56 protein-coding genes and 1 riboswitch are annotated in these 54,809 nt (G+C 73.2%); of the genes, 32 read left to right on the forward strand and 24 right to left on the reverse strand.

Annotated elements, in window-relative coordinates:
• Positions 1–55: 55 nt before the first annotated feature.
• From ACF1ED_RS31065 to ACF1ED_RS31075, 3 genes are all read right to left on the reverse strand, one after another.
• Entirely contained in the window at positions 56–532 is a 477-nt protein-coding gene (locus tag ACF1ED_RS31065) for a C40 family peptidase (RefSeq protein WP_391766103.1), read from the reverse strand.
• A 3-nt stretch (positions 533–535) separates the two neighbouring features.
• A riboswitch (cyclic di-AMP (ydaO/yuaA leader) is annotated at positions 536–657 on the reverse strand.
• Positions 658–1,056: 399 nt separating this feature from the next.
• Positions 1,057–1,362: a hypothetical protein gene (locus ACF1ED_RS31070; RefSeq protein ID WP_391766105.1), complete on the reverse strand. Its 306-nt coding sequence runs from the start codon at positions 1,360–1,362 to the stop codon at positions 1,057–1,059.
• Between the two features lie 7 nt (positions 1,363–1,369).
• On the reverse strand, positions 1,370–1,993 hold the full coding sequence (locus tag ACF1ED_RS31075) for an ATP-dependent Clp protease proteolytic subunit (RefSeq protein ID WP_391766107.1): 624 nt from the start codon (positions 1,991–1,993) through the stop codon (positions 1,370–1,372).
• Between the two features lie 58 nt (positions 1,994–2,051).
• Between ACF1ED_RS31075 and ACF1ED_RS31080 the strand changes: the two genes are divergently transcribed.
• A complete protein-coding gene (locus ACF1ED_RS31080) occupies positions 2,052–2,351 on the forward strand; it encodes a type II toxin-antitoxin system Phd/YefM family antitoxin (protein ID WP_391766109.1) in 300 nt (99 codons plus the stop codon).
• 107 nt (positions 2,352–2,458) lie between these two features.
• Here ACF1ED_RS31080 and ACF1ED_RS31085 read toward each other — a convergent pair whose 3' ends face one another.
• Positions 2,459–3,481, reverse strand: coding sequence for an ABC transporter permease (locus ACF1ED_RS31085; protein ID WP_391766111.1), 1,023 nt, complete (start codon positions 3,479–3,481; stop codon positions 2,459–2,461).
• A 135-nt stretch (positions 3,482–3,616) separates the two neighbouring features.
• On the opposite strand from ACF1ED_RS31085, the gene ACF1ED_RS31090 reads away from it, so the two are divergent.
• The 8 genes from ACF1ED_RS31090 (at position 3,617) to ACF1ED_RS31125 (ending at position 10,679) form a co-directional block, all read left to right on the forward strand.
• A complete protein-coding gene (locus tag ACF1ED_RS31090; protein ID WP_391766113.1) occupies positions 3,617–4,255 on the forward strand; it encodes a TetR/AcrR family transcriptional regulator in 639 nt (212 codons plus the stop codon).
• A gap of 165 nt (positions 4,256–4,420) precedes the next feature.
• A complete protein-coding gene (locus ACF1ED_RS31095; RefSeq protein WP_391766115.1) occupies positions 4,421–4,723 on the forward strand; it encodes an urease subunit gamma in 303 nt (100 codons plus the stop codon).
• Positions 4,724–4,736: 13 nt separating this feature from the next.
• Positions 4,737–5,114: an urease subunit beta gene (locus ACF1ED_RS31100; protein WP_391766117.1), complete on the forward strand. Its 378-nt coding sequence runs from the start codon at positions 4,737–4,739 to the stop codon at positions 5,112–5,114.
• Positions 5,107–6,828: an urease subunit alpha gene (locus tag ACF1ED_RS31105; RefSeq protein ID WP_391766119.1), complete on the forward strand. Its 1,722-nt coding sequence runs from the start codon at positions 5,107–5,109 to the stop codon at positions 6,826–6,828. The genes ACF1ED_RS31100 and ACF1ED_RS31105 overlap by 8 nt, the downstream gene beginning before the upstream one ends.
• Positions 6,828–7,490, forward strand: coding sequence for an urease accessory protein UreF (locus ACF1ED_RS31110; protein ID WP_391766121.1), 663 nt, complete (start codon positions 6,828–6,830; stop codon positions 7,488–7,490). Before ACF1ED_RS31105 ends, ACF1ED_RS31110 begins: the two co-directional genes overlap by 1 nt.
• Before the next feature lie 15 nt (positions 7,491–7,505).
• Positions 7,506–8,207, forward strand: coding sequence for an urease accessory protein UreG (gene ureG / locus ACF1ED_RS31115; RefSeq protein WP_391766123.1), 702 nt, complete (start codon positions 7,506–7,508; stop codon positions 8,205–8,207).
• Positions 8,204–8,950 carry an urease accessory protein UreD gene (locus tag ACF1ED_RS31120; protein WP_391766125.1) on the forward strand — a complete coding sequence of 249 codons (747 nt, stop codon included), beginning with the start codon at positions 8,204–8,206 and terminating at the stop codon, positions 8,948–8,950. Before ureG ends, ACF1ED_RS31120 begins: the two co-directional genes overlap by 4 nt.
• A 139-nt stretch (positions 8,951–9,089) precedes the next feature.
• Positions 9,090–10,679 (forward strand): alpha/beta hydrolase, encoded by a 1,590-nt coding sequence (locus ACF1ED_RS31125; protein WP_391766127.1) that lies wholly within the window; start codon positions 9,090–9,092, stop codon positions 10,677–10,679.
• A gap of 75 nt (positions 10,680–10,754) precedes the next feature.
• Here the strand turns inward: ACF1ED_RS31125 and ACF1ED_RS31130 are convergent, their stop codons facing one another.
• Entirely contained in the window at positions 10,755–11,438 is a 684-nt protein-coding gene (locus ACF1ED_RS31130) for a lysophospholipid acyltransferase family protein (protein ID WP_391766129.1), read from the reverse strand.
• Positions 11,439–11,535: 97 nt separating this feature from the next.
• Between ACF1ED_RS31130 and ACF1ED_RS31135 the strand changes: the two genes are divergently transcribed.
• Together ACF1ED_RS31135 and ACF1ED_RS31140 are read left to right on the forward strand one after the other, a co-directional pair.
• On the forward strand, positions 11,536–12,528 hold the full coding sequence (locus ACF1ED_RS31135) for a DUF3048 domain-containing protein (RefSeq protein WP_391766131.1): 993 nt from the start codon (positions 11,536–11,538) through the stop codon (positions 12,526–12,528).
• Between the two features lie 83 nt (positions 12,529–12,611).
• Positions 12,612–12,962: a PRC-barrel domain containing protein gene (locus tag ACF1ED_RS31140; protein ID WP_391766133.1), complete on the forward strand. Its 351-nt coding sequence runs from the start codon at positions 12,612–12,614 to the stop codon at positions 12,960–12,962.
• A 12-nt stretch (positions 12,963–12,974) separates the two neighbouring features.
• On the opposite strand, the gene ACF1ED_RS31145 is transcribed toward ACF1ED_RS31140, so the two are convergent.
• The 5 genes from ACF1ED_RS31145 to ACF1ED_RS31165 form a co-directional block, all read right to left on the reverse strand.
• Positions 12,975–13,190, reverse strand: coding sequence for a hypothetical protein (locus ACF1ED_RS31145; RefSeq protein ID WP_391766239.1), 216 nt, complete (start codon positions 13,188–13,190; stop codon positions 12,975–12,977).
• 191 nt (positions 13,191–13,381) lie between these two features.
• Positions 13,382–14,332 (reverse strand): cytochrome c oxidase assembly protein, encoded by a 951-nt coding sequence (locus ACF1ED_RS31150; protein ID WP_391766135.1) that lies wholly within the window; start codon positions 14,330–14,332, stop codon positions 13,382–13,384.
• 128 nt (positions 14,333–14,460) lie between these two features.
• Entirely contained in the window at positions 14,461–15,489 is a 1,029-nt protein-coding gene (locus ACF1ED_RS31155) for a 6-phosphofructokinase (RefSeq protein ID WP_391766137.1), read from the reverse strand.
• Between the two features lie 188 nt (positions 15,490–15,677).
• Entirely contained in the window at positions 15,678–16,406 is a 729-nt protein-coding gene (locus ACF1ED_RS31160) for a type 1 glutamine amidotransferase (protein WP_391766139.1), read from the reverse strand.
• A gap of 31 nt (positions 16,407–16,437) precedes the next feature.
• Entirely contained in the window at positions 16,438–17,685 is a 1,248-nt protein-coding gene (locus ACF1ED_RS31165; RefSeq protein ID WP_391766141.1) for a MurT ligase domain-containing protein, read from the reverse strand.
• 124 nt (positions 17,686–17,809) lie between these two features.
• Here ACF1ED_RS31165 and def point away from each other — a divergent pair, with 124 nt between their 5' ends.
• Positions 17,810–18,370, forward strand: a complete 561-nt coding sequence (def, locus tag ACF1ED_RS31170; protein WP_391766143.1) for a peptide deformylase — start codon at positions 17,810–17,812, stop codon at positions 18,368–18,370.
• A gap of 119 nt (positions 18,371–18,489) precedes the next feature.
• Here def and ACF1ED_RS31175 read toward each other — a convergent pair whose 3' ends face one another.
• Entirely contained in the window at positions 18,490–19,137 is a 648-nt protein-coding gene (locus ACF1ED_RS31175) for a TetR family transcriptional regulator (protein WP_391766145.1), read from the reverse strand.
• Positions 19,138–19,310: 173 nt separating this feature from the next.
• On the opposite strand from ACF1ED_RS31175, the gene ACF1ED_RS31180 reads away from it, so the two are divergent.
• A complete protein-coding gene (locus ACF1ED_RS31180) occupies positions 19,311–20,528 on the forward strand; it encodes an acyl-CoA dehydrogenase family protein (RefSeq protein WP_391766147.1) in 1,218 nt (405 codons plus the stop codon).
• Positions 20,529–20,549: 21 nt separating this feature from the next.
• Here ACF1ED_RS31180 and ACF1ED_RS31185 read toward each other — a convergent pair whose 3' ends face one another.
• A complete protein-coding gene (locus tag ACF1ED_RS31185) occupies positions 20,550–21,146 on the reverse strand; it encodes a hypothetical protein (protein ID WP_391766149.1) in 597 nt (198 codons plus the stop codon).
• A 118-nt stretch (positions 21,147–21,264) separates the two neighbouring features.
• Here ACF1ED_RS31185 and ACF1ED_RS31190 point away from each other — a divergent pair, with 118 nt between their 5' ends.
• The gene (locus ACF1ED_RS31190; protein ID WP_391766151.1) at positions 21,265–22,584 is read left to right on the forward strand and encodes a phytase; all 1,320 of its coding nucleotides are present in this window, start codon (positions 21,265–21,267) and stop codon (positions 22,582–22,584) included.
• Between the two features lie 84 nt (positions 22,585–22,668).
• On the opposite strand, the gene ACF1ED_RS31195 is transcribed toward ACF1ED_RS31190, so the two are convergent.
• Positions 22,669–23,163: a VOC family protein gene (locus tag ACF1ED_RS31195; protein WP_391766153.1), complete on the reverse strand. Its 495-nt coding sequence runs from the start codon at positions 23,161–23,163 to the stop codon at positions 22,669–22,671.
• 142 nt (positions 23,164–23,305) lie between these two features.
• Between ACF1ED_RS31195 and ACF1ED_RS31200 the strand changes: the two genes are divergently transcribed.
• Entirely contained in the window at positions 23,306–24,679 is a 1,374-nt protein-coding gene (locus tag ACF1ED_RS31200) for a cytochrome P450 (RefSeq protein ID WP_391766155.1), read from the forward strand.
• 27 nt (positions 24,680–24,706) lie between these two features.
• Here ACF1ED_RS31200 and ACF1ED_RS31205 read toward each other — a convergent pair whose 3' ends face one another.
• The 4 genes from ACF1ED_RS31205 to ACF1ED_RS31220 form a co-directional block, all read right to left on the reverse strand.
• On the reverse strand, positions 24,707–25,918 hold the full coding sequence (locus ACF1ED_RS31205; protein ID WP_391766157.1) for a helix-turn-helix domain-containing protein: 1,212 nt from the start codon (positions 25,916–25,918) through the stop codon (positions 24,707–24,709).
• A gap of 217 nt (positions 25,919–26,135) precedes the next feature.
• Positions 26,136–27,080 (reverse strand): hypothetical protein, encoded by a 945-nt coding sequence (locus ACF1ED_RS31210; protein ID WP_391766159.1) that lies wholly within the window; start codon positions 27,078–27,080, stop codon positions 26,136–26,138.
• Between the two features lie 93 nt (positions 27,081–27,173).
• Positions 27,174–28,739, reverse strand: a complete 1,566-nt coding sequence (locus ACF1ED_RS31215) for a DUF6801 domain-containing protein (RefSeq protein WP_391766161.1) — start codon at positions 28,737–28,739, stop codon at positions 27,174–27,176.
• 161 nt (positions 28,740–28,900) lie between these two features.
• On the reverse strand, positions 28,901–29,536 hold the full coding sequence (locus ACF1ED_RS31220; protein ID WP_391766163.1) for a hypothetical protein: 636 nt from the start codon (positions 29,534–29,536) through the stop codon (positions 28,901–28,903).
• A gap of 617 nt (positions 29,537–30,153) precedes the next feature.
• On the opposite strand from ACF1ED_RS31220, the gene ACF1ED_RS31225 reads away from it, so the two are divergent.
• The 13 genes from ACF1ED_RS31225 to ACF1ED_RS31285 are packed head-to-tail and all read left to right on the forward strand — an operon-like array spanning position 30,154 to position 42,294.
• Complete coding sequence (locus ACF1ED_RS31225) at positions 30,154–31,167, forward strand: ABC transporter ATP-binding protein (protein WP_391766165.1); 1,014 nt, start codon at positions 30,154–30,156, stop codon at positions 31,165–31,167.
• Entirely contained in the window at positions 31,164–31,928 is a 765-nt protein-coding gene (locus ACF1ED_RS31230) for an MlaE family ABC transporter permease (protein WP_391766167.1), read from the forward strand. The genes ACF1ED_RS31225 and ACF1ED_RS31230 overlap by 4 nt, the downstream gene beginning before the upstream one ends.
• Before the next feature lie 4 nt (positions 31,929–31,932).
• The gene (locus tag ACF1ED_RS31235) at positions 31,933–32,739 is read left to right on the forward strand and encodes an ABC transporter permease (RefSeq protein ID WP_351103772.1); all 807 of its coding nucleotides are present in this window, start codon (positions 31,933–31,935) and stop codon (positions 32,737–32,739) included.
• A gap of 1 nt (position 32,740) precedes the next feature.
• On the forward strand, positions 32,741–33,994 hold the full coding sequence (locus tag ACF1ED_RS31240) for an MCE family protein (RefSeq protein WP_391766169.1): 1,254 nt from the start codon (positions 32,741–32,743) through the stop codon (positions 33,992–33,994).
• A gap of 23 nt (positions 33,995–34,017) precedes the next feature.
• Positions 34,018–35,106: an MCE family protein gene (locus ACF1ED_RS31245; RefSeq protein WP_391766237.1), complete on the forward strand. Its 1,089-nt coding sequence runs from the start codon at positions 34,018–34,020 to the stop codon at positions 35,104–35,106.
• Positions 35,103–36,152 (forward strand): MCE family protein, encoded by a 1,050-nt coding sequence (locus ACF1ED_RS31250; RefSeq protein WP_391766171.1) that lies wholly within the window; start codon positions 35,103–35,105, stop codon positions 36,150–36,152. The genes ACF1ED_RS31245 and ACF1ED_RS31250 overlap by 4 nt, the downstream gene beginning before the upstream one ends.
• A complete protein-coding gene (locus tag ACF1ED_RS31255; protein WP_391766173.1) occupies positions 36,149–37,204 on the forward strand; it encodes an MCE family protein in 1,056 nt (351 codons plus the stop codon). Before ACF1ED_RS31250 ends, ACF1ED_RS31255 begins: the two co-directional genes overlap by 4 nt.
• Positions 37,201–38,487, forward strand: a complete 1,287-nt coding sequence (locus tag ACF1ED_RS31260) for an MCE family protein (RefSeq protein ID WP_391766175.1) — start codon at positions 37,201–37,203, stop codon at positions 38,485–38,487. Before ACF1ED_RS31255 ends, ACF1ED_RS31260 begins: the two co-directional genes overlap by 4 nt.
• Positions 38,484–39,755, forward strand: coding sequence for an MCE family protein (locus ACF1ED_RS31265; protein ID WP_391766177.1), 1,272 nt, complete (start codon positions 38,484–38,486; stop codon positions 39,753–39,755). The genes ACF1ED_RS31260 and ACF1ED_RS31265 overlap by 4 nt, the downstream gene beginning before the upstream one ends.
• The gene (locus tag ACF1ED_RS31270) at positions 39,752–40,267 is read left to right on the forward strand and encodes a hypothetical protein (protein WP_391766179.1); all 516 of its coding nucleotides are present in this window, start codon (positions 39,752–39,754) and stop codon (positions 40,265–40,267) included. Before ACF1ED_RS31265 ends, ACF1ED_RS31270 begins: the two co-directional genes overlap by 4 nt.
• On the forward strand, positions 40,264–40,911 hold the full coding sequence (locus ACF1ED_RS31275) for a hypothetical protein (protein ID WP_391766181.1): 648 nt from the start codon (positions 40,264–40,266) through the stop codon (positions 40,909–40,911). The genes ACF1ED_RS31270 and ACF1ED_RS31275 overlap by 4 nt, the downstream gene beginning before the upstream one ends.
• Before the next feature lie 26 nt (positions 40,912–40,937).
• Positions 40,938–41,480 (forward strand): hypothetical protein, encoded by a 543-nt coding sequence (locus ACF1ED_RS31280; RefSeq protein WP_391766183.1) that lies wholly within the window; start codon positions 40,938–40,940, stop codon positions 41,478–41,480.
• A gap of 49 nt (positions 41,481–41,529) precedes the next feature.
• The gene (locus ACF1ED_RS31285; protein WP_391766185.1) at positions 41,530–42,294 is read left to right on the forward strand and encodes a hypothetical protein; all 765 of its coding nucleotides are present in this window, start codon (positions 41,530–41,532) and stop codon (positions 42,292–42,294) included.
• A 5-nt stretch (positions 42,295–42,299) separates the two neighbouring features.
• Here the strand turns inward: ACF1ED_RS31285 and ACF1ED_RS31290 are convergent, their stop codons facing one another.
• Positions 42,300–43,085: a putative protein N(5)-glutamine methyltransferase gene (locus ACF1ED_RS31290; RefSeq protein ID WP_391766187.1), complete on the reverse strand. Its 786-nt coding sequence runs from the start codon at positions 43,083–43,085 to the stop codon at positions 42,300–42,302.
• A gap of 196 nt (positions 43,086–43,281) precedes the next feature.
• Positions 43,282–43,764, reverse strand: coding sequence for a glutathione peroxidase (locus ACF1ED_RS31295; RefSeq protein ID WP_391766189.1), 483 nt, complete (start codon positions 43,762–43,764; stop codon positions 43,282–43,284).
• A 38-nt stretch (positions 43,765–43,802) separates the two neighbouring features.
• On the opposite strand from ACF1ED_RS31295, the gene ACF1ED_RS31300 reads away from it, so the two are divergent.
• Positions 43,803–44,021 carry a DUF6011 domain-containing protein gene (locus ACF1ED_RS31300; RefSeq protein ID WP_391766191.1) on the forward strand — a complete coding sequence of 73 codons (219 nt, stop codon included), beginning with the start codon at positions 43,803–43,805 and terminating at the stop codon, positions 44,019–44,021.
• Positions 44,022–44,043: 22 nt separating this feature from the next.
• On the forward strand, positions 44,044–44,661 hold the full coding sequence (locus tag ACF1ED_RS31305; protein WP_391766193.1) for an SMI1/KNR4 family protein: 618 nt from the start codon (positions 44,044–44,046) through the stop codon (positions 44,659–44,661).
• Here ACF1ED_RS31305 and ACF1ED_RS31310 read toward each other — a convergent pair.
• Positions 44,658–45,383, reverse strand: coding sequence for a hypothetical protein (locus ACF1ED_RS31310; protein ID WP_391766195.1), 726 nt, complete (start codon positions 45,381–45,383; stop codon positions 44,658–44,660). The two genes, ACF1ED_RS31305 and ACF1ED_RS31310, sit on opposite strands and share 4 nt — an antisense overlap.
• A 155-nt stretch (positions 45,384–45,538) precedes the next feature.
• Here ACF1ED_RS31310 and ACF1ED_RS31315 point away from each other — a divergent pair, with 155 nt between their 5' ends.
• Positions 45,539–46,609, forward strand: coding sequence for an RNA ligase (ATP) (locus tag ACF1ED_RS31315; protein ID WP_391766197.1), 1,071 nt, complete (start codon positions 45,539–45,541; stop codon positions 46,607–46,609).
• A 9-nt stretch (positions 46,610–46,618) separates the two neighbouring features.
• On the opposite strand, the gene ACF1ED_RS31320 is transcribed toward ACF1ED_RS31315, so the two are convergent.
• Positions 46,619–47,485 (reverse strand): acyl-CoA thioesterase, encoded by an 867-nt coding sequence (locus tag ACF1ED_RS31320; RefSeq protein WP_391766199.1) that lies wholly within the window; start codon positions 47,483–47,485, stop codon positions 46,619–46,621.
• A gap of 22 nt (positions 47,486–47,507) precedes the next feature.
• On the reverse strand, positions 47,508–50,021 hold the full coding sequence (locus ACF1ED_RS31325; protein WP_391766201.1) for a DEAD/DEAH box helicase: 2,514 nt from the start codon (positions 50,019–50,021) through the stop codon (positions 47,508–47,510).
• Positions 50,022–50,153: 132 nt separating this feature from the next.
• Here ACF1ED_RS31325 and ACF1ED_RS31330 point away from each other — a divergent pair, with 132 nt between their 5' ends.
• On the forward strand, positions 50,154–50,945 hold the full coding sequence (locus ACF1ED_RS31330; RefSeq protein ID WP_391766203.1) for a metal-dependent hydrolase: 792 nt from the start codon (positions 50,154–50,156) through the stop codon (positions 50,943–50,945).
• Between the two features lie 84 nt (positions 50,946–51,029).
• Here ACF1ED_RS31330 and ACF1ED_RS31335 read toward each other — a convergent pair whose 3' ends face one another.
• Positions 51,030–52,811 (reverse strand): ABC transporter ATP-binding protein, encoded by a 1,782-nt coding sequence (locus ACF1ED_RS31335; protein WP_391766205.1) that lies wholly within the window; start codon positions 52,809–52,811, stop codon positions 51,030–51,032.
• The gene (locus ACF1ED_RS31340; protein ID WP_391766207.1) at positions 52,808–54,607 is read right to left on the reverse strand and encodes an ABC transporter transmembrane domain-containing protein; all 1,800 of its coding nucleotides are present in this window, start codon (positions 54,605–54,607) and stop codon (positions 52,808–52,810) included. Before ACF1ED_RS31340 ends, ACF1ED_RS31335 begins: the two co-directional genes overlap by 4 nt.
• Positions 54,608–54,809 lie beyond the last annotated feature (202 nt).

Consider the following 54,809-nt stretch of genomic DNA (forward strand, 5'->3'; position numbering starts at 1 on the left):
GGGAGGGTGCGGCGGCGCCACCACACCCGGGGACACGACCGCAGGCGCCGCAGGGTCAGCGCACGCGACCGTAGTAGACCTTCGAGGACCAGATCCGGTCGAGCTTCACCCAGGAGCCCGTCTTGGGCGAATGCCAGATCTTGCCGCTGCCGGCGTAGATCCCCACGTGGTAGACCCTGCCGCCCGAGTGGAAGAAGACCAGGTCGCCCTTCTGCCGGCTGGAGGCGGAGATGTGCCGGGTCTTGTTGTACTGCTGCTGCGCGGTGCGGGGCAGCGACTTTCCCGCCTTCTTGTACGCGTAGAGCGTGAGCCCGGAGCAGTCGAAGCGGGTGGGACCCGCCGCGCCGTACCGGTAGGGCGCGCCCTTCTTGGACGCGGCGACGCCCAGTGCCTTCGTCGCGTGAGAGGTGGCCGCCTGGGCCTCTGAGGCCGCTCCCGGGGCGAGGAGCGTGCCGCCGACGGCGGCGAGGGTGAGAGCCGAGACGGCTCCGGCCCGGGACAGCAGGGACGGGACATGCATCTGCGCAGTCATGCGCAACCCTTCGTCAGCCGCCTGTGAAGGATGACCTGTCGGGTTCGGGCAGGCGAAGATGCCCGGCCGCGGCTGCGGCTTCACCCCAAGGGACGGCCGCGCCGGGGATTCGGCGCGGTCGACCCGTACTGCTCGGGTCCTCCACTCCTGCCGGTCCAATCCTGTCGACCAGACGTCCGGGACGGCGGCAGGACTCGGCGTCCGCCCGGACCGCCCCGCCTGGGTGGCGGGGGCTTGTCGTCGTCGAGGATCTTGACCCACGGGTGGGGCGAAATCCGAGCGGAAACAGCGTTATGTGAGGCTCCTCACGACTGATCCATACGGGTGGACAGGAGGGTTTCGTGATCGTCCGAGGTTTGGGCGACGAGGCTCGTACCAGCGCCGGAATGCCCCATTCCGCCAAATGCGTACACCTGTTGTGCAACTCGCACGCTTGATTTGTCGATCCTCCGGCTACGCCGAACGAGGGAGTGTTTCTGCGTCTCGTGTCGGCCGTCCGGGGCTCGACACGACACGACGGAATGTCAACTCGCGCGTGCTCCGGGCACGGTGACGCGTGCCGCTCGCCGCTCACCGTCCAACACCCGCAGCGCGCAGGCCAATGTCTCGGCGTGGACCTCGCTCTCGCCCCGCATATGCATGAGCGTCAGGGCCTCGCGCAGCGCGTCCACCCGGCCGACCAGCGCCTGGGCGGCACGCAAGGCGCCATAAGTATGCGAACCCCTGGATGGATTGATCTTTCCCAGGAGGTCGACGACTTCGAGGTACGCGTCGATGAACTGTCCCTCGGCGCGCGTCAGGGCGGGCAGCGGTGGAAGCTCCGGCACCATCGCGGCCTCACCGGGCCGGCCCGGCGGAGGCGGCCCGCCGGTCGCTGATGATGTGGTCGACCAGGCCGTATGCGCGCGCGGCCGGCGCGTCGAGGACGGTCAGGCGGTCGGTGTCGGCGGAGATCCCCGCCTCGTCCCGGCCGGTGTACCCGGAGAGGAGCCCCGTCATCACGGCGCGCATGCGCAGCAGTTCGCGCGCCTGGAGGTCGAGGTCGGAGAGCTGTCCGGTGAGGGGCTCGTCGAGCACCGGCTGGCGCAGGGTGACCCGGGCGCCGGGGAGCATCATGCGCTTGCCGGGCGCGCCCGCGGCGAGGAGGACCGCCGCCGTGGAGCCGGCCTGGCCGAGGCAGGTCGTCTCCACGTCGCTCGCGAGGCTGCGCATCGTGTCGTGGATCGCGGTCATGGCGGTGACCGAGCCGCCGGGGGAGTTGAGGTACAGCGCGATGTCCCGCCCCGGATCCGCGTGGTCGAGGTACAGGAGCTGGGCGATCACGTCGCTCGCGGCGGTGTCGTCGACCGTCGTGCCGATGAAGACGATCCGGTTCTCCAGGAGCTTGGCGTACGGATCCAGGGTCCGGGTGCCGTACGGAGTCCGTTCCGAGAACTCCGGCAGAACGTGGCACGCATCCATGGAGATCACCTCCTTCTGTAAAAAATGTACAAGACGTACAGACCGTAAGATGAGGAGCATGACCTACGAGATCCCGGTGACGCAAGCGCGGGCGGAGCTCGCCGACCTCATCAACCGCGTGGTGTACGGCGGCGAGCGCGTGGTCGTGACCCGCCACGGGAAGCCGCTCGTGGCCCTGGTCTCCGCCGCCGACCTGGAACGACTGGAGAAACTGGAGGTCGAGGCGCCGGAGGAGGCCGAGGAGCTGGTCGTCACCTCCCTGTCCGGTCTGTCCGGTCCGGGCGTTTCCGGTTCCGCCACCGGTGAACAGCGCCGCTTCGGCATCGCCGCCCACCACCGGGAGCCCGGCGCCGGCTGACCCCGCGGCGTGACTTCCGCGTCTCGCGGCGCGACCCCTGTACACGGAAGCCGCGTGCCCCCGTCCGCCGGGACGGGGGCACGCGGCTGTCTTCGGGGTGCGGCGGGTCAGCTCGCCGGGGCGGGAGCGGAAGAGGAAGGAGAAGCGGAAGCCGGAACCGGTGCGGGTGCCGCCTCCGTCCGGCGTCGCCGTCCGCCCAGGGCCACCGCCGCGAGGCCCGCGACCGCCCAGAGGGAGAGGACCAGTACGGGACCGCCCGCCGCGGCGCCGTCGAAGTAGGCGACGGAGCGCAGGGCCTGGCCGCCCGCGCCCGGCGGCAGCCACTGGCCGAGGAGGCCGATGCCGGCCGGCAGGAGTTCCGGTGCGCCGCTCATCCCGGAGAAGGCGTTGCCGGCGAGCACGGTGAGCACCGCGGCGAGGCCGAGGCCGGGCTTGCCGAGCAGGGTGGCGAGGCCCGAGAAGGTCGCGCCGATGGCCAGCACGGTGAGGGCGAACACTCCGGCCTCCGCCCACCAGTTCCCGGCCAGGGCGCCGAGCCAGCTGTGGGTGAGCGCCGCGCCGGCGAGCCCCGCGAGCGCGGAGGCTCCGACGAGGGCCGTCGCGGCCCGGGCTCCGCGCAGCCCGAGGAACAGGGCGGCCGCGCCCGTCGCGGCGCCCGCGACGGCGAGCGGCAGCAGGCCGGCGCCGAGCACGGCGCCGCGCGGATCCTCCGCGGGCGGGGCGACGACGTCGGTGACCGGCACGGTCCCGCCCCCGGCGGCGGCGCCGGCCGTGACCGCCTCGCGCAGCAGGCCGGCGACGACCGGGCCGCCGGCGGACGCGGTCAGCAGCTCCGGGCCGGCCGGGGTGACGACCACCGCGCCGTAGACCTCGCGGGCCTCGACGGCGGAGCGTGCGGCGGCGGCGTCCTCGTACCGGTGGATCTCGAAGGCCCCCTCGTGCCGGCCGAGTTCGCGGGCCAGTCCGTCGGCCGCCGCCGCCGGGCCCGCGATCCCGACGGGGAGGTCGCGAGGGGCGGTGCGGGCGGCGGGCCAGGCGAAGGTCCACAGGAACAGGGCGGCGAGCACGGGGACGAGCAGGATCACCGCGAGGGTCGTGCGCCCCGCGGCGGGGGTGGTGGCGGAGGACATGACGGCCTCGATTCGCAGGTCGGGAGGGGTGGGGCGGGGTCGATTCAAAGAGAAGGATCGTTCGTTTTACTGAAGCCCACTGTCCGCCGGGGTGGCGAAGTTGTCAAGAATGAATATTCGTTTTAGGTTCGGGGCATGGCCCGTGTCTCCCAGGAACACCTCGACGCCCGCCGCCGCCAGATCCTCGACGGCGCCGCCCGCTGCTTCGCCCGCAACGGCTTCCACGCCACCTCCATGCAGGACGTGCTCGCCGAGGCCGGGCTCTCCGCCGGTGCGGTCTACCGCTACTTCCGGAGCAAGGACGAGCTCATCCAGGCCATCGCGGAGGAGACCTTCGCGAGCGTCCGCGCCGCCTTCGTCGAGGCGAGCGCGTCGAACCCGCCGCCGAGCCCCGACGTCCTCGTCGCCCGCGTGATGACGATCGTCCTGGAGGAGCGGATCACCGGGGCCGACCGGCAGGCCTTCGCCCGGCTGATCGTCCAGGTGTGGGCCGAGACGCTCCGGGACGAGACCCTGGCGAAGGCCCTGGCGCAGGGTTTCGACGCGATGCGCGCGCTCTGGGCCGAGCTCTTCGACGCCTACCGCGCGAGCGGCATGCTCACCGCGGACGTCTCCTCGGCGGACATGGCGCGTACCCTCATCGCCGCCGTCCAGGGCTTCATCGCGCAGCAGGCGCTCTTCGGGGACGTCGAGATCGGGGTCCTCGGCGAGGGCCTGCGCGGCCTCATGTCGATGAACGCCGGCGCTCCGGCGACCCCGCCCCCGTCGGTGTGACGATCATGAAATCGCAAAGCGAGAGTTAACGCGCCGGAAAAACTTCCGCCCTAACGTGCAATGTCCGGCCGTCCACCGCATCTCGGCTGTTCAACAGAGTGTTGACGGTCGGTAGGGTCCGCAGCTGACCGGGTCCGGCCCGGTGGACGACTGTGAGGTGGAAGAGTGCGACTGAGCCCGCACGAGCAGGAACGCCTGCTCATTCATGTGGCCGCCGATGTGGCGGAGAAGCGCAGGGCCCGCGGGGTGAGGCTCAACCATCCCGAGGCCGTCGCCCTCATCACGGCGCACATCCTGGAGGGCGCGCGGGACGGGCGCACCGTCGCCGAGCTCATGGCCTCCGGGCGCGAGGTGCTCTCCCGCGACGACGTCATGGACGGCATCCCCGAGATGATCCACGACGTCCAGGTCGAGGCCACCTTCCCGGACGGCACCAAGCTCGTCACCGTCCACGACCCGATCGTCTGACGGGCCGACGCCGATGATCCCCGGAGAGATCCTGTACGGGAACGGGCCCCTGACCCTCAACGAGGGCCGCCCCGTCACCCGCCTCACCGTCCTGAACGCCGCCGACCGGCCCGTCCAGGTCGGCTCCCACTACCACTTCGCCGAGGTCAATCCCGGTCTCGACTTCGACCGGGCGGCCGCCCGCGGCCTGCGGCTGCACATCGCCGCCGGCACCGCCGTGCGCTTCGAGCCCGGCATCCCCGTGGAGGTCGAACTCGTGCCGATCGCCGGCCGCCGGATCGTCCCGGGCCTGCGCGGCGAGACCGCCGGCCCCCTCGACGGCCCCGCCCCGCGCGGCGAGACGGCCGGTCCCCCCGACGCCACGGTCCCGAACGGAGACCCCCGTGCCTGACCTCCACCGTGCCGTGTACGCCGACCTGTTCGGCCCCACCACCGGCGACCGCGTCCGGCTCGCCGACACCGACCTGCTGGTGGAGATCGAGGAGGACCGCTCCGGCGGCCCCGGCCGGGCCGGCGAGGAGGCCGTCTTCGGCGGCGGCAAGGTCATCCGCGAGTCGATGGGCCAGGCCCGCACCACCCGCGCCGAAGGCGCCCCCGACACCGTGATCACCGGCGCGGTGGTCATCGACCACTGGGGGATCGTCAAGGCGGACATCGGCATCCGCGACGGCCGGATCACCGCCCTCGGCAAGGCGGGCAACCCCGACACCATGGACGGGGTCCACCCCGGCCTCGTCATCGGGCCCGAGACCGAGGTGATCGTCGGCAACGGCCGGATCGTCACCGCCGGCGCCGTCGACACCCACATCCACTTCATCTCGCCGACCGTCGTCGAGCAGGCCCTCGCCACCGGCACCACCACCCTCGTCGGCGGCGGCACCGGCCCCGCCGAGGGCACCAAGGCCACCACCGTCACCCCGGGGCCCTGGCACATGGCCCGGATGTTCGAGGCCCTCGACACCTTCCCCGTCAACATCGGCCTCCTCGGCAAGGGCAACACCATGTCCCGCGAGGCCATGCACTCCCAGCTGCGCGGCGGCGCCCTCGGCTTCAAGATCCACGAGGACTGGGGGGCCACCCCCGCCGTCATCGACGCCTGCCTCGGCGTCTGCGAGGAGACCGGCGTCCAGCTGGCCATCCACACCGACACCCTCAACGAGGCCGGGTTCGTCGGCGACACCCTCGCCGCCATCGCGGGCCGGACCATCCACGCGTACCACACCGAGGGCGCGGGCGGCGGACACGCGCCGGACATCATCACCGTGGTCTCCGAGCCGTACGTGCTGCCCAGCTCGACCAATCCGACCCGGCCGCACACCGTCAACACCATCGAGGAACACCTCGACATGCTGATGGTCTGCCACCACCTCAACCCGGCCGTACCCGAGGACCTGGCCTTCGCCGAGTCCCGGATCCGGCCCTCCACCATCGCCGCCGAGGACGTCCTGCACGACCTCGGAGCCCTCTCGATCATCTCCTCCGACTCCCAGGCCATGGGCCGGGTCGGCGAGGTGATCCTGCGGACCTGGCAGACCGCCCACGTCATGAAGAAGCGGCGCGGCGCGCTCCCGGGCGACGGCCGCGCCGACAACCACCGGGTGCGCCGCTACGTCGCCAAGTACACGATCAACCCGGCCGTCGCCCAGGGCATGGACCACCTCATCGGCTCCGTCGAGCCGGGCAAGCTCGCCGACCTCGTCCTGTGGGAGCCCGCCTTCTTCGGCGTGAAGCCCCTCGTGGTCCTCAAGGGCGGCCAGATCGCGTACGCCCAGATGGGAGATGCCAACGCCTCCATCCCCACGCCCCAACCGGTGCTGCCGAGGCCGATGTTCGGAGCCCTCGGCAGGGCGGCCGCGGCCGGCTCCGTCAACTTCACCGCCGAGGCGGCGATCGAGGCCGACCTGCCGCGGCGGCTCGGCCTGGCCAAGGAGTTCACCCCGATCCGCTCCACCCGCCGCGTCACCAAGGCGGACATGCGGGAGAACGACGCCGTGCCACGCGTCGAGGTCGACGCCGACACCTTCACCGTCACCATCGACGGCGAGGCGGTCGAGCCGGCGCCCGCCGCGGAGCTGCCCATGGCCCAGCGCTACTTCCTCTTCTGATGACGCGCTCCGCACTGCTCGTGCTCGCCGACGGGCGCTTCCCCGCCGGTGGGCACGCGCACTCCGGCGGCGCCGAGGCCGCCGTCAAGGCGGGCCGGATCCGCGACGCCGCCGGACTGGAAGCCTTCTGTCTTGGGCGTCTGCACACCACCGGGCTCACCGCGGCCGGCCTCGCCGCCGGTGCGGCGCTCGGCCTCGACCCGTACGAGCTCGACGCCGCCGCCGACGCCCGCACCCCCTCGCCCGCCCTCCGGGCCGCCGCCCGACGGCTCGGCCGCCAGCTGATGCGGGCCGCCCGCGCCACCTGGCCGGGCCCCGGACTCGACGCGCTCGCCGCCGCGTTCCCGCGCGGCGCGCACCAGCCCGTCGTCCTCGGCGCCACGGCGCGGGCCGCCGGCCTCGGCCCCGAGGACGCCGCGCACTGCGCCGCGTACGAGACGGTCGGCGGTCCGGCGACGGCGACCGTACGCCTCCTGGGCCTCGATCCGTACCAGGCGACCGCCGTCCTCGCGCGGCTCGCCCCCGCGATGGACGAGGTCGCCGCCCGGGCGACCGCCGCCGCGCGCGAGGGCGTCGACGCGCTGCCCGCCGCCTCCGCGCCGCTCCTCGACATCACCGCCGAACAGCACGCGGCCTGGCCCGTCCGCCTCTTCGCCTCGTAACACTGGAGCACTCCCATGCACCTCGACCACGCCCACGCCCACACCCACCACGGCGCCGTCTCCGCCGACGCGCACCGCCCCGACGGCACCCGGCGCGCCCTGCGCATCGGGCTCGGCGGGCCCGTGGGCTCCGGCAAGACCGCCACCGTCGCCGCGCTCTGCCGCCGGCTGCGCGACACGCTCTCGCTCGCCGTCGTCACCAACGACATCTACACCCGCGAGGACGCCGAGTTCCTGCTCCGCGAGGCCGTGCTGCCGCCGGAGCGCATCCGGGCCGTCGAGACCGGCGCCTGCCCGCACACCGCCATCCGCGACGACATCTCCGCCAACCTCGAAGCGGTCGAGGAGCTGGAGGACACCGTCGGGCCGCTCGACCTGATCCTCGTCGAGTCCGGCGGCGACAACCTCACCGCCACCTTCTCCAAGGGCCTCGTCGACGCGCAGGTCTTCGTCATCGACGTCGCAGGCGGCGACGACATCCCCCGCAAGGGCGGCCCCGGCGTCACCACCGCCGACCTCCTCGTCGTCAACAAGACCGACCTCGCCCCGTACGTCGGCTCCGACCTCGGCCGGATGGCCCGCGACGCGGCCGAGCAGCGCGGCGACCTGCCCGTCGCCTTCACCTCGCTGCGCTCGGCGGAGGGCGTCGGCCCGGTCGCCGACTGGGTGCGCGAGCGGCTCGCCGCCTGGACGGCCCTGCCCGCGCCCACCGCATGAGCCTGCGCGCCACCGCCCGGATCGCCGCCGCGGCCGACGGCTCCCTGCCGGTCCTGGAGAGCGACGGGCCGCTCGCCCCGCGCCGCACCCGCGCCGCCGCGCCCGGCTGGTCGCGGGTGACGGTGGTCGGCGCGATGAGCGCGCCGCTCGGCGGCGACCGGCTCGCGATCGAGACCGAGGTGCGGGACGGGGCCAGGCTGCGGGTCGACTCGGCCGCCGCCACGCTGGCCCTGCCCGGCCGCGTCCCGGACCCGGCCGCGTACGAACTCCGGCTCCGCGTCGGCGCGGACGCCGTGCTGCACTGGCTGCCCGAGCAGCTCGTCAGCGCCCACGGCTCCGACCTGCGGGTGCGCACGGGCGTCGACCTCGACCCCACCGCGCGCCTGGTGCTGCGCGAGGAGCAGGTCCTCGGCCGCCACGGCGAGCCGCCCGGCACGCTGGTCTCCCGGCTCACCGTCCGCCGCGCCGGCCGCCCGCTGCTCGACCAGGAACTCGCGTACGGCCCCGGCGCCCCCGGCGGCTGGGACGGGGGCGCCGTCCTCGCCGGTCACCGCGCCACCGGCCAGCTCCTCGTCGTCGACCCGGCGTTCGAGGAGGAGCCGGTGGCGGCGCGCCCGCTCGGCGACCACGCGGTGCTCGCCCCGCTCGCCGGCCCGGCCGCCCTCGTCACCGCCGTCGCCCCCGACGCGCTCGTCCTGCGCCGGATCCTCGACGCGGCGCTGGCCGAACTCGCCCCCGTGTGAGACGGATCCGGGTGCACCGCTCACCGGACGCCCGGATCCGGTTATGGGTTCGGCAAAGAAACGTGCGTTCGCACTGACGGCGGGGCCTCCCTGACGAAAGGATCGCCCGAACAGACGACCACCTACAGGGGGAGGACCTGTGAGACGACGCACGGCAGTGCTCGGCTCCGCCGGCACGCTCATCGCTGGCACACTCGTGGCGGGCGCGCTCGCGGCTCCGATGGCCAGCGCCGACAGCGGCGCCGCGCGCCACGGACGCGACGCCGAGGCGAACGGCGTCGCGGTCGCCGCGGACCGGGCCGCCCGCGCCGGCGTCGACTGGCAGGACTGTCCCGCCGACTGGGGCCTGGAGAAGCCGATCCAGTGCGGCTGGGTCACCGTGCCGGTCGACTACGCCAAGCCGTACGGGAAGAAGATCAAGCTCGCCGTCGACCGGATCGCCGCCACCGGCACCCCGGCCGAGCGCCAGGGCGCGCTCCTCTACAACCCCGGCGGCCCCGGCGGTTCCGGCCTGCGCTTCCCGCGCCGCGTGACCACGAACAACAAGATCTGGGCGAACGCCGCCAAGGCCTACGACTTCGTCGGCTTCGACCCGCGCGGCGTCGGCAAGTCCGCCCCGATCTCCTGCGTCGACCCGACCGAGTTCGTCAAGGGCCCCAAGCCCGACCCGGTCCCGGACAGCGAGGCCGACAAGCGGGCGCAGCGCAAGCTCGCCGCCGAGTACGCCGCGGGCTGCGCCGAGAAGAGCGGCGACATGCTCCCGCACATGACGACGCCGAACACCGCGCGCGACCTCGACGTCATCCGCGCCGCCCTCGGCGAGAAGAAGCTCAACTTCGTCGGCGTCTCGTACGGCACCTACCTCGGCGCCGTCTACGGCACCCTCTTCCCGGACCACGTCCGGCGGATGGTGCTGGACAGCGTCGTGAACCCGTCGACCCGGTCCATCTGGTACGAGGCCAACCTCGGCCAGGACATCGCCTTCGAGGGCCGGCTCACCGACTGGATGACCTGGGTCGCGCGGAACGACGCCGCCTACCACCTCGGGGACACCCTCGCGGAGGTCCGGCAGCAGTGGGAGACCCTGCGCGCGGCCGCCAAGAAGGAGCCCCTCGGCGGCAAGGTCGGACCGGCCGAGCTGATCGGCTTCTTCCAGAACGCCCCGTACTACGACTCCATGTGGGCCCCCGTGGCCGAGGCGTGGAGCGCGTACGCCGCAGGCGACCCGCAGCCGCTGATCGACAACGCCGCGGCCGACCTCACCGACACCGCCGGCAACATCGCCTCGGAGAACGGCAACGCCGTCTACACGGCGGTCGAGTGCGCGGACGCCCCGTGGCCGACCAGCTGGAAGAAGTGGGACCGGGACAACTCCCGCCTCCACGAGCGGTACCCGTTCATGACCTGGGCGAACGCCTGGATGAACCTGCCCTGCGCCACCTGGAAGGCGCCGAGCCAGAAGCCCGTGCAGGTGAAGACGGGCAAGGGCCTGCCGCCCGTGCTCATCACCCAGTCCGAGCGCGACGCCGCCACCCCGTACGAGGGCGCCGTGGAACTGCACAAGCGGTTCAAGGGCTCGCGCCTGATCACGGAGAAGGACGCCGGCTCGCACGGCATCACCAACCTGGTCAACCCGTGCCTCAACCCCAAGGTCGAGGCGTACCTGCTGACCGGCGAGGTGGACGCCACGGACCAGACGTGCGCCCCGCACGCCGCGCCCCAGCCGTAGCACCGGCGGTCCCGGCCAGGGGCTGACGCCAGGAGGGGCGGTCGTCCGACGACCGCCCCTCCGCCGTTCCTCCGCTCACCCGTCGGCGGCCGCCGCCTTCACCACGGCCGCGTACTCGTCCACGTACTCCTGGCCCGACAGCCGCATGACCGCGTACATGATCTCGTCCGTGACCGCCCGGACCACCGCCCGCTCGTCCGCCGAGCCCGCGAAGCGCGAGAAGTCCAGCGGCTCCCCGAACCGGATCGTCACCCGCCGGATCCGCGGCACCACCCGCCCCGGCGGCTGGATCTCGAAGGTGCCGACCATCGCGCACGGCACCACCGGCACCCCGGCCGTCAGCGCCATCACCGCCACCCCGACCTTGCCCTTGTACAGCCGCCCGTCGTGCGAGCGGGTGCCCTCCGGGTAGATCCCGAGCAGCTCGTCCTTCGCCAGCACCCCGAGGCCCTCGCGGATCGCCGCCCGCCCGGCCTCCTTGCCCGAGCGGTCCACCGGGATCTGCCCGGCCGCCCGGAAGAACGCCGCCGTCAGCCTCCCCTTCAGCCCCGGCCCGGTGAAGTACTCCTGCTTCGCCAGGAAGGTGATCCGCCGGTCGAGCACCACCGGCATCAGGAAGTGGTCGGAGAAGGACAGGTGGTTGCCCGCCACGATCGCCGCGCCCTCCTCCGGGATGTGCTCGATCCCCTCCACCCTCGGCCGGAACAGCAGTTTCAGCAGCGGTCCGAGCAGTACGTACTTCAGCAGCCGGTAGAACACCGGGACCCCCGTTCGTCGTCCGTCACGCCCGTTGTAACGCCCCGGCCGCCCGTGGTCCACTGGTGGGAGCGGCCCGACTCTCACCCGGGAGGCCGAGATGCCAGACGCGCACGGACCCCGGGCTCCCGGGCGGGCGCTCACCGCGCTGCTCTGCGTGGTGGCCGCGGCCGGACTGTACGGCTGCACAGGCTCGGGTCCCGCGGACCCGACGCCGACGCGCACGCCCACCGCCGCCCCGAGCGGCGTCTCCCCGCTCACCGGACTGCCCGCCCGGACCGGCCCCGTCCTCGCCGTCAAGATCGACAACGTGGCGGCGGCCCGCCCCCACACCGGCCTCGGCGCCGCCGACCTCGTCTACGTCGAACAGGTCGAGGGCGGCGTCACCCGGCTGCTCGCCGTCTACTCCTCCCGGATCCCCGACAGCATCGGCCCCGTCCGCAGCGCCCGCGAGTCCGACCTCTCCCTGCTGCGCCCCTTCGGCCACCCCGCCCTCGCCTACTCCGGCGCCCAGCGCGCCCTGAACCCGCTCCTCGAAGCCGCGCCCCTCGACCTGGTCAGCGAGTCCACCGCGCCCGGCGCCTTCCGCCGCTCCGCGGACCGGCCCGCCCCGCACAACCTCTACCTGCGCCCCGCGCGCGCCCTCGCCGCCGCCCCCGACGCCTCCGACGTCCGCCCCGTCGGGCTGCGCTTCGGCGCCGCGCCCGCCGGCGGCACCGCGACCACCGCCGAGACCGTCCGCTTCCCGGCCGCCCGCTACACCTTCACGTGGTCCGCCGCCGCCCACGGCTGGCGCGTCGCCATCGACGGACGCGCCGCGACCGACACCGACAGCGGTCCGCCCACCCCCGCCACCGTCGTCGTCCAGCGCGTGACGATACGGTCCTCCGCCTTCCGCGACGTCAACGGCGCCGTCTCGCCGTACACCGAGACCACCGGATCCGGCACCGCGACCGTGCTGCGCGACGGGCGGGCGTACGAGGCCCGCTGGTCCCGCCCCGACCCGGCCGGCGGCACCGCCTTCACCACCCCCGACGGCAGCCCCCTCGCCTTCGCCCCCGGACAGGTCTGGATCGTCCTCGCCCCGCGCTGAGCACCCCTCCGGACACGGCGGATGATCACCCCGGACCCGGGTAGGCGCGGGGCACAGCAGTCAACCCGGGGAGGAGGCACGCCATGAGCACCGACATGTGGGGCTACGCGGAGTCCTCCGGCCACGTGCCGGGCGACACCCTGATCGGCTACGCGGTGGAGGCCACCGACGGGAGGATCGGCAAGGTCGACCGGCACACGGAGGACGTCGGCCGGTCCTACCTGGTCGTGGACACCGGGCCGTGGATCCTCGGCCACAAGGTCGTCCTGCCCGCCGGGCTCGTCGGCCGGGTGGACCGGGAGAACGAGACCGTGCACGTCACCTGCACCAAGGAGCAGGTCCGCGAGTCGCCGGACTTCGAGTCCGGCCAGAACGAGGACGACGTCACGTTCATCCGGCTCATCGAGCAGTACTACGCGAACCGGCACATGTGAGGGAGCCTCCGGTCAGCGCGGTGCCGGGCCCGTCCCGCCCGCGCGTGGACGGCGGTGGGCGGTGACCGTCTCGGTGCTGTCCGCCGCCGCCATGCCGATCGTCGCGACCCCGAGCACGATCCAGCCGAACCAGAGCCAGCCGCTGCTGCCGAGCGCCACCGTGTACGCGGTGATCAGCACCAGGACGGCGCAGGTGACGATCGTCATCGCCTTCGTGGAACCGGACATCCGCCCGCCCTCCTCCGCGGCCCGCGCCGGGACCCCGACCGGGGCCCGGGAAGCCGCTCTCCCATCGTGACTCCCCACCGGGGGCGCGCGCTACTCCCCGGACGCTCCCGGCGTGCGCCGGACAGCGCGGAGCCCCCGGGACCCGAGGGTCCCGGGGGCTCCGTCCGCCGGACCGGCGTCCGCGCGCCGGCTCAGCGTCCGCGTGCCTGCAGCGAGGCGAGGTAGGCGTTGTACTCCGCCAGCTCCTTGTCGCCGTCCCGGTCGGCCTGGCGGTCCTTGCGGGCCGCCTGCCGCTGCTCGGAGTGGTACCACTGGTAGACCAGCGCGATCAGCACCAGCACCGACGGGATCTCGCTGAAGGCCCAGGCGATGCCGCCCGCCGCGTTCTGGTCGGCGAGCGCGTCGATGCCCAGCGAGGCCGGCGGGTTCTCGTACGCCTTCACCAGCGGCTGGGTCGCCATCATCATCGCGATGCCGAAGAAGGCGTGGAACGGCATGCCGGCGAAGAGCTCCAGCATCCGCATCACATAGCCCGGCCGGTGCGGGCCCGGGTCCACGCCCATGATCGGCCAGAAGAAGACCAGGCCCACGGCGAGGAAGTGGACCATCATCGCGATGTGTCCCGGCTTCGACGCCATCAGGGTGTCGAAGAGCGAGGTGAAGTAGAGGCCGTAGAGGCTGGCGATGAACATGCTGATGGTGAACGCCGGGTGCGTGACGATCCGCATGTACCGGCTGTGCAGCAGCTTGAGCAGCAGCTCGCGCGGGCCGAGGGAGCCGCGGCCGGCCACCGGCAGCGCCCGCAGGGCCAGCGTCACCGGCGCGCCGAGCAGCAGCAGGATCGGCGAGACCATGGAGATCACCATGTGCTGCACCATGTGGACGCTGAACATGACCATGCCGTAGTCGTTCAGCTTGGTGCACATCACCAGCGCGATGGTGAGCACGCCGGCGGTGAAGAGCACGGTCCGGGCGACCGGCCAGGCGTCGCCGCGCCGCCGCAGCCGGGCGACCCCCCACCCGTACAGGCCGAGCGCCGCGAGGCACCCGAAGAGGAAGAACAGGTCGGGAGAGAACTCCAGGCCCCGCCCCAGCGTGAACGGCGGCAGATCCGTGGTCATGCCGTGCCCGCTGTGATCCATCGCTTACTCCTGGAGCCCATTGCGCGCCGAGCCCGTTTCGCGCTTGTTGTCCGCACCAGACTAGAACCGCCCCCGGCCGCGTTCGCGGCCGGGGGCGGGTGTCGTGCCGGGGCGGGCCCGTGGAGTGCTCAGAGCACGCACTCGGCCTCGGCGTAGCGGTCCGCGGGGACCGTCTTCAGCGTCTCGACGGCACTGCCGAGCGGCACCATCACGATGTCGGTGCCGCGCAGCGAGGTCAGCATGCCGAACTCGCCGCGGTGCGCGGCCTCGACCGCGTGCCAGCCGAAGCGGGTGGCGAGGACGCGGTCGTAGGCGGTGGGGGTGCCGCCGCGCTGGACGTGGCCGAGGATGACCGGGCGGGCCTCCTTGCCGAGCCGGCGCTCCAGCTCGACGGAGAGCTGGTTGGCGACGCCGGTGAAGCGCTCGTGGCCGTAGATGTCGGTGCCGGCGGTCTTGAAGTCCATGGAGGAGCCCTCCAGCGGCTTCGCGCCCTCGGCGACGACGACGATGGCGAAGCGCTTGCCGTCCTCGAAGCGGGCGCCGACGCGGGCGGTCAGTTCGTCGATGTCGAAGGGGCGCTCCGGGACGACGACGGCGTGGGCGCCGGCGGCCATGCCCGAGTGGAGTGCTATCCAGCCGGTGTGACGGCCCATGACCTCGACGACGAGGACGCGCTGGTGGGACTCGGCGGTGGTCTTGAGCCGGTCGAGGGCCTCGGTGGCCACGGTGACGGCGGTGTCGAAGCCGAAGGTGACGTCGGTCGACGCGATGTCGTTGTCGATGGTCTTCGGGACGCCGACGATGGGGAGGCCGGCCTCGGAGAGGAGGTGGGCGGCCTTGAGGGTGCCTTCGCCGCCGATCGGGATGATCGCGTCGAGGCCGAGGTCGGCGACGTGGCCGCGGGCGCGCTCGACGCCGTCCACGAGGTGGGCGGGCTGGACGCGGGAGGAGCCGAGGATGGTGCCGCCGCGGGCGAGGATGCCGCCCACCGCGTCGAGGTCGAGCTTCCGGTAGTCGCACTCCAGGAGGCCCTTCCACCCGTCGTGGAAGCCGATGACCTCGTCACCGTGGTCGACGACGGCCCGGTGCACGACGGAACGGATGACGGCGTTCAGACCGGGGCAGTCTCCGCCGGAGGTGAGCACACCAATGCGCATAGCCCAAAAACCTTTGCAACGTGGGCCGACTCCCGGACCACGTCGTCCGGCTGGATCCCCGCCACCCTATCGTTGCCGGGTGGCGGGGCCGAACCGGATGTCCGCAGATTGGACACCGTATTTGCTTACGAATCCAATGTGCGGTAACCCGCTCAGACGTGCGCCTTCGCGGGGTGCCCGAGGGACCGTCAGGCGGGCTGCGAGGCGGCCGCGATGCGCTCGGCGCGCAGCGCCTCGTACCACCGGTCGTCGGTCGGCGGCAGCGCGTTCACGTCGAGGGCCAGCTTCAGCATCAGGTCCGCGATCTGCGGGTTGCGGGCCATCACGGGGCCGTGCATGTAGGTGCCGAAGACGGTGTCGTTGTACGCGCCCTCGGTGCCGTCGCCGGTGCCGTTGCCGTTGCCGAAGACGGTCCGCGCGAAGGGGCGGGCCGTCGGGCCGAGGTGGGTGACGCCCTGGTGGTTCTCGAAGCCGGTCAGCTGGGGGAGGCCCAGGTGCGGGTCGATGTCGGCGAGCACGTCGCCGACGCAGCGGGCGCCCTCGCCGCGGACCGTGGTCACGTCGAGCAGGCCGAGGCCCGGCTCGCGCGCGCCGAGGTCGTTGACGAACTCGTGGCCCAGGATCTGGTAGCCGGCGCAGACCGAGAAGATGATCGCGCCGTTGGAGGCGGCCCGGGAGAGGCCGCCGTCGCGGCGCAGCCGCTCGGCCGCGAGCCGCTGCGGCCGGTCCTCGCCACCGCCGATCAGGTAGATGTCGCCGGAGGTGGGGACGGGCTGGTCGCTGCGGACGTCGACGCGCTCGACGCTGAGGCCGCGCTGGCGGGCGCGGCGCTCGACGACGAGGACGTTGCCCTGGTCGCCGTAGGTGCTGAGCAGGTCCGGGTAGACCCAGACCACACGCAGGCTGCTGTCGGTCATGCTGCAAGTCCTTCTGCGAGTCGGGGCGGGGTCAGTTGCCCACGCGGCGGCGGACGTCCTGGAACGCGGTGTAGTTCGCGATCAGTTCGATCTGCCCGGGCGGGGCCATGGCGACGGCCTCGTCGATCGTCTCGCAGACGCGGAAGTCGACGCCCGCGACCTCCAGGCGGACCGCGAGGTCCAGCCGGCGGTCGCCGATCACCATGATCGGGTGGCCGGCGAGCCGGCCGTAGTCGACGTCCCACAGCCAGGAGGTGTCGGTGCCGTCGGCTCCGCGCGCGTTGACGGAGAGGATGACCGGCGTCGGCGGCGGGTCGATGAGGGAGAAGGTCTCCAGCCAGCCCGCCGGGTTCTTGGCGAGCAGCAGCCGCAGCTGCCGGTCCTGGAAGGTGACCACGTCGTAGCGGCCGGCCACGGCCTGCACCTGGTACATGCGCTCCAGGGCGACCTGCGGCGGGACGCCGAAGACGGCGGCGACGGCGGCCGAGGTGGCGGCGTTCGCCTTGTTGGCGCGGCCGGGCAGCTGGAGCCGAATCGGCCAGGCCGAGCCGTGCGGGTCGAGCACGTGGTCGCCGCTGAGCGCCCAGCTCGGGGCGGGGCGGCGGAAGCCGCACTCGCCGCAGAACCAGTCGTCGCCGGGGCGCTGGAGGACACCGCCGCAGGAGGGGCACGACCAGGCGTCGTCCTTCCACTCCTGCCCGACCGCGACCCACACCACGTTGGGCGAGGAGGAGGCGGCCCACACGATCAGCGGGTCGTCGGCGTTGGCGATGACGACGGCCTTGGAGCCGTTGAGTCCCTCGCGCCACTTCTCGGCGAGCATCCGCGTCTCGGCGGCGCGGTCGAGCTGGTCGCGGGAGAGGTTGAGCAGCGCGATCGCCTTGGGGGTGGTGTCGCGGGCGACGCCGGCGAGGTACTTCTCGTCGACCTCGATCACGCCGTACTTGGCGTCACTGCCGCCGGCGAGGGCGGAGGTGATGCCCGCGGGCATGTTGGCGCCGAGGGCGTTGGAGACCACCGGGCCGCTGGCCCGCAGCGCCTCGGCGATCAGCCGGGTCGTGGTGGTCTTGCCGTTGGTGGCGGACACGAGGACGACGTCCAGGTGCTGCGCGAGCCGTCCCAGCAGGTCGGGGTCGAGCTTGAGCGCCACCCGGCCGCCGATCACCGATCCACTGCCGCGACCGGCCGCCCGCGACACCGCGGCGGCTGCCTTGCCCGCGGTCACGGCCAGCTTGGCGCGCGGTGACAGCGGCTCTGGATTACCGGGGTGTCCTGACATCGTCCTTGATCCTCCTTGCGTCGGTCGGGGCTCAGCCTATCGAGAACCGGCCAGGAGCCCGAACCACGGCACCGTGCCGACCGTATGAAATGAGGAGGTCACGGCGGACCGTACCCTTACGGCCATGCGAAACCGCCCCATCCCCGGCAGCTCCGGCGTCGTCCGGACGATGACCCTGCTCGGCGACCCCGTGCTGCACGCGCCCTGCGCCCCCGTCACCGAGTTCGGCCCCGGACTCGACGCCCTGGTGGAGTCGATGTTCGCCACCATGTACGCGGCGCACGGCGTCGGTCTCGCCGCCAACCAGGTGGGCGTGGGGCTGCGGGTCTTCGTCTACGACTGCCCGGACGACGAGGAGGTGCGGCACCTGGGGCACGTGGTGAACCCGCGCCTGGTGGAGGCGGACGGCGACGAGTACCGCGGCCCGGAGGGCTGCCTCTCCCTGCCGGGCCTGGAGGCGCCGGTCGCCCGCTTCGACCGCGCGGTGGTGGAGGGGGTCCGCGCGGACGGCACGCCCGTGCGCGTCGAGGGCACCGGCTTCTTCGCCCGCTGCCTCCTCCACGAGCTGGACCACCTGGAGGGCCGCGTCTACGCGGAGCGCGTCACGGGGTGGCGGAGATCACGTCTGGTCCGCGCGATCCGCAAGCGGCCCTGGGGTGCCGGCGCGTCCGCGCTGGAGTCCTGACGCACGCCTTTCCGGTACGGCTCCGAGCCCGCCCGCCCGCGATCGGCGGGCCCCGCCCCACCGGCCCCGCCCCGCCCCGTGGTCGCTCCCGCCACCCCGCCCCGGCAGGGCGCACGCGGTTAGAAGCCCGGGCCGTCGGGCCGGTCGTCGGCCTCGGCGAGGCGGCCCCAGAGGAGGTCCGCGAGGGAGCGGACGAGCTCGGCGCGGGAGCAGGGGCGCTCGCCGAGCCACCAGTCGCCGGCCGCGTGCATCATGCCGACGATGCCGTGGCCCCAGATCCGGGCCTGCGCGTCGGCGGCCGGGCCGAGGTCGACGCGCTCGGCGATGACCTGGCCCAGTTCCTCGCCCATGCGGCGCAGCAGCGGTGCGGAGTGGCGGCCGACGTCGAAGCCCTGCTCGGACTGGTGGGACTCCTCGGCCGGGTGCATGAGGAAGCGGTAGACCTGCGGCATCGCCTCGATGGAGGCGAGGTAGGTGTCGAGGGTGGCCTCGACGCGGCGGCGCCGGTCGGCGGGGGCGTCGAGCGCGGCCCGCAGCGAGGCGAGGAGGGCGTCGGTGTGGCGGGTGGCGAGGGCGCGGTAGAGGCCGCCCTTGTCGCCGAAGTGGCGGTAGAGGATGGGCTTGGTGATGCCCGCCTCGGCCGCGATCGCGTTCATGGAGGCCTTGGGTCCGTCGCGCAGCACCACCCGGTCCGCCGCCTCCAGCAGTTCGCGCCGCCGCTGCTCGGCGGGCTTCTGCTGGTCGGTGGTCCGGTGTGCGATGTCCATAAGCGTGTCTCCCCGCCCGTGCGATGACCTGAGGCTGTCGCAACGTAACACCCGACCGGCATGCTGTGCCGAACCGCCTGATCCGCTTCGCGCGGGAGGACCCGCAGGTTGACAGCCGTACCCGCCGGTAACAGACTGGTGTTACCGCAAGTAACGTACTGCTGGGAGGGAACATGGCCGAGTTCACGTTCGAGCTCAATGACGACCAGAGGGAAGTCCGTGACTGGCTTCACGGCTTCGCCGCGGACGTCATGCGGCCGGCCGCCGCCGAGTGGGACGAGCGTGAGGAGACCCCCTGGCCGATCATCCAGGAGGCGGCCAAGCTCGGAATCTACTCCCTCGACTTCTACGCCCAGCAGTTCTTCGACCCCACCGGCCTCGGCGTCCCGATGACCATGGAGGAGCTCTTCTGGGGCGACGCCGGCATCGCGCTCTCCATCGTCGGCACCGGCCTCGCCGCCGTCGGCGTCCTCGCCAACGGCACCGAGGAGCAGATCGGCACCTGGGTGCCCCAGATGTACGGCGACGCGAACGACGTGAAGGTCGCCGCCTTCTGCTCCTCCGAGCCCGACGCCGGCTCCGACGTCGCCTCCATGCGCACCCGGGCCGTCTACGACGAGGCCAAGGACGAGTGGGTGCTCAACGGCACCAAGACCTGGGCGACCAATGGCGGCATCGCCAACGTCCACGTCGTCGTCGCGGTCGTCGACCCGGAGCTCGGCTCCAAGGGCCACGCCTCCTTCATCGTGCCGCCGGACACCCCCGGCCTCTCCCAGGGCCAGAAGTTCCAGAAGCACGGCATCCGCGCCTCGCACACCGCCGAGGTCGTCCTGGAGGACGTGCGGATCCCCGGCTCCTGCCTCCTCGGCGGCAAGGACAAGCTCGACGAGCGCCTCGCCCGCGCCCGCGAGAAGGCGAAGGCGGGCGGCGGCGAGAGGGTCAAGAACGCCGCCATGGCCACCTTCGAGGCGTCCCGCCCGGCGGTCGGCGCCATGGCCGTCGGCACCGCCCGCGCCGCCTACGAGGTCGCCCTCGACTACGCGAAGACCCGCGTGCAGTTCGGCCGCCCGATCATCGAGAACCAGGGCGTCGCCTTCCAGCTCGCCGACATGGCCACCCAGATCGACGCGGCCCGCCTGCTGGTGTGGCGCGCCTCCTGGATGGCCACCGCCGGCAAGCCCTTCACGAACGCCGAGGGCTCCATGTCGAAGCTGTACGCGAGCGAGGTCGCCAAGTCCGTCACGGCCCAGGCGATCCAGATCCTCGGCGGCAACGGCTACACCCGCGAGTACCCGGTCGAGCGCATGCACCGCGACGCCGCGATCTACACGATCTTCGAGGGCACCAGCGAGATCCAGCGGATGGTCATCAGCCGCGCCCTCGGCAAGTAGCCCTCCGGGCGGGGCCCGGTCTCAGCCGAACCAGACGACCAGGCGGACGTTCTCGTCACCGTGGACGGCCGCCAGGCCGCGCATGACCGCCCAGACCGGGCCCCAGCGGTCCCCGTCCGGCGGGGCGAACATCCGGGGCGTGTACACCACCGGCCGGTAGACCGCCCCCTCCCACGGCACCTCGCCGCCGGGCGGCCACTCGTACGGCCACAGGTCCTCGCCGAAGACCTCCTCCGAGGCGTCGAGGACCTCGGCCGGGGCCCACCGCACGTGGTCGAGGACGAGGTCCCCGCCCGGGCCCGGCACCCACACCGCGAGGTGGTTGCCGTCGGCGCGGTCGTTCAGCGGCGCGTCCCAGTCGACGGCCGCCACCTCGGCCCAGGTGGCGTACGAGTGGCTGTGGTCGACCTCGTCGTCGAGGACGTCCTCCGAGGCGCCGTCCGGGACGCCCCGCGCGTCGAACAGGGGCCGCTCCACCTGGAGCGCCCCGCCGTACCCGAAGAGGCACTCCCGCGCGTCCTCGTCCCGCACCAGCGCGCAGTCGGGCAGCCGGTCGCCCGCCGTCCACCGGCCGTCGGCCCCGCGCACCTCGATCACGCCGTCGATGTCCGTCCCCATCCACGCGATGCTACGGGCGTGTTCCGTACGGCCGTTCGGAATTCACGGCTCCGCAAGGGCCGCTCCACCCCGCCTCCGTAACGTCTCGGCCCGTCCGAGAACGCTACCGAGGAGTACCGTGAGCGCCTCCGCCCTGACCGCCCTGGCCGCCGCACTGACCGTGGTGGCCGCGGTTCCCGCCGCCCCCCACCCCGTGGCCGTCACCGCCCGCGCCGAGACGCCCGTCGTGTACGACGACGAGGCGGGCGGCAACGCGAACGCGGACGACCCCGCCGTCTGGGTCGACCCCGAGCGCCCCGGCCGCAGCCTCGTCATCGGCACCCTCAAGGAGGGCGGACTCGACGTCTACGGGCTCGACGGCCGCCGCCTCCAGCACCTCGCCGCCCCGTCGGCCCCCGGCGAGGACGCGGCCCCCGGGCGGTTCAACAACGTCGACGTCGTCTACGGCTTCGAGCTGAACGGGCGCCGCACCGACCTCGCCGTCGTCAGCGACCGCGGCCGTGACCGGATCCGCGCCTACGCGATCGACCCGGCCGCCGTCGCCGCGGGCCGCGCCCCGCTGCGGGACGTCACCGCCGCCGACGTCACCCCCGTCTTCGCCGCGAGCGAGGCCGAGGTCGACGACCAGAACACCTCCTACGGCCTCGCCGCCTACCGCGACGGAGACGACGCCTACGTCGTCGTCTCCCAGCGCGAGCGCAGCCGGCTGCGCCTCCTGGAGCTGGAGGACCGCGGCGGCCGGGTCGGCTACCGCACCGAGTCCACGCTCGACCTGCCCACGTCCTTCGCCCTGCCGGGCGGCGCCTCCTGGCGGCCCTGCGCCGACCCCGGCGAGCTGCCGCAGGTCGAGGGCATGGCCGTCGACCAGGAGGAGCACGTCCTCTACGCCGCCCAGGAGGCCGTCGGCCTCTGGCGGATCGAGCTCGACGACGAGGAGTTCGAGCGGCCCGAACTCCTCGACCGCGTCCGCGAGTACGGCACCCCGTGGACGTACGACGAGGCCGAGGAGGAGTGCGTCCTCGACACCGCGCACGACCCGGGCCTCGGCGGCGAGCACCTGAGCGCGGACGCCGAGGGCGTCACCGTCTACCACGGTGACGACGGCGCCGGATACGTCCTCGCCTCCAGCCAGGGCGACGACAGCTTCGCCGTCTACGCGCGCGAGGACGGCAACGCCTACCTCGGCTCCTTCGCCGTCACCGATGGCACCGCCACCGACGGGGTGCAGCACTCCGACGGTTCCACGGTGGTGAACGTGCCGCTGGGCAGCGCCTTCCCGCAGGGCCTGCTCGTCACCCACGACGGCGAGGCCACCCCGGCGGACGGCGACCGCGAGGGCACCAACTTCAAGTTCACCCGCTGGGACGCCGTCGCCGGTGCCTTCCCGTCGCCGCTGACCGTCGACACCCGCTCCTTCGACCCGCGCGACGCCGACTGACCCACGAGGCCGACCGGCCCGCGCGACGTCGGCAGGCCCGGGGCCGCCGGCCGCTCCCCCCGGGACGGCCGGCGGCCCCGGCCGTCACACCACGCAGAACTCGTTCCCCTCCGGGTCCTGGAGCACCACCGCGTAGTAGTCCATGCCGTCCGGCTCGTCCATCGCGTACAGCACGGTCGCGCCGAGGGCGGTCAGCCGGGCCACCTCCCCGTCGACCCGCGCCCGGCGCACCGCGAGCGGCACCCCGCGTCCGCCGCCCACCTTCAGGTCCAGGTGGAGGCGGTTCTTCCCCGTCTTCGGCTCCGGGACCTGCTGGAACCAGATCCGCGGACCGGTGCCCGCCGGGTCGACCAGGGACTCCGGCAGGTCCCCGGCCCCCTCGCCCAGCTCCTCCTCCGGGACGCCGATCGCCTCCCAGTACGCCCGCCAGCTCGGATGGCCCTCGGGCGGCGGCTCGGGGGCGTACCGCAGCGCCTCCGCCCAGAAGGGCACCAGCCGGCGCGGGTCGGCGCAGTCGATCGTCAGCTGGAGGACCGGCGCGGGGCGCCCGCCCGCCTCGTCCTCGTGGTTCTCGTCCATGCCGCCGAGCCTCCCAGACGCCACTGACAGCCGCCCGGATCCGGCCAACAGGCCAGAACAGGACGGCCCGCAGCCGGAAGCTACCCCCCGGTCACTTCCTGCGGGACAATCGCCACGGCGCCGCGATCAAGGGGGAAGACGCATGACCACCGAAACCCGCACCGAAGCACCCGTCCTCACCGGACTGCCGCTCGTCGGCTCGATGTTCGACCTCAAGAACGACTCGCTCGGCACCTTCCTGCGCGCCCGGCGCGAGCACGGCGACGTCGTCCGCATCTCCGCGGGCCCGCCCGGGATCCGCGCCCACGTCTATGCCGTCTTCTCCGCCGAGGGCGCCCAGCAGGTCCTCGCCGGCGAGTCCGCCAACTTCCGCAAGGACAACTCCTTCTACCAGGAGATCCGCGAGTCCTTCGGCAACGGCCTGCTCACCAGTCAGGACGACGACTACCTGCGCCAGCGCCGGCTCGTCCAGCCGCTCTTCACCAAGCGGCGCGTCGACGGCTACGCCGACGCCGTCGCCACCGAGGTCGACGCCCTCACCGCCGAGTGGGAGAAGGCGGGCGACACCACCGTCGACGTCCTCCACGAGTCCACCCGGCTGGCGCTGCGCGCGGTCGCCCGCATCCTCTTCGGCACCGACGTCGACTCCGCCGTCGAGGTCGTCGAACGCTGCTTCCCCGGGGTCGGCTCGTACGTGCTCCGCCGCGGGTACTCCCCGGTGAACGTGCCCCGCGAGTGGCCCACCCCCGGCAACAAGCGGGCCGCGGCCCTCCACCGGGCGCTCTACGAGGAGTGCGACCGGATCATCGCCGAGCGGAGGTCCGCCGGGCGGGCCGACGGGGACGGCGACGACCTGCTGTCCCTCCTCATGCGGGCCGAGAGCGCCGAGGACGGCGCCTTCGACGCCACCGAACTGCGCGAGCAGGTCCTCGTCTTCCTGCTCGCGGGACACGAGACGACGGCCACCTCCCTCGGCTTCGCCCTCCACCTCCTCGCCCTCCACCCGGAGGTCCAGCGGCGCGCCCACGAGGAGGTCGACCGGGTCCTCGCGGGCCGCACGCCCGGCGCGGCCGACCTCGACGCCCTGCCGTACGTGACCCGGGTCCTCAAGGAGGCGATGCGGCTCTTCCCGGCCGCGCCCGTCATCGGCCGGCGGGCCGTCGCCGCCACCACGGTCGGCGGCGTCGCCATTCCGGCCGGCGCCGACGTCATCGTCGCCCCCTGGGTCACCCACCGGCACCCCGCCTACTGGGACGACGCCGAGCGCTTCGACCCGGACCGCTTCACCCCCGAGGCGGAGGCCGCCCGGCCCCGCTACGCCTGGTTCCCCTTCGGCGGCGGCCCCCGGGCCTGCATCGGCCAGCACTTCTCGATGCTGGAGTCGGTGATCGCGCTCGCGATGATCCTCCAGCGCCACGGCTTCGAGGCGGTCGACACCGAGGTGCCGGTCGCCCCCGCGATCACCCTCCAGGCGGCCGGCCCGGCCCGCTGCCGGCTCGTCCCCAGGGCGGGGTAGCCGGCGGCGGAGGGCCGGCCGCCGGCCTCACTCCGCGTGCTTCCGGCCGTGGAGGTGGAGCGAGCGCAGGGCCGCCTCCAGGGCGAAGCGGTGGTCCGGGTCGAGGAGCCGGTCGCCGAAGTGGTTGTCGAGGTTCCGCAGCCGGTAGCGGACCGTCTGGGCGTGCACGCCGAGCAGCTCGCCGACCTGCTCGGCGGGGGCACGGGTGGAGACGTGCACGCGCAGGGTCTCGATCAGCCGCTCGCGCCGGGTGCCGGACAGCGCGTCGAGCGGGGCCAGTTCGCGCTGCGCGAGCTGCTCCGTGAGCGCCGGGTCGGAGAGCAGCCACAGCGTCGTGAGGTGGTCCTCGCAGGCCACCACGGGCGCGTCCGGCACGATGCCGTCGTCGATGAGCTGGAGGATCCGCCGGGACCAGCGCAGGGAGTGCGCGGCCTGCGCGGTCGGCACGGTCAGCCCGAGGACGGCGGGCGTGCCGGCCAGCGCGGCGTCCAGCATCGCGCGGCGCTCGCCGGTCAGCGGACCGGGGACGAGCAGGTGTGGGTGGGGGAGGCCGAGGTCGGCGAGGACGTCGCGGTCGAGCCGGGTCTGGACGACGCCGCCGGCGGGCGTCCGCAGGGCGACGACGGTGCAGTCGGCGGGGAGCTCCCAGGACGCCTCCCGGCACAGTTCGGCGATGGTCGCCCGGGGCAGCGGCGGTCCGGCGACGACCAGGTGGAGCAGCTTCCTGCGCAGCGCGGTCAGGTCGGAGACCGCGCGGGTCTGGACGGTGGCGTACCCCTCGCGGGAGAGCGCCTCCAGCTCGTCCACGTACGCGAAGAGGGCGTCCGCGAAGGCCAGGATCAGGGTGGGGGAGAGGTTGTAGGTGCGCCCGATGCTCTTGGCGCGGCGCAGGGCGATGCGGGCGCCGAGCCGGTAGGCACCGAGTAACGTGTCGAGGTCCCGCCCCTCGTACGCCTCCACCCGGCCGAACTGGCGCAGCAGTTCGTCGCGGAGGGCGGAGGTGGTCCCCGGGGTGTCGACCCGGTCCACGAAGGCGGCCAGGGCCTGCTCCACGCCCTGGCGGATGGCGTCGCAGTGGGGGCCGTTGAAGAGGTGGGCGTAGACGGGGTAGGCGCGCTCGATCTCGACGCCGATCTCCTTGATGAGGCCCGGGATCTCCGGTCGCATCAGGGCGGCGAACTCTCTGGGCAGCGGATCGAGCGGCTCACCGAGCTCCGGTGACTGTGCGATGGAGGGCATGGACCGATCCCTTGCTCTGCTACGTGACCGGTGGGGGGAGCGGCACGACGGCGCCCGACCTGGAGTGGTGGGCGCCGCCGTGGCCGTCAGGTACGTACCGATGTGGACTGCTGAAGCTAGGACAACTGTTGTGTGCTGTACACAACTTGAGCAAGAGTCAGCTCTACGGGAAGGGGGTGGGAGGCCGAGTCGGCCGGTAATCACCCCTGAGTGGCCGTTAGTTGACGGCGGAGTGCCAGTTCTGCGAGAAGACCTTTCCGGCGTCGGGGGCGATGACGCCGGGGGCGTAGAGCCCGGTCAGGTGGGTCTGGGTGTCGTTCAGCGTGAGCTTGTTCTTCCCGGAGGCGGCGGGCAGGCCCGTCTTGAGGTTGACCGCCGCGTCGATGACGCCGAACCACCCGAGGCCGCAGCCGCTGGCGCCGGGGACGGCGAAGGTGTCGTCGTACTGGGTGGAGCCGAGGAGGTTGAGGCGGCTCATGTCGCCCTCCTCGTTCGCGGAGCCGTCGCCGTTGAACCGCTCGACGCCGAACTCGGGGGCGTCGAGGTTCCGCGGGCGCAGCAGGATCGGGTTGGACTTCGTCCCGATGTAGCAGTTGTCGCCGAGGAACGGGTTCTGCAGGCGGATGCGGACCGGGATGGTCACGATCGGCTGGTCGGTGAGGACGCCCGCGATCTGGTCGAAGGAGGAGGGGGTGCCGACCGACTCCATGGTGGCGGTGATCTTGTTGAGGTTCGCGTCCGACAGCTTCCGGCAGATGTCGGTGATGAACGGGATGTCGCTCGGGCACATCAGCCCCATCAGTCCGCCGGGGACGGTGGCCGAGTCGGCGATGAGCGCCCCGCCGGCGGGCGCGACGACCGAGTTGGTGCCGTCGGCGTTCTGCACGACGCCGATCTGGAGGTTGGTCTTCCCGGTGGGCACGGTCGTGTTGCCCAGCTTGATGGAGCCGCTGAAGGAGTACGAGACGACGCACTGCGGCGAGGTGTCGAGGCCGTCCGAGGAGACCATCGCGCCGGCGTCGACGGGACAGCGGGTGGACGGGCCCCAGCCGCCGTTCAGCACCGGGGTGGCCGCGGTCGCCGTGCCCATGGAGGCGAAGGCGCCGAGCGCGGTGAGGGCGGAGACGGTGGCGAGCTTGGTGCGTGCGGAGACGAGGGGCATGGCGGGTGCCTTCCTGGGAGACGGGGGGTGCGGGGCAGGGCGGTACGGAGCGGGGGGCGCGGTACGGGGCGGTGCGGTTCGGTGCGGTGCGGGTCAGCGTTCGGGCTTGGGGATCTGGCGGGGCTGGCGGTCTTCGGTGCACAGCTCGGGCGGGGCCTCGGGGACGCCCACGGAGCAGACGGGGCTCTGGATCTGCTTGATGTGGTTGCCGGGGCCGGAGATGGCGGCGGTGAGGAGCCGGTCGAGGTTCTCGCCGCGGGCGCCGCAGCCCGTGAAGGCCGGGATGAACGCCTCGCCGGTGAGCGGGCCGCCGTCGAGGACGAGGTAGCCCTTGGAGTCCTTGCCGTACTCGTACTCTCCCCGGCCCACCAGCACCAGGTGGTCCCCCGGGTACTTCTCGGGCTCGGGTTCGGGGGACTTGAGGGGCGTCACCGTGCGGCAGGAGGGGCCGACGTCCAGCGGGGTGCCGTTCACCTCGGCGTCGAGGACGCGCAGGATGAGGGGGACGCGGACGTGGGCCAGCGCGGTGTTGACGGGGAAGGTGAGGGCCATGTCGCCCCGCATGGTCAGGGGCCCCACCTGCTCCAGGACCACGGTCGCCTTGGTGGGGACGAACCCGAAGGTCAGGAAGGTCGCCTCGAAGGGCGGGGTCTGCCTGCGCCCCTGGTAGGAGAGGCCGCCCTCCGCGGGGGTGATGATGTGGAAGGCGTCGGGCCGCTCCACGAACTCGATGAGGCCCTGCTCGACCTGGATGCAGCTGAGCGGGATGAGGTTGGCTCCGTTCAGCTTCCGCACGTTGGAGTAGCCGACGATGTACGCGGACAGCGAGGAGGGGGTCGGCTTCTCGGTGATGCAGGGCGGGGCGTCCGGGCGGGGCTCCGCGGTGCCGGGCGGGTCCTCGCCCTCCGGGGGGTCCTCGTCCGCCTGCTTCCCGGCCTGCGGGCCCTGGGGCGTCCCGCTCGCCGTGCCGTCCGGTGTCCGCGGCGCCGCGGGTGCCGTCCGGTCCGCCGGGAGCGACGGCCGGGGGAGACCGGTGACGGGAGCGGACGGTGGGGGGACGGCCGGGGAGGAGGGCGGCGTGCCGGGCTCCCCGGTCGGGACCTCGGCGCCGACCGGGACCGCGGCCAGTCTCGTACGGTCCCCGGCGTCCTCGCCGGGGAGGCAGACGAGGGAGAGGGACGGCGGGTCGGCGGGCGTGCCGTCGGCGGTGCCGGGGACGAGATCGAGGTTCAACCGCCCCGCGGTGAGGGTCATCTCGCCGGCCGTGTCCGTCGTCAGGGAGGGCACGTCACCGGTCGTGGTGAGGACGAGGGGGCCTTCGGCGGGTACCGCGACGGGCTGCGCGGTGCCGCTCCACGCCGCTTCCGCGCGCTGCTCGCCCTGAGCCACGCCGACCGTCAGCCGGGTCTCCGCCCGTACGGTGGCGGCCTCGGGCGCGGTGAGGCCGGCCACGGCCGCCGCGGGGAGCTCCACCGTCGTGGTGACGTCGGTGGGCCTGATCTCCTCGCCCACGGCCGCCCGCTCGGGGAAGGCCGCCGTGATCCGTACCGTCGCGGGCTGCTGTCCCGAGGGCAGGGCGCAGACGTAGGGCAGCGCGGCGTCGACCTTCAGCGACCCGGCGGCGACGGCCGCGGCCGGGAGCAGGGGGGCGAGCGCCACGAACGCGGCGATCGTCGCCCCGCGCGCGCGGGTGCGGGGGGATCGGGGGGTGGGCCGGGGGCCTCTCATCTGGTGCTCCGCTCGGGTCGTTCGCGAACGCGGACAGGCCCGCGTCCGTCCGGCCGATGGCGCCGGCCGGACGGACGCGGGGTGCTGATTCCTTACGGGTTGGAGCCGACGATCTTCGGGATGGTGGTGGTGCCGGCCACCTTCACCAGGTAGTCGCCCTTGAAGGTCGGCTTGGCGCCGACCGGGACGGCACCGCCGCAGTTGGTGGCCGAGACGACGGTGAGCTCGCCGGCCAGGCTGCTGACGGCGAGCTTGCCCGTCGAGTTGGTGTACGTGCCGGACGCCTTGCCCGTGACGCGGAAGTTGCAGGCGCCCGCGGTGACCGTGGCGTCGACGTTGTCGATGTAGCCCTTCGAGACGCCGGTCGCGGCGGTGTAGTCGAACACCTTCACGGCCCACGGCAGGGCCGGGGTGGCGACGACGGTGCCCAGCACGCTGGTGCAGGGGACGCCGGGTGCGCCGAAGACCATGGTGCTGATGGAGCCGACGGCCGCCGGGTTGCCGGTGGCGCTCTGCATGGTGCCCCCGGCGTTCGACTTCGTACACGTCATGGCGATGCCGTTGACGCTGAGCACGATGTTCCCGCTGTTGAGGGCGGTGAAGTTGGCCGGGGACGGGGTGACGGTCCAGACCGTGGAGGCCACCGCGGAGGCGGGGCTCACGGCGAGGGTGAACGCGGCGGTGGCGGCTCCCGCGACGACGGCCAGGTTTCTGATCGGCTTCTTCATGGCTCTGGGGTTCTCCTTGGGGATTGACCGGCAGAGGGTGCTTCGGTGGGGGTGCTGCGACGGGTGCGGACGTGGCCGGCGACCCGGCCGTCCTCCCGCCGCGAAACCTGACGTTACTTGCGGGAAACTTAGCCGAACAATGGCGTGAACCATGATTCTTTGAAGACGGCTTATTGCCTGTCAAGAGGGTGAGCGGTGGCGGGAATCCGCTTGGTTCCGGAGTGCGCAATGTCGACAATTATGATCGATCGTCCGAGGTCGGGGGAGGGGTCCTCCGGGTGGGGGTCCTTATTTCTCCGTACGGTGACAATCCCGCCCCGGCAATTGTCTCCGGCCTGATAAGGCGACGGTCGCCCGGCGCTGTTCCGTGAAAACTCCGGATCCGGTATTGCCCCGCAAGGTTACTCGGCCGTAGCGTTCCCGGGAGTCGACGCTCAGTCGCAGGTCGGCGCCCCATTCTGTCGCCACGGAGACAAGGAGGACTCCCGACTTTGTCTGCGTGGTGACAAACGCGGAAGCGGATCAATGATTTTGCGCCACAGCTATTGTCCGGGTGATCCAGAACGGCCTACCGTGCGCCCGCGGCGCACGTGCCACGCACGCTTGCTGGAGGTGGGATGGGAATCGAAGTAGTCGTTGAGGGACTGACCATGTCCTTCGGCAAGCAGAACATCTGGCAGGACGTGTCGCTGACCTTGCCGGCCGGAGAGGTGAGCGTCATGCTCGGCCCTTCCGGAACCGGAAAGACCGTTTTCCTGAAATCGCTCATCGGACTGCTGAAACCCCAGCGGGGCCGGGTCCTCATCAACGGCGTCGACATGGTCGGCGGGCGCGAACGGGACATCTACGAGACCCGGAAGCTCTTCGGCCTGATGTTCCAGGACGGCGCGCTCTTCGGCTCCATGACGCTCTTCGACAACATCGCCTTCCCGCTGCGCGAGCACACCCGCAAGCGCGAGTCCGAGATCCGGCGCACCGTCATGGAGCGCATCGAACTCGTCGGCCTGCTGGGCGCCGAGGGCAAGCTGCCGGGCGAGATCAGCGGCGGCATGCGCAAGCGCGCCGGCCTGGCCCGCGCCCTCGTGCTCGACCCGCAGATCGTCCTGTGCGACGAACCGGACTCCGGCCTGGACCCCGTCCGCACCGCCTACCTCTCCCAGCTGCTGATCGACCTCAACGCGCGGATCGACGCGACGATGCTGATCGTCACCCACAACCTCGACATCGCCGCCACCGTCCCCGACAACATGGGGATGTTCTTCCGGCGCGAACTCGTCACCTTCGGCCCGCGCGAGGTGCTCCTCACCAGCGAGGAACCGGTCGTCACCCAGTTCCTGGCCGGCCGCCGCGAAGGCCCCATCGGCATGTCCGAGGAGAAGGACGCCGCCACACTCGCCGCCGAGGCCGACAACGCCCCCGCCGGGCCGGCCGACGCGCCCCGCGTCATCGTCCCCCAGCTGGAGCCCTCGCCCGGACTGCCCCCGCGCGCGGCCGTGATCCGCCGCCGCGAGCGCGTCCTCGGCATGCTGGACGCGCTGCCGCCCGCCGCCCGCGCCGCCATCGAGTCCACCTACGCGCACCGCGCCGCCGCGCCGACCCTCTCGATGCCGTCCGCCGGGAGCGGCGCGTGATCGGCGGGGCGCTGCGGCAGACCGGCCGGCTCTTCGCGCTCGCCGCCGAGGTGAGCCGGGCGGTCTTCCGCAGGCCCTTCCAGTTCCGGGAGTTCATCGAGCAGTTCTGGTTCGTCGCCAGCGTCACCATCCTGCCGGCCGCGCTCGTCTCCATCCCGTTCGGCGCCGTGATCGCCCTCCAGGTCGGCTCGCTCACCCAGCAGCTGGGCGCCCAGTCCTTCACCGGCGGCGCCTCCGTCCTCGCCGTGATCCAGCAGGCCAGCCCGCTCATCGTCGCCCTGCTGATCTCCGGCGCCGCCGGCTCCGCCATCTGCGCCGACCTCGGCTCCCGCAAGATCCGCGAGGAACTGGACGCCATGGAGGTCATGGGCGTCTCGCCGGTCCAGCGCCTGGTCGTCCCGCGCGTCCTCGCCACGATGGCCGTCGCCGTGCTCCTCAACGGCATGGTCTCCGTCGTCGGCACCCTGGGCGGCTACTTCTTCAACATCGTGCTCCAGGGCGGCACGCCCGGCGCGTACCTCTCCAGCTTCTCCGCCCTCGCCCAGCTGCCCGACCTGTACGTCAGCGAACTCAAGGCGCTGGTCTTCGGGTTCATCGCGGGCATCGTCGCCGCCTACCGGGGCCTCAACCCGCGCGGCGGCCCCAAGGGCGTCGGCGACGCCGTCAACCAGGCCGTCGTCATCACCTTCATGCTCCTGTTCTTCGTGAACATGGTGCTGACGGGCCTCTACCTCCAGATCGTCCCGCCGAAGGGAGGCTGAGACGATGGCCTCCCCGCTCGCCTGGCTCGACCGCTCCGGCGACCAGCTGCTGTTCTACGTGAGGGCCCTGCTCTGGGTCCCGAGGACCCTGCGCCGCTACCTCAAGGAGGTGCAGCGGCTGCTCGCCGAGGTGGCCTTCGGCTCCGGCGGCCTCGGCGTCGTCGGCGGCACCGTCGGCGTCATGATCGCGATGACGCTCTTCACCGGCACCGTCGTCGGACTCCAGGGCCACGCGGCCCTCGAACAGATCGGCACCGCCGCCTTCACCGGCTTCGTCTCCGCCTACTTCAACACCCGCGAGATCGCCCCGCTCGTCGCCGGCCTCGCCCTCTCCGCGACCGTCGGCGCCGGCTTCACCGCCCAGCTCGGCGCGATGCGGATCAACGAGGAGGTCGACGCCCTCGAAGGCATGGGCATCCGCTCCATGCCCTACCTGGTCACCACCCGCATCATCGCGGGGGTCGTCGCCATCGTCCCGCTCTACGCGATCGGCCTGCTCTCCTCCTACCTGGCCTCCCGCACGGTCACCGTCCTCTTCAACGGCCAGTCCCAGGGGACGTACGACCACTACTTCAACCTGTTCCTGTCCCCGACGGACGTCCTGCTGTCGATGCTGAAAGTGCTGATCTTCAGCGTGATGGTGATCGTCGCCCACTGCTACTACGGCTTCCGCGCCTCCGGCGGCCCCGCCGGCGTCGGCATCGCGGTCGGCCGGTCCGTGCGCAACGCCATCGTCCTGATCAGCGTCACCGACTTCTTCCTGTCGCTCGCCATCTGGGGCGCGACCACGACCGTGAAGGTGGCGGGGTGAGATGAACGCTCCACGAGGCCAGACCCTGCGCCGCCGGTCCGCCGGCGTCGTCTTCCTGCTGGTCCCCGCCCTGCTGGCCTGGCTGGCGGTGGCCGTCTACGACAAGAAGTTCACCGACTCCGACCCGATCACCGTCGAGACCGGCAGCGTCGGCAACGAGATGCACCTCGGCGCCGAGGTGAAGCTCCGCGGCGTCGTCGTCGGCGAGGTCCGCGCCATCGACGCCACCGAGACCGGAGCCCGGCTCACCCTCGCCATGCGACCCGGCACCCTGGACCACGTCCCCTCCGACGTCCGCGCGCAGATGCTGCCCACGACGCTCTTCGGCGAGCGGTTCGTGGCCCTCGTACCGCCCGGGAACCCGTCGGCGCGGCCGCTCGGCCCCGGCGCCGTCATCCCCGAGGACCGCTCCGGCAACGCCGTCGAACTCCAGCAGGTCCTCGACAACCTCCTGCCGATGCTCACCGCCGTCCAGCCGCAGAAGCTGTCCGCCACCCTGTCGGCCGTCTCCCAGGCCCTCGAAGGCCGCGGCGAGAAGCTCGGCGACACCCTGGCCCGGCTCGACGGCCACCTCAAGAAGTTCAACCCCCACCTGCCCGCCCTCACCCGGGACCTCAAGGAACTCGTGAAGGTCAGCCACCTCTACGCGGACGCCGCCCCGGACATCCTCACGGCGCTCACCGACTTCACCACCACCAGCGGCACCCTCGCCGAGAAGGAGGCGGCGCTCTCCGGCACCCTCGGCGCCACCACCCGGACCGCCCAGGACCTGACCGCCTTCCTGCGGAAGAACGAGGACAACATCATCCGGCTCGGCGCCACCAGCCGGCCCACCCTGGAGCTGCTCTCCGAGTACTCCTCGTCCTTCCCCTGCACCCTGCGCACCCTCGCCCAGTTCGTGCCCGCCATGGACAAGGCGCTCGGCAAGGGCACCAAGCGGCCGGGACTGCACGTGAACGTCACCACCGTGCCCTCGCGCGGCGCGTACGTCCCCGGCCGGGACACCCCGCGGTACGGCTCCGGCGGCGGCCCCCGCTGCCACCCCGTGCCCTACCTCGGCGTCCCCGTCGCCCCCGCCGCCCGCGCGTCCGCCGCGGCCGACCAGGACCTCGGCCCGGCCAACTCCCCGCAGGAGAACGACCTCGTCACCGAACTCCTCGCCCCCGCCGCCGAGAAGCGGCCCGGGGACCTGCCGGACTGGAGCAGCCTGCTCGCGGGCCCGGCCTTCCGCGGAGCGGAGGTGACCCTCCGATGACGACGGAGACGACGGAGACGACGATGACGACGAAGAAGGCGGAGAAGAAGACGGCGAGGGCCGCGCGGCGGACCCCCACCCGGCGCCGCGGGCTCACCGGCACCGTCCTCAAGTCCCTCGCGTTCGTCCTGGTCACGGCCCTGGCCACCACCGTGCTCGGGTTCAGCATCGCCAACACCGGAGTCGGCGCCGCCACCCGCTCCTACAAGGCGCTCTTCACCGACGTCACCGGCCTCGTCGCCGGCGACTCGGTGCGCATCGCGGGCGTGAAGGTCGGCGAGGTCACCGACGTGCGCGTCGTCGACCGGCGCACCGCCCAGGTCACCTTCTCGGTCCGCGAGGACCGCACCCTGCCCCGCTCCGCCACCGCCGGCGTGAAGTACCTCAACATGGTCGGCCAGCGGTACGTCTCCCTCGGCCGCGGCAGCGGCGAACTGACCGGCACCCTGGCGGAGGGCGAGACCATCCCGCTCGACCGCACCACCCCCGCCCTCGACCTGACCCTCCTGTTCAACGGCTTCAAGCCGCTCTTCGAGGGCCTCTCGCCGGCCGACGTCAACGACCTCGCCGGCTCGCTCGTCCAGGTCCTCCAGGGCGAGAGCGGCACCGTCGACAGCCTCCTGCGCCACATCGGCTCCCTCACCAGCACCGTGGCCGCCAAGGACGAGGTCGTCGGGGACGTCGTCACCCACCTCAACACCGTCCTCACCACCCTCAACGACCGCGAGGCCGGCTTCGAGGACCTCGTCGTCACCCTCCAGAAGCTCGTCACCGGCTTCAACACCGACCGCAAGCCCCTCGGCGAGGCGGTCCGGGCCATGGGCGACCTCACCACCACCACCGCCGGACTCCTCCAGGACGGGCGCGCCCCCCTGAAGAAGGACATCCGCGAACTGGGCAGGCTCTCCGGCACCCTCGGCGACCACACGCCCCGCATCGAGGAGTTCCTCGCCCGCACCCCCGGCAAGCTGACCGCCCTGGCCCGCCTCTCGTCGTACGGCTCGTGGTTCAACCTCTACCTCTGCGAGGCGCGCGTGAGCGGCGTGAAGAACTCCGACGGCTCCAAGCCGCCGACCGGCATCGCCGTGACCGAACCGAGGTGCCGCGGATGAGCCCCCTCGGCCGGATCAAGCCGGTGAAGGAACGCAACCCCATCGCGGTCGCCGTCGTCGGACTCGTCCTCCTCGGCCTCCTCGCCGCCCTCGCCTACAACGTCGACCGGCTCCCCCTCGTCGGCGGCGACACCTCCTACAGCGCCGACTTCTCCGAGGCCGCCGGGCTCGACTCCGGCGACGAGGTGCGGATCGCCGGCGTCAAGGTCGGCGAGGTCACCGGCGTCACCCTCGACGGCCCCAAGGTCAAGGTGACCTTCGAGGTCGGCGACGCCTGGGTCGGCGACCGGTCCACCGCCGCCATCGCCATCAAGACCCTCCTCGGCGAGAAGTACCTCGCCCTCGACCCGCTGGGCTCCGCCCGCCAGGACCCCGGGACCCGCATTCCGCTCTCCCGCACCACGTCCCCGTACGACGTGACGCAGGCCTTCCAGGACCTCAGCGGCACCATCGACGACATCGACACCGTCAAGCTCGCCGAGAGCTTCCGGACCATCTCCGACACCTTCAAGGACTCGCCGCCGCACGTGCGCAGCGCCGCCGACGGCCTGTCCGAACTGTCGAAGACCGTCTCCAAGCGCGACACCGAACTCGCCCGCCTGCTCAAGAACAGCGACCGGTTCACGAAGACCCTCAAGAACAAGAAGTCCAGCTTCGAGATCCTCCTGGAGGACGGCGGCTCCCTGCTCGGCGAACTCCAGAAGCGCCGCGACGCCATCCGCGCCCTGCTCAAGGGCAGCCGGGCGCTCGGCACCGAACTCAGCGGCCTCGTCGGCGACAACGACCGGCAGCTCGGCCCGACCCTGAAGGCCCTCGGCCGGGTCACCGGCGTCCTGGAGAAGAACAGCGGGCAGCTCGACAAGACGCTCGCGCTCGTCGGCCCGTACTACCGGCTCGTCGGCAACACCCTCGGCACCGGCCGCTGGTTCGACAGCTACCTGTGCGGCGCGGTGCCCCGCGACTACCTGCCCCCGGGCTCCCAGCCCACCACCGGCTGCATGCCGCCGAAGCAGAAGACCGCGGTGAAGGGGAACGGTGCCCGATGACCAGGACCAGAAGACCCCTCGTCGCCGGCCTCGCGCTCGCGGTGCTCGCCGCCTGCGGCCTCGTCGCCGTGCGGGTCCTCGACGAGGACGGCATCCGCGTCACCGCCTACTTCGACCGGGCCGTCGGCATCTACGCCGGATCCGACCTGCGGATCCTCGGCGTCCGCGTCGGAGAGGTCGAGACCGTGGAGCCCCAGGGCACCCGCGTCCGCGTCGCGCTCCGCCTCGACGAGGGCGTCCGGGTCCCCGCCGACGCCCGCGCCCTCGTCGTCGCCCCCAGCGTCGTCGCCGACCGTTACGTCCAGCTCAGCCCCGCCTACAGCGAGGGACCCGCCCTCGGCGACGGTGCCGAACTCCCCGCCTCCCGCAACCGCGTCCCCGTCGAGATCGACCAGCTGTACGCCTCGATCACCGACCTCAGCGAGGCGCTCGGCCCGAACGGCGCCAACTCCGCCGGAGCGCTCTCCGCCCTCCTCGACACCGGAGCGAAGAACCTCAAGGGCAACGGCGCCGCCATCGGCACCTCCATCGACCGCTTCGGCAAGGCCGCCAAGACCCTCGACGGCAGCAGCGAGAACCTCTTCGCGACCCTCGCCCAGCTCCAGAGCTTCACCACCATGCTCAAGGAGAAGGACGGCTCCGTCCGCACCGCCCAGGAACGCCTCGACGAGGTCGTCGGATTCTTCGCCGAGAACAAGGACGACCTCGCCGGCGCCCTCCAGGAACTCGGCAGGGCCCTCGCCCAGGTGAAGACCTTCATCAAGGACAACCGCGGCGAACTGAAGAAGAACGTCGACCGGCTCGTCCCCCTCACCCAGACCCTCGTCGACCAGCGCGCCTCGCTCGCCGAGGCCCTCGACGTCGGCCCCCTCGCCGCCGGCAACCTCGTCAACGCCTACGACCCGTCCACCCGCACCGTCGACGGCCGCGCCAACCTCAACGAGGTCAGCATGGGCGGCCCCCTGCTCCCGCTGCCCGTCACCGGGGCCGCCGCCGGCGGAGCCACCCCCAGCGCCGGACCCCCGGCCACCACCGCACAGGAGGACCGGTGAGACGCCCCCGCCTGCCCTCGGCCAGGGCCGCGGGCGCCGGAGCCGCCGGCGCGGTCGCGCTCGGCCTCGGCCTGGCCGTCGCCCTCGGCGCCCTGCCCTCGCTCCCCGTCCGCTTCGACGGCATCGAGGACCTGCCGCTGCCCGGCGGCGCCGACCTCGGCGCCCACCCCTACACCGTCACCGCCGAGATCGCCGACGTCCTCAGCCTGGTGCCGCAGTCCGCGGTCAAGGTCAACGACGTCGCCGTCGGCCGCGTCACCGCCATCGAACTGGACCCGGCCACCTGGTCCGCCCGCGTCACCCTCAAGATCAACGGCGACGTCCGGCTGCCCGCCGACACCGGCGCCCGCGTGGAGCAGTCCAGCCTCCTCGGCGAGAAGTACGTCCAGCTGGTCGCCCCGCCCCCGGGCGGCACCGCCACCGGACCCGTCCGGCAGGCCGCCGCCCGGCGGGACACCGGCGCCCGCCTCACCGACGGCAGCGTCATCCCGCTGACCCGCACCAACCGCAACACCGAGGTCGAGGAGGTGTTCGGCGCCCTCTCCCTCCTGCTCAACGGCGGCGGCGTCAACCAGCTCAAGACCATCACCCGCGAACTCAACGCGGCGCTCGGCGGACGCGAACCCGAGGTCCGCTCCATGCTCCGGCGGGTGAACACCCTGGTGACGACCCTCGACGCCCACCGCGGCGACATCACCCGCGCCCTCGACGGCCTCAACCGGCTCTCCACCACCCTCGCCGGCCGCAAGAAGGACGTGGACACCATCCTCACCGACCTCTCGCCCGGCCTGAAGACACTGGAGAACCAGCGGGGTTCGCTGCTCACCATGCTCCGCGCCCTCGACACCCTCTCCGGCGTCGCCGTCTCCACCGTCGAGGCGAGCAAGAAGGACATGATCGCCGACCTCAAGGCCCTCGCCCCCACCCTGACCGCCCTCGCCGACGCCGGCGCCGACCTGCCGGACTCGCTCCAGGTGCTGCTCACGTACCCCTTCACCGACGAGGTCATGAAGGGCATCAAGGGCGACTACCTCAACACCTACCTCTACCTGGCGGCCGAGAAGGGCACCGAGCTCATCCCGCCGATCGTCCCGCAGGCGGAGCCCACCCCGACCCCGGCCCCCACCCCCGCCCCGACGGACCCGGAAGCCCCCGCCGCCCGGCGGCAGGGCACCGACGGCACCGCCCCGGGCGCGCGGTCGCCCCTGCCCCTGCCCCCGGTCCGGACGGCCCCCCCGCCCGGACCGGGCACCACCCCGAAGGACGGAGGCGAGCAGCGGTGATCACCCGCACCGTACGGCTGAAGAACCTCGCGTTCCTCGTCATCGCCGTCACCGTCCTCGCCTTCGTCGGCATCCGCTACGCCGACCTCGGCCGCTACGCCGGAGTGGCCGACCACTACACGGTGCGGGTCCACCTCGCCCGTACCGGCGGCCTGTTCACCCACTCCGACGTCACCTACCGGGGCGTCTCGGTCGGCCGGGTAGGAGCCATCGACCTGACCGCCGACGGGGTCGTCGCCGAGCTGCGCATCAAGAAGTCGGCCCCGCGGATCCCGGCCGACGCGCAGGCCGTCGTCGCCGGGCTCTCCGCCGTCGGCGAGCAGTACATCGACCTCCGCCCGGACAGCGACGGCGCCCCCTTCCTCGCGGACGGCGCCCGCATCGAACAGTCCGACACCCAGGTCCCGGCCCCCGTCACCGACGTCCTCAGCAGCATGGACGACCTGACCCGCTCCGTCCCCCTGGACTCGCTGCGCACGGTCGTCGACGAGCTCGGCAAGGCCTTCGAGGGCCACGGCGACGACCTCCAGGTCCTCCTCGACAGCGGCAGCGCCTTCGTCCAGGCCGCCGACCGGTCCCTCCCGGCCACCACCCGCCTCATCGAGGACGGCGAGGTCGTCCTGCGCACCCAGGCCGACGAGAGCCGCGCCATCCGGGACTTCGCCGCCGGCGCCCGCGAGCTCTCCGCCACCCTCAAGGGCTCCGACGCCGACCTGCGCAGGCTCCTCACCGTCACGCCCGACGCCGCGGGCCAGGTCAGCGGCCTCCTCGACGACCTAGACCCGAGCCTGAGCGTCGTCCTCGCCAACCTCCTCACCACCTCCGAGATCGCCCTCACCCGGCAGCGCGGCATCGAGGAACTCCTCGTGAAGTACCCGGCGGCCGTCTCGGCCGGAGCCACCGCAGTCGACGGCGGACGCCTCAACATCGGCCTGGCCGTCACCTTCTTCAAACCGCTGCCCTGCACCTCCGGCTACGGCGGTACGCGCTACCGCAACGGCCTCGACCTCGGCACCGCGCCCGCCCTCAACACCGGCGCCGCCTGCACCGGTTCCGCCACGGCCGGGGTCAACGTCCGCGGCTCCGCGCACGCCCCGAAGGGCGACGCCACCGCGCCCGCCCCGGCCCTCCCCGGCGCGCTGCCGACGGGCGTCCCGCACCGCACGGGCGGAGCGAAGATGCCCGGCGCGCTCGGCCTGCCGGGGCAGCCCGACGGCCCCACGGACCTGGCCGGGCTCCTCGGCCTGAAGACCGGGAGCGCCCGGTGAGGCGGGCCGGGTTCCTCTCCGCCGCCGCCCTCGCCGTCGCCGCCGGCTTCTGCGCCACCGGCGCCTGGACCTACGCCCAGGCCCGCACCGACCAGGAGCTGGCCTTCGGCCGCGAGCGGGACACGGCCCTCGCCGAGGGCCGGCAGCGCCTCACCGTCCTCAACACCCTCGACGCCTCCACCCGCGAGCGCGCCGAGGCGGGCATCCAGGCCTGGCGCGACGCCTCCACCGGCCCGCTCCGCGCCGAACTGGGCCGCACCGAGCCCGCGGTGGGGGCCTCCGCCCGCGCCACCGTCACCGAGGCCGCCCTCACCGCCCTCGACGCGCGCGCGGGGACGGCGAAGCTCATCGCGACCGTACGCGTCGACGTCACCCCGAAGGGCGGCGCCGCCGCCACCACCGACCGCAAACGCCTGGAGGCCGTCCTGACCCGCACCGGCGAGCACACCTGGCGGGTGGCGGCGCTCAGCGCGGTACCCGTCGCCGGAACCGAGGAAGGCGGGGACGAATGACCCGAACGCTGCCGACCCCCGAAACGGAAACCACCGCGGGGACCGAAGCCGAGACCGGGGCCGCTACCGAGGAAACGGCCGAGAGCGCGCCCGGAAACGACAACGGAACCGGAACCGAGGCCGAGTCCGGCACCCGCCGCCGCGCCGCCTTCCGCCGCAAGGCCGCCCTCGCCACCGCCCTCGCCGTCCTCCTCCTCGGCGGCGGCGCGTTCTTCCACGGCGCCCACCAGCTCCGGTCGACGCCGTCGGCGCGCAACCAGGCGCTCGCCGACGCCGCCGCGACCACCCGAGTCGGCGGCGACGTCGCCGAGGGCCTCGCCCGGATCTTCTCCTACACGCCCACCAGCTCCGACGCCGCCGAACGCAGCGCCGGGACCGTGCTGGCCGGCCGCGCCGCCCGCCAGTACGCCGACCTGTTCGCCCAGGTCCGCAAGAGCCTGGTGGAGCAGCGGATCACCCTCTCCACCCAGGCCGTCCGCACCGGCGTCATCGAACTCGACGGGGACACCGCACGCCTCCTCGTCTTCCTCGACCAGGTCTCGCGCCGGGACGGGGGCGCGGCCACCTCCGCGGCGGCCCAGCTCACCGTCACCGCGCGGTTCCAGGACGACCGGTGGCTGATCACCGACATCAAGGCCCGCTGACCATGAGCGGGAGACGGGAGCACCCCATGACACGCGCGGTCCGCACTCCGGCCGGTGCCCGGCCGGCCCTGGCCGCGGCCCTCGTGCTCACCCTCGTCGCGGGAGGCTTCGCGGCATGGACCGGCCAGGGCTGGTACGCCGCGGCCCACGACGACACCGCCGCCTACGCCGCCGAACGCGACCGGGCGCTCGCCGCCGGGGAGCAGGCCGTGCAGAACCTCAACACGCTCGACCACCGGCAGGTCGACCGGGGGCTCGACCTCTGGGAGTCCTCCACGACCGGCGAGCTGCACGAGCAACTCGTCGACGGGCGCGAGGAGTTCGCCGGGCAGGTCAAGGCGGCGAAGACGGTGACGACGGCGCGGGTGCTGTCCGGCGCCGTCACCGAGCTCGACGACCGGTCGGGGCGGGCCCGGCTGCTCGTCGCCCTCCGCGTCACCGTCACCACGCCGGACAGCAAGAGCACCGACAAGGACAGCCGCATGCTGGGCGAACTCACCCGCGCCGACGGGCAGTGGAAGCTCAGCGGTCTGGGGCAGGCCCCCGTGGGAGGCACGGCGACCGGCTGACACCCGGCCGTACCGCGAGAGCCGCCAGCACCCGAAAGGACACCGCACCATGCCGACGCCCCGCCACCACCTCAACCGCGAGCGCCGCCGCCAGGCCCGCGCCGAGCAGCCGGCCGCCGAACCCCAGGCCCCTGTCGGCCTCCTGACCGAGCCCGCGCCGGCGCCGCGACGGCGAACGGCGGCGAAGCCCGTACGGGAGGAGCGGGGGCCGCGGGACAAGGAGCACGGGCGCGGGGAGGAGGCGGCGTCCCGGCCGCGCCACCGCGTCCCCCTCCTCGTCCTGTGCGTCCTGACCCTCCTGCTCGGCGGCTTCGCCGGGTGGGCGCAGAGCAGGACGGGCGAACTGCGCGACGACCCGGCGCGCGCGAACACGGCCCTCACGGACCCGGCCCGCACCAGCGAGATCAAGGGACAGACGGCCGTGGCGGTCGCCGCCCTCTTCTCCTACGACCACACGGACGCCGCCGCCTTCGAACGGGCCGGGAAGACCTTCCTCACCGGCAAGGCCGTCGAGCAGCACCGGACGCTCTTCGCCGGGGTGCTGGCGCAGGCCGCCGCGCAGAAGTCGGTGATCACGACGACCGTCACCGACAGCGCGGTCGAGCGGATCGACGGCGACCGCGCCCGCGTGCTGGTCTACGCGGACCAGAGCAGCGTGAGCACGGCCGGCCCCGCGAAGCCGAAGGCGGGCAAGCGGCAGCCGAAGGCCCAGGCCCAGGACCAGGGGGTCTACGCGGGCGCGATGTTCGCCGTGGACGTCGTGCGGCGCGACGGGACCTGGCTGGTCGAGGGCATCGACACCTTCGGCCGCTGAACCGCCTAGGACCGGGTCGCGACCAGGACGGTCGCGTACCGCTCCTCGCAGGTCTCGAACCGGGGCGTCAGCCCGTGCGCGGCGACGGCGTCGGCCGCGGCGCCGGTCTGCCGCTCGCTGGTCTCGACGAAGAGCCGCCCGCCCGGCGCCAGCCAGGCGGGTGCCTCTGCGGCCACCCGGCGCAGCACGTCGAGGCCGTCGGCGCCGCCGTCGAGCGCGACGAGCGGCTCGTGCTCGCGCGCCTCGGGCGGCAGCAGCCCGACCTCCCCGGTCGGTACGTACGGCACGTTGGCCACCAGGATCTCGACGCGCCCGCGCAGCTCGTCCGGCAGCGGCGCGAAGAGGTCGCCCTCGTGGACGCGGCCGCCGCGCGGCTCGACGTTCCGGCGGGCGCAGCGGACGGCCGCGGGCTCGATGTCCGCGGCGTGGACGCGCGCGCCGGGGACGGCCGACAGCAGCACCGCGCCGGCCGCGCCGGAGCCGCAGCACAGGTCGACGCAGAGCGCGCCGGGCGAGGCCAGCGCCACGGCCCGCTCGACGAGGAACTCGGTGCGCCGCCGGGGCACGAAGACGCCGGCGTCGACGGCGATCCGCAGCCCGCCGAACTCGGCCCAGCCGACGACGTGTTCCAACGGGAATCCGGCGGCCCGCCGCTCGACGAGCACATCGAGCCCGGCGGCGTCACGGGCGGCGGAGAAGAGGAGTTCCGCCTCGTCCTCGGCGAAGACGCAGCCGGCGGCGCGGAGCCGGGAGACGGTGGAGCGGAGGGAGGCAGAGGGGTCGAGCGACATGAGAGACCTTCCGGGAAGCCGTGAGGAGGCTCCCGCGGCCGCTACGACCGGACCGGAGGGACGGCCGCCGAGGGGGAGCTTCCTGCCTGCGTGGTGCGGATCGAACCCACCTCCTTCGGTTGCCGTGTGCGGAACCCGATGATCATACCCCAGGGTCGGCGCCGGGCAGCCGCCCGGCGCCGCACCCGCTCGGGGCTCAGCCGAGCAGCGCCTCGATGGCCGCGACGACCTCGGCGGCCTCCGGCTCGGTGCGCGGACGGAAGCGGGTCACGGTGCCGTCGGCGGAGATCAGGAACTTCTCGAAGTTCCACTGCACGTCACCGGCCTCGCCGTCGGCGTCGGGGACCCGCGTCAGCTCGGTGTACAGGGGGTGACGGCCGTCACCGTTGACCTCGGCCTTCTCCAGGAGCGGGAAGGTGACGCCGTACGTCGTCGAGCAGAAGCTCTGGATCTCCTCGGCCGTGCCCGGCTCCTGCCCCAGGAACTGGTTGCACGGCACGCCGACCACGGTGAGCCCCCGCTCCCCGTACGCCTTCTGCAGCCGCTCCAGCCCCTCGTACTGAGGGGTGAGCCCGCACTTGGACGCCACGTTCACGACCAGCACGGCCTTGTCCCGGTAATCGGCCAGGGAGACCGGCTCACCGGCCAGGTTCTTCAGCGGGATGTCGTACAGACTCATGGGGGAGCTCCTCGTCGAGACTAGGCTGTGATGACAACATGAGTGAAGAACCTCTGGCAATCGCGGTCGATTCCGCCCCCGGCGCGTCGCGGCGTCTCGTCCGCTGCCGTCTCTGCGGCCGTCCCCTCACCGGTGCCGGCTCCCGCCGCACCGGTCTCGGCCCCACCTGCGACGCCAAGCTCCACCCCCCGGCGCCCGACATCCGCGCCCGCCGCCACGAGGTGGAGCAGGACACCCTGCCGGGCCTGGACGGCTAGGCTGCCTCTTTTCGGATCTTGCATGATGACCGGCATGAACACGGAATCCTGCGACCCGGCTGAGCTGGCTGCCCTCCGCGAGATCTTCGCGCCCCGTTCCGAAGCGGCGCCGCCGGCCGGCTGGGAGGCGGTGCGGTCCTTCGAGGCGGAGCACGGCATCGTGCTGCCGGAGCCGTACCGCACGTTCGTGGCGGAGGTCTGCGACGGCCTGCGGGCCGGGCCGCCCTACTACGGTCTGCTGCCCTTCGCGCAAACGCCCTCGGACTGGGGCTCCGATCGCCCCGAGCGCCTGCTTGCCGAGCCGTTTCCCCTCACGACGACGTGGATGTGGGAGAACGACGAGGAGGGCGAGGAGGACGAGGAGGCGCTGTCGGAGCAGGAGCTCGAAGCCCGGACGGACGCCGCGTTCGACCACGGCTCCCTGTTGCTGGGCACCGACGGCTGCGGCATGTACTGGCACCTGGTCGTCACCGGCCCGCGGCGCGGGCACGTCTGGCTGATCGACGAGTACGGTGCGATACCCTTCGGCACCTCCTCGATGCCGGGTACGCCTGGTTTCACCGGATGGGTGACCCACTGGGCCCAGGGCCGCTCCTGGTTCGCCGGTGCTCCGGGAGATGATCCGGAAGAAGCGGCCTAGCCGGCCGCGTCGACGAGCGCGGAGTACGCCGGCCACCGCTCCTCCTCCCCGAGCGCCAGCAGCGCGACCTTGCGGGCGAGCAGGGGGTCGGGGTGGCCGGCGAGGCGGGCCGGGGCGTGCTCGACGAGCCAGGCGCGGAGTTCGTCGAGGAGCGACTCGTCCGCCGGCCAGCCGATGACGTGGTCCCGGAGCAGGTCATCGGTCCAGCGGTCCGCGAAGTCCGCCAGGTGCCGGTCCTCGACGCCGCCCGGGGGCGCGGCGGCCCACACGTCGAGCAGCGGGGCGACCGCCTGGTGGAAGTCCACGGACAGCTCCCACACCGCGTTCACGCCCTGCGGCGGTGCCGGATCGGCGAGCGTTTCCCGCCACCACGCGTCGAGGAAGCCCGCGATCGCGGCCGCCTGCTCGGCCGGCCACTCCCGCCAGGCGACCCGGCCGAGCCCGGTGGGCAGGTATCCCATCCCGTCCGCCCGCCCGGCGGCGATACGGGCGAAGACCTCCGGCAGCAGCCGCCGGACCACCGCCGGATGGTCGGGGAAGTGGCCGGGCACCTCGTGGAAGAACGGGCCGAGCAGGCCGTCGCCCAGCGGCGCGCCCGGCACCGCCAGCAGCGCCAGCTGCTCCTCCCCGTAGCAGGAGGCGCATCCGTCGGCGGGAGCCGTCATGCCGCCGAAGACGGCGTCGACGCGGTGGAGGGCGGCGGTCAGTGCGGGAGAGGCCACGGGGTGGTCCTGACGGGACTCCGTCCGGGGCGGCGCCCGGCGAAGATCGCGACGATACCAGCGGCAAAACCGGTGGGCGAGGGGTTTCGCGGACCGTCAGGGTGGGCCCGATGCGAGCGAAACCCGAGCGAGCCCGACCAACGGAGTCCTGAACCATGTCCACCCTGCGCGTCACCGCCGAAGTCCTCACCGTCCATCCCCACCCGAACGCCGACGCCCTCGAACTGGCGCAGGTCGGGCTCTACCGGGCCGTCGTCGCCAAGGGCGCCTACCGGACCGGCGACACCGCCGTGTACATCCCGGAGCAGGCGGTGCTGCCCGCCGGGCTCGTCGCCGAGCTGGGGCTGACCGGGCGGCTGGCCGGGAAGGCGTCGGACCGGGTGAAGGCGGTGCGACTGCGCGGGGAGCTGTCGCAGGGGATCGTCTGCCGGCCGGGCGCGCTCGACGGGGTGGACCTGGAGAAGGCCGCCGCCGAGGGGACCGACTTCGCGGAGGCGCTCGGGATCACCAAGTGGGTGCCGCCGGTGCCGCCGACCATGAGCGGGGACGTGGAGGCGGCTCCCGAGCTGCTGCCGTGGGTCGACATCGAGAACCTGCACCGCTACCCCGGCGTCTTCGAGCCCGGCGAGGCGGTCGTCCTGACCGAGAAGATCCACGGCACGGCCTGCCTGCTGACGCACGTCGCCGGGGAGGGACGGACGTACGTGTCCTCGAAGGGCTTCGGCGCCAAGGGCCTCGCCCTCCAGGAGGACCCGCGCAACCTGTACTGGCGGGCCGTCCACGCGCACGGCCTGCCCGCCGTCGCCGAGCGGCTCGCCGCCCGGCTGGGGGCGACCAGGGTCGGCTTCTTCGGAGAGGTGTACGGCTCCGGCGTCCAGGACCTGGCGTACGGCGCCGACGCCCGCCGCGAGGCCGTCGGCTACGCGCTGTTCGACGTGTCCGCCGAGATCGACGGACAGGTCCGCTGGCTGGACCCGGCCGAGGTCCTGGAGCCGGGCGAGGTCCCCCTCGTGCCCCGGCTGTACGAGGGCCCGTACGACCTGGACACGGTCCTCGCGCACGCGAGCGGCACCGAGACGGTCTCCGGGCGCTCCGCGCACCTGCGGGAGGGCGTGGTCGTGCGGCCGGCCGTCGAGCGGTACAGCCCGGTCACCGGCGGCCGGGCCGTCGCCAAGGCGGTCAGCCCGGCCTACCTGACCCGCAAGGGCGGCACCGAGTACGAGTGACGCGGCCGGTCAGGACAGGGAGCGGAACAGGCCCTCCTGGACCACCGAGACGAGCATCCGGCCCTCCCGGTCGTAGATCCGGCCCCGGGCCAGTCCCCGGCCGCCGGTCGCGACCGGGGACTCCTGCTCGTACAGGAACCACTCGTCGGCCCGGAAGGGGCGGTGGAACCACATCGCGTGGTCCAGGGACGCCATGTCGAAGCCCCGCGGGCCCCAGAGGGGCTCGACGGGGATCCGCACCGCGTCGAGGAGGGTCATGTCGGAGGCGTACGTCACCGCGCAGGTGTGCACCAGCGGGTCGTCGCCCAGCGGCCCGACCGCCCGCATCCACACCGCGCTGCGCGGGTCCGCGTCCTTGACCTCGTCCTTCGTCCAGCGGAGCCGGTCGACGTAGCGGATGTCGAAGGGCATGCGCCGCGCCATCCGCTCCATCGACTCCGGCAGCCCGCCGAGGTGGTCGCGGACCTCGTCCGCCAGCCTCGGCAGGCTCTCCGGGTCCACCAGGTGCCTCGGCGGCAGCTGGTGCTCGAAGCCCGCCTCCTCCGGCAGGTGGAAGGAGGCCGTCAGGTTGAAGATCGTCCGGCCCTCCTGCACGGCCGTGACCCGGCGGGTCGTGAACGACCGCCCGTCCCGCACCCGCTCCACCTGGTAGACGATCGGCACGCCCGGCCGGCCCGGGCGCAGGAAGTAGGCGTGCAGCGAGTGCACCGGCCGGTCCGCGTCCACGGTCCGCCCGGCCGCCACCAGGGCCTGCCCGGCGACCTGACCGCCGAAGACCCGTTGCAGCGACTCCTGCGGGCTGCGCCCGCGGAAGATGTTGACCTCGATCCGCTCCAGGTCGAGCAGGTCCACGAGCCTCTCGGCGGGATTGGTCACGAGCTTCCTCCTCGGGAAGGGTCTACAGCTGTCCGACCGAGGTCACGCGGACGACCGCCCGGCCCTCCTCGTCGGAGGCCGCCAGGTCCACCTCCGCGCCGATGCCCCAGTCGTGGTCGCCGTTCGGGTCGGCGAAGGTCTGCCGGACGCGCCACAGGCCGTGCGCCGCGTCCTCCTCGATCGCGAGCAGCTTCGGGCCGCGCGCGTCCGGGCCGGTGCCCAGGTCGTCGTACTCGTCCCAGTACGCGTCCATCGCCTCGCCCCACGCGTCCGCGTCCCAGCCGGACTCGGCGTCCATCTCGCCCAGCTCGCCGACCTTGTCGAGCGCCGCCAGCTCCACCCGCCGGAACATCGCGTTGCGCACCAGGACGCGGAAGGCGCGCGCGTTGGCCGTGACCGGCTTGACCTGGTCGGCCTTCTCCTGCGCCTCCTCGGCGGTCTGGACCTCCGGGTTGGCCAGCTGCTCCCACTCGTCGAGCAGCGAGGAGTCCACCTGGCGGACCATCTCGCCGAGCCAGGCGATCAGGTCCTCCAGGTCGTCCGTCTTGAGGTCGTCCGGGATGGTGTGGTCGAGCGCCTTGTACGCGCTCGCCAGGTAGCGCAGCACGATGCCCTCGGTCCGGGCCAGCTCGTAGTGGGAGGTGAACTCCGTGAAGGTCATGGCCCGTTCGTACATGTCACGGATGACGGACTTCGGGGACACCGGGTGGTCGCCGACCCACGGGTGCGACTTCCGGTAGACGTTGTACGCGTGCCAGAGCAGCTCCTCCAGCGGCTTCGGGTAGGAGACGTCCTGGAGCCGCTCCATCCGCTCCTCGTACTCGACGCCGTCCGCCTTCATCCGCCCGACGGCCTCGCCGCGCGCCTTGTTCTGCATGGCGGCGAGGATCTGGCGCGGGTCGTCGAGCGTCGACTCGACGACCGAGACCATGTCGAGGGCGTACGAGGGGGACTCCGGGTCGAGCAGGTCGAAGGCGGCCAGCGCGAAGGTCGACAGCGGCTGGTTCAGCGCGAAGTCCTGCTGGAGGTCGACGGTCAGCCGGATGGTGCGGCCCTCGGCGTCCGGGGTGTCCAGCTGCTCCACCACGCCGCCGTCGAGCAGCGAGCGGTAGATCGCGATGGCCCGGCGGATGTGCCGCAGCTGCGCCTTGCGCGGCTCGTGGTTGTCCTCCAGGAGCTTGCGCATCGCCTCGAAGGCGTTCCCCGGGCGGGCGATCACCGAGAGCAGCATGATGTTGGTGACCTTGAAGCGGGAGGTCAGCGGCTCCGGCTCGGCGGTCTGCAGCTTCTCGAAGGTGGTGTCGCTCCAGGCGACGAAGCCCTCGGGGGCCTTCTTGCGGACGACCTTGCGGCGCTTCTTCGGGTCGTCGCCGGCCTTCGCGAGCGCCTTCTCGTTCTCGATGACGTGCTCGGGGGCCTGTGCCACCACGAAGCCGGCGGTGTCGAAGCCGGCCCGGCCGGCCCGGCCGGCGATCTGGTGGAACTCGCGGGCGCGCAGCGTGCGCACCCGGTTGCCGTCGTACTTGGTGAGGGCGGTGAAGAGCACCGTGCGGATGGGCACGTTCACGCCGACGCCGAGGGTGTCCGTCCCGCAGATCACCTTGAGCAGGCCCGCCTGGGCGAGCTTCTCGACGAGCCGCCGGTACTTCGGCAGCATGCCGGCGTGGTGCACGCCGATGCCGTGGCGGACGTAGCGGGAGAGGTTCTGGCCGAACTTGGTGGTGAAGCGGAAGTTGCCGATCAGCTCGGCGATCCGGTCCTTCTCCTCGCGCGTGCACATGTTGATGCTCATCAGCGACTGGGCGCGCTCGACGGCCTGCGCCTGCGTGAAGTGCACGATGTAGACGGGCGCCTGCTTGGTCTCCAGGAGCTCGGTCAGGGTGTCGGTGATGGGCGTGAGCCGGTACTCGTACGAGAGCGGCACCGGCCGGGTCGCCGAACGGACCACCGAGGTCGGCCGGCCGGTGCGCCGGGTCAGGTCCTTCTCGAACATCGACACGTCGCCGAGCGTCGCCGACATGAGGACGAACTGCGCCTGGGGGAGTTCGAGCAGGGGGATCTGCCAGGCCCACCCCCGGTCCGCCTCGGCGTAGAAGTGGAACTCGTCCATGACGACCTGGCCGATGTCGGCGTCCTTGCCGTCGCGCAGCGCGATCGAGGCCAGCACCTCGGCCGTGCAGCAGATGACCGGCGCGTCCGCGTTCACGGAGGCGTCGCCGGTCAGCATGCCGACGTTCTCCGTGCCGAAGATCTTGCACAGGTCGAAGAACTTCTCCGACACCAGCGCCTTGATCGGCGCCGTGTAGAAGGTGACCTGGTCGTTCGCGAGCGCGGTGAAGTGCGCACCGGCCGCCACCAGCGACTTCCCGGACCCGGTGGGGGTCGACAGGATGACGTTCGCCCCCGAGACGACCTCGATCAGCGCCTCCTCCTGTGCCGGGTAGAGCGAGATGCCGCGCTCCTCGGCCCAGGAGGAGAAGGCCTCGAAGAGGGCGTCGGGGTCGGCGGTCGGCGGCAGCTGATCGATAAGGGTCACGTCCCCATCTTGCCTGCATTCCGCCCGGATGAGGGAACCGGCTGTCGAACGCGAAGATCACTCCCGATAGGCTGCCCCGTCGACCGGTCGTCAACTCGGCGCCGGCAGGGGAGAAACGGGGCGACACCGACCATGATGGGACCGGCGCACTCGCTGTCCGGAGCGGCGGCCTGGCTGGGCGTGGGAGCCGCCGCGGCCGCCTTCGACCACCCGATGCCCTGGCCGGTGCTGCTGGTCGGCGCGCTGCTGTGCGCGGGCGCGGCCCTCGCCCCCGACCTGGACCACAAGTCGGCCACCATCTCGCGCGCCTTCGGCCCCGTCTCCCGGGGCCTGTGCGAGATCGTCGACAAGCTGTCGTACGCCGTCTACAAGGCGACCCGCAGCCCCCAGGACCCGCGCCGCTCCGGCGGCCACCGCACCCTCACCCACACCTGGCTGTGGGCGGTGCTCATCGGCGGCGGCTGCTCGGTCGCGGCCGTCACCGGGGGACGCTGGGCGGTCCTCGCGATCCTCTTCGTCCACCTCGTCCTCGCCGTCGAGGGCCTGCTGTGGCGGGCCGCCCGGATGTCCAGCGACGTCCTGGTGTGGCTGCTCGGCGCGACGAGCGCCTGGATCCTCGCCGGGGTCCTCGACCAGCCGGGCAACGGCTCGGACTGGCTCTTCACCGGACCCGGCCAGGAGTACCTGTGGCTGGGCCTGCCGATCGTCCTCGGCGCCCTCGTCCACGACATCGGCGACGCGCTCACCGTCTCCGGCTGCCCGATCCTGTGGCCGATCCCCATCGGCCGCAAGCGCTGGTACCCGATCGGCCCGCCCAAGGGCATGCGCTTCCGGGCCGGCAGCTGGGTCGAGCTGAAGGTCCTCATGCCGGCCTTCATGGTCCTCGGCGGAGTGGGCGGAGCCTCGGCGCTCGGCTTCTTCTAGCCGGTTCCCTCCGGCCGTACGGACACGGGGAGGGGCCGCGCCGGACGTCCGGCGCGGCCCCTCCCCGCATCCCCTCCCCGCGGCCTAGCCGTGCCAGGACCGCCACAGCGCCGCGTACGCGCCGTCCGCCGCGACCAGCTCGTGGTGGCTGCCCAGCTCGCTGATCCGGCCGTTCTCGACCACCGCGATCAGGTCGGCGTCGTGCGCGGTGTGCAGGCGGTGGGCGATCGCCACCACCGTCCGCCCGTCCAGGACCCGCCCGAGCGAGCGCTCCAGATGACGGGCCGCGCGCGGGTCGAGCAGCGAGGTCGCCTCGTCCAGGACCAGCGTGTGCGGATCGGCCAGGACCAGCCGGGCCAGCGCGATCTGCTGCGCCTGCGCCGGGGTCAGCGTCCTGCCGCCCGAGCCGACCTCGGTGTCCAGGCCCGCGTCGAGCCCGCGCGCCCAGCCGTCCGCGTCCACCGCGCCCAGCGCCGTCCACAGCTCCGGGTCCCCGGCCTCCGGGCGGGCCAGCAGCAGGTTGTCGCGGAGGGTGCCGACGAAGACGTGGTGCTCCTGGTTGACGAGCGCCACCTGCTCGCGGACCCGCTCGGCCGGCATCCGCGCCAGCTCGGCCCCGCCGAGCGTGACCGCGCCGGCGCGCGGGCCGTAGATGCCCGCGAGGAGCCGGCCCAGCGTCGACTTGCCCGCGCCGGACGGGCCGACCAGGGCCAGCCGGGTGCCGGGCGCCACCGCGAGCGACACGCCGTGCAGCACGTCCGCGCCCTCCCGGTAGCCGAAGCGCACGTCGGCCGCCTCCACCGAGCGGCCCTCGGGCTCCACCGACCGGTCGCCGGGCTCCGGCTCGATGTCCCGCACGCCCACCAGCCGGGCCAGTGACACCTGCGCGACCTGGAGCTCGTCGTACCAGCGCAGCACGATCCCGATCGGGTCGACCAGCATCTGCGCGAGCAGCGCGCCGGTCGTCAGCTGCCCGACGTCCATCCAGCCCCGGAAGACGCAGACGCCGCCGATGGCGAGCACTCCGCACAGCACCGCCGTGTGCGTCAGGTTGACGACCGGGAAGAGCGTCGCCCGCAGGTAGAGGGTGTACCGCTCCCAGCGGGTCCATTCCCGGATCCGCCGGTCGGAGAGGGCGATCCGGCGCGCGCCCAGGCGGTGCGCCTCGACCGTGCGGCCCGCGTCGACCGTCTCGGCCAGCGCGGCGGCCACCGCCGCGTACCCGGCCGCCTCCGAGCGGTAGGCGGCGGGCGCCCGCCTGAAGTACCAGCGGCAGCCGGCGATCAGCAGCGGCGCGGCGATCACCACGGCCAGGGCGAGCGGCGGCGCCGTGAAGGCGAGCCCGCCGATCAGCAGCCCGGCCCACACCACGCCGATCACCAGCTGCGGCACCGCCTCGCGCATCGCGTTGGCCAGCCGGTCCACGTCGGTGGTGATCCGGGAGAGCAGGTCGCCGGTGCCGGCCCGCTCCAGGACGCCCGGCGGCAGGCCGACGGCGCGGACCAGGAAGTCCTCCCGCAGGTCGGCCAGCATCTCCTCGCCGAGCATCGCCCCGCGCAGCCGGACGAGCCGCACGAAGACCGTCTGCACCACGAGCGCGACGGCGAACAGCGTGACCGCGCTCCCCAGGTGGAGCTCCCGGGCGCCCTCGGCGAGCCGGTCCACCACCTGGCCGAGCACGTAGGGGCCCGCCATGGAGGCGGTCACGGCGACCGCGTTCACGGCGACCAGCAGCGCGAAGGCCGTGCGGTGCCGGCGCAGCAGCTCGCGGACGTAGGCCCGGACGGTCGCGCCGGCGGCGACGGGCAGGGTGGTGGCGGTCGTCGGGGCCGCCGGGTCGTACGCGGGCGGCGCCAGGCCGATCATGCGGTTTCCCCTTCCAGTGCTTCGAGTCCGGCCGCCGGCGTCGCGGCGAGCTCGTCCTCCGTCTCCCGGGTGACGACCGCCCGGTAGCGCGGCTCCTCCGCGAGGAGCTCGCGGTGGGTGCCGTGGGCGACGGCCCGGCCCCCGTCGATCAGGACCACCCGGTCCGCCAGGTCCAGGACCAGCGGCGACGAGGCCAGCACCACGGTGGTCGCCCCCGCGCGCAGCTTGCGGACGCCCGCCGCGACCCGGGCCTCGGTGTGCGAGTCGACCGCCGAGGTCGGCTCGTCGAGGACGAGCACCTCCGGGTCGGCCACCAGGGACCGGGCGAGGGCGAGGCGCTGACGCTGGCCGCCGGAGAGCGAGCGGCCCCGCTCGGTGATCCGGGTCCGCATCGGGTCGCCGTCGGCGTCCACCGACGCCTGCGCGAGGGCGTCGAGCACGTCGTCGCACTGGGCGGCGGCGAGCGCGTCCCCGGGGCGGACCGCGCCGGAGGCGGGCACGTCGAGCAGCTCGTGGAGGGTGCCGGAGAGCAGCACCGGCTCCTTGTCCTGGACGAGGACGGCCGTCCGGGCGGCGTCCAGCGACAGCTCGTCGAGCGGGACCCCGCCGAGGCGTACGGAGACGTGGTCGTCGCCCGGCTCGGCCGGGTGGCCGCCGAGCCGGTCCGCCAGCAGGCCGGCCGCGTCCGGGTCGCCGCACACGACGGCGGTGAGCAGCCCGGCGGGGGCGATGAGCCCGGTGACCGGGTCGTACAGGTCACCGGCCGCCTCGGGGGCCCGGGTCCCGCCGGCCGGCTCGGTGACCCGGCTCAGCGCCAGCACCCGCGCCGCGCGCTTCGCGGAGGGCCGCGAGAAGGCGTACGCCATCGCGATCTCCTCCACGTTCCGCAGCGGATGGTGGGTGAGCGCCACCGCGCCGTAGACGGTGACCAGCGCGCCGACCGTGATCGTGCCGTCGAGCGCGAGCCCGGCCCCGTACGCCACCACGGCGATGAGCAGCAGGCCCGGCAGCAGCACCTGGACGGCGGCGATCAGGGCCCACATGCGGGCGCTGCGCACGGCCGCCCGGCGGACCTCCTGCGAGGCGGCCCGGTAGCGGCCGAGGAAGAGCTCCTCGCCGCCGATGCCGCGCAGCACGCGCAGCCCGGCGACCGTGTCGGAGGCGAGTTCGGTGGCCTTGCCGGCCTTCTCGCGCTGCTCGTCGGCCCGGCGGGTCGCGCGCGGCAGCAGGGGCAGCGCGGCGAGGGCGAGCGCGGGGACGCCCACCGCGACGACGAGGCCGAGCGCCGGTTCGTACACGACGAGCCCGACGCAGACGGCCAGGAGGGTGAGGACGGCGGCGGCGAAGCGCGAGAACGCCTCCACGAACCATCCGATCTTCTCGACGTCGCCCGTCGAGACGGCGACGACCTCTCCGGCCGCGACCCGCCGGGTCAGCAGCGAGCCGAGCTCGGCGGTCCTGCGGGCGAGGAGCTGCTGCACCCGCGCGGCGGCGGTGATCCAGTTGGTGACGGCGGTGCGGTGCAGCATCGTGTCCCCGACGGCGATGCCGAGGCCGAGCGCCGCGACGACGCCGCAGCCGAGGGCGAGCCGCCCGCCGTCGCGGTCGATGACGGCCTGCACGGCGAGGCCGACGCCGACCGGCAGTCCGGCGATGGACAGCTGGAGCACCAATCCCCACAGCAGGGACCGCACCTGTCCGCCGAGCTGCATGCGCCCCAGCCAGATCAGGAACCGGGTGCCGGAGCGGACGTCGGGCACCCCCGGATCGTCGTACGGGAGTTGATGGATCTGCATGACGTCCCCAGGGGTGCTCGGGGGCGGACGGGGGGTGGGCCGGCGCACGCGGGCGCGCGTCGGCGGGGGTCCCGGCGAGGGACCCCGTGGGTACGGACCCCGGGGTGCGGGGTCCGTGCCAGGTTCACCCTCCGCCGGTCCCCGCGGCAACGGATTTTTCGGTTCCCGGGGCCCGTCGCCCGCCTGGCGCGGCCCCGCCGGG

Source organism: Streptomyces sp. NPDC014656 (assembly GCF_043084305.1).
In the GTDB taxonomy this organism is placed as follows: Bacteria; Actinomycetota; Actinomycetes; order Streptomycetales; family Streptomycetaceae; genus Streptomyces.

What these genes read in the sequence shown, in the direction of transcription:
- ACF1ED_RS31065 (WP_391766103.1), bottom strand. Translation starts at nt 532, where the DNA reads ATGACTGCGCAGATGCATGTCCCGTCCCTGCTGTCCCGGGCCGGAGCC.
- ACF1ED_RS31070 (WP_391766105.1), bottom strand. Translation starts at nt 1,362, where the DNA reads ATGGTGCCGGAGCTTCCACCGCTGCCCGCCCTGACGCGCGCCGAGGGA.
- ACF1ED_RS31075 (WP_391766107.1), bottom strand. Translation starts at nt 1,993, where the DNA reads ATGGATGCGTGCCACGTTCTGCCGGAGTTCTCGGAACGGACTCCGTAC.
- ACF1ED_RS31080 (WP_391766109.1), top strand. Translation starts at nt 2,052, where the DNA reads ATGACCTACGAGATCCCGGTGACGCAAGCGCGGGCGGAGCTCGCCGAC.
- ACF1ED_RS31085 (WP_391766111.1), bottom strand. Translation starts at nt 3,481, where the DNA reads ATGTCCTCCGCCACCACCCCCGCCGCGGGGCGCACGACCCTCGCGGTG.
- ACF1ED_RS31090 (WP_391766113.1), top strand. Translation starts at nt 3,617, where the DNA reads ATGGCCCGTGTCTCCCAGGAACACCTCGACGCCCGCCGCCGCCAGATC.
- ACF1ED_RS31100 (WP_391766117.1), top strand. Translation starts at nt 4,737, where the DNA reads ATGATCCCCGGAGAGATCCTGTACGGGAACGGGCCCCTGACCCTCAAC.
- ACF1ED_RS31110 (WP_391766121.1), top strand. Translation starts at nt 6,828, where the DNA reads ATGACGCGCTCCGCACTGCTCGTGCTCGCCGACGGGCGCTTCCCCGCC.
- ureG (WP_391766123.1), top strand. Translation starts at nt 7,506, where the DNA reads ATGCACCTCGACCACGCCCACGCCCACACCCACCACGGCGCCGTCTCC.
- ACF1ED_RS31120 (WP_391766125.1), top strand. Translation starts at nt 8,204, where the DNA reads ATGAGCCTGCGCGCCACCGCCCGGATCGCCGCCGCGGCCGACGGCTCC.
- ACF1ED_RS31135 (WP_391766131.1), top strand. Translation starts at nt 11,536, where the DNA reads ATGCCAGACGCGCACGGACCCCGGGCTCCCGGGCGGGCGCTCACCGCG.
- ACF1ED_RS31140 (WP_391766133.1), top strand. Translation starts at nt 12,612, where the DNA reads ATGAGCACCGACATGTGGGGCTACGCGGAGTCCTCCGGCCACGTGCCG.
- ACF1ED_RS31145 (WP_391766239.1), bottom strand. Translation starts at nt 13,190, where the DNA reads ATGTCCGGTTCCACGAAGGCGATGACGATCGTCACCTGCGCCGTCCTG.
- ACF1ED_RS31150 (WP_391766135.1), bottom strand. Translation starts at nt 14,332, where the DNA reads ATGGATCACAGCGGGCACGGCATGACCACGGATCTGCCGCCGTTCACG.
- ACF1ED_RS31155 (WP_391766137.1), bottom strand. Translation starts at nt 15,489, where the DNA reads ATGCGCATTGGTGTGCTCACCTCCGGCGGAGACTGCCCCGGTCTGAAC.
- ACF1ED_RS31160 (WP_391766139.1), bottom strand. Translation starts at nt 16,406, where the DNA reads ATGACCGACAGCAGCCTGCGTGTGGTCTGGGTCTACCCGGACCTGCTC.
- ACF1ED_RS31165 (WP_391766141.1), bottom strand. Translation starts at nt 17,685, where the DNA reads ATGTCAGGACACCCCGGTAATCCAGAGCCGCTGTCACCGCGCGCCAAG.
- def (WP_391766143.1), top strand. Translation starts at nt 17,810, where the DNA reads ATGCGAAACCGCCCCATCCCCGGCAGCTCCGGCGTCGTCCGGACGATG.
- ACF1ED_RS31175 (WP_391766145.1), bottom strand. Translation starts at nt 19,137, where the DNA reads ATGGACATCGCACACCGGACCACCGACCAGCAGAAGCCCGCCGAGCAG.
- ACF1ED_RS31180 (WP_391766147.1), top strand. Translation starts at nt 19,311, where the DNA reads ATGGCCGAGTTCACGTTCGAGCTCAATGACGACCAGAGGGAAGTCCGT.
- ACF1ED_RS31185 (WP_391766149.1), bottom strand. Translation starts at nt 21,146, where the DNA reads ATGGGGACGGACATCGACGGCGTGATCGAGGTGCGCGGGGCCGACGGC.
- ACF1ED_RS31195 (WP_391766153.1), bottom strand. Translation starts at nt 23,163, where the DNA reads ATGGACGAGAACCACGAGGACGAGGCGGGCGGGCGCCCCGCGCCGGTC.
- ACF1ED_RS31200 (WP_391766155.1), top strand. Translation starts at nt 23,306, where the DNA reads ATGACCACCGAAACCCGCACCGAAGCACCCGTCCTCACCGGACTGCCG.
- ACF1ED_RS31205 (WP_391766157.1), bottom strand. Translation starts at nt 25,918, where the DNA reads ATGCCCTCCATCGCACAGTCACCGGAGCTCGGTGAGCCGCTCGATCCG.
- ACF1ED_RS31210 (WP_391766159.1), bottom strand. Translation starts at nt 27,080, where the DNA reads ATGCCCCTCGTCTCCGCACGCACCAAGCTCGCCACCGTCTCCGCCCTC.
- ACF1ED_RS31220 (WP_391766163.1), bottom strand. Translation starts at nt 29,536, where the DNA reads ATGAAGAAGCCGATCAGAAACCTGGCCGTCGTCGCGGGAGCCGCCACC.
- ACF1ED_RS31225 (WP_391766165.1), top strand. Translation starts at nt 30,154, where the DNA reads ATGGGAATCGAAGTAGTCGTTGAGGGACTGACCATGTCCTTCGGCAAG.
- ACF1ED_RS31235 (WP_351103772.1), top strand. Translation starts at nt 31,933, where the DNA reads ATGGCCTCCCCGCTCGCCTGGCTCGACCGCTCCGGCGACCAGCTGCTG.
- ACF1ED_RS31240 (WP_391766169.1), top strand. Translation starts at nt 32,741, where the DNA reads ATGAACGCTCCACGAGGCCAGACCCTGCGCCGCCGGTCCGCCGGCGTC.
- ACF1ED_RS31245 (WP_391766237.1), top strand. Translation starts at nt 34,018, where the DNA reads ATGACGACGAAGAAGGCGGAGAAGAAGACGGCGAGGGCCGCGCGGCGG.
- ACF1ED_RS31250 (WP_391766171.1), top strand. Translation starts at nt 35,103, where the DNA reads ATGAGCCCCCTCGGCCGGATCAAGCCGGTGAAGGAACGCAACCCCATC.
- ACF1ED_RS31255 (WP_391766173.1), top strand. Translation starts at nt 36,149, where the DNA reads ATGACCAGGACCAGAAGACCCCTCGTCGCCGGCCTCGCGCTCGCGGTG.
- ACF1ED_RS31275 (WP_391766181.1), top strand. Translation starts at nt 40,264, where the DNA reads ATGACCCGAACGCTGCCGACCCCCGAAACGGAAACCACCGCGGGGACC.
- ACF1ED_RS31280 (WP_391766183.1), top strand. Translation starts at nt 40,938, where the DNA reads ATGACACGCGCGGTCCGCACTCCGGCCGGTGCCCGGCCGGCCCTGGCC.
- ACF1ED_RS31285 (WP_391766185.1), top strand. Translation starts at nt 41,530, where the DNA reads ATGCCGACGCCCCGCCACCACCTCAACCGCGAGCGCCGCCGCCAGGCC.
- ACF1ED_RS31290 (WP_391766187.1), bottom strand. Translation starts at nt 43,085, where the DNA reads ATGTCGCTCGACCCCTCTGCCTCCCTCCGCTCCACCGTCTCCCGGCTC.
- ACF1ED_RS31295 (WP_391766189.1), bottom strand. Translation starts at nt 43,764, where the DNA reads ATGAGTCTGTACGACATCCCGCTGAAGAACCTGGCCGGTGAGCCGGTC.
- ACF1ED_RS31300 (WP_391766191.1), top strand. Translation starts at nt 43,803, where the DNA reads ATGAGTGAAGAACCTCTGGCAATCGCGGTCGATTCCGCCCCCGGCGCG.
- ACF1ED_RS31305 (WP_391766193.1), top strand. Translation starts at nt 44,044, where the DNA reads ATGATGACCGGCATGAACACGGAATCCTGCGACCCGGCTGAGCTGGCT.
- ACF1ED_RS31315 (WP_391766197.1), top strand. Translation starts at nt 45,539, where the DNA reads ATGTCCACCCTGCGCGTCACCGCCGAAGTCCTCACCGTCCATCCCCAC.
- ACF1ED_RS31330 (WP_391766203.1), top strand. Translation starts at nt 50,154, where the DNA reads ATGATGGGACCGGCGCACTCGCTGTCCGGAGCGGCGGCCTGGCTGGGC.
- ACF1ED_RS31335 (WP_391766205.1), bottom strand. Translation starts at nt 52,811, where the DNA reads ATGATCGGCCTGGCGCCGCCCGCGTACGACCCGGCGGCCCCGACGACC.
- ACF1ED_RS31340 (WP_391766207.1), bottom strand. Translation starts at nt 54,607, where the DNA reads ATGCAGATCCATCAACTCCCGTACGACGATCCGGGGGTGCCCGACGTC.